The sequence below is a fragment of the Sphingomonas sp. Leaf231 genome, assembly GCF_001421995.1.
GTDB lineage: Bacteria > Pseudomonadota > Alphaproteobacteria > Sphingomonadales > Sphingomonadaceae > Sphingomonas.
Window position 1 is genome coordinate 673,190 of the sequence record NZ_LMLS01000001.1, and the last position, 57,671, is coordinate 730,860.

A 57,671-nucleotide genomic window follows, 5' to 3' on the forward strand; every position below is an offset into this window, starting at 1 on the left:
GGCCCGGACTTGGCGCAGATCGTGGTGCCCTCCAGCGGATCGAGCGCGATGTCGATCGCCGGACCGTTGCCGGTGCCGACCTTCTCGCCGATGAACAGCATCGGTGCCTCGTCGCGCTCGCCCTCGCCGATCACGACGGTGCCGTCCATGTCGAGTTCGTTCAGCGCGGCGCGCATCGCCTCCACCGCGGCGGCATCGGCCGCCTTCTCGTCGCCGCGCCCGGTCAGCGTCGAGGCGGCGATCGCCGCCGCTTCGGTGACGCGCACCATTTCCAGTACGAGGACGCGGTCGAGAACCTTGCTGGCGGTCGGCATATGGCAATCCTCATCTCGGCTATGTCACGGGCACGGATAGGCCCGTGACATGACCGTGTCGAGGCCATTTGTTTTACGTGTTATACACGACGTCAATCGCGCAGCAGATCGTTGATGCTGGTTTTGCTGCGGGTCTGCGCATCGACACGCTTGACGATCACCGCGCAATATAGCGCCGGCTTGCCCTCCCCGCCGCCGGTCGAGCCGGGCACGACGACCGCATAGGGTGGCACGTGGCCGCGGAACGTCTCGCCGGTTTCGCGATCGATGATCTTGGTGGAAGCGCCGAGATAGACGCCCATCGACAATACCGCGCCCTCACCGACGCGGACGCCCTCCGCCACTTCGGCCCGCGCGCCGATGAATGCGCCGTCGCCGATGATGACCGGATCGGCCTGCAGCGGCTCCAGCACGCCGCCGATCCCCGCCCCGCCCGAAAGGTGGACGTTCTTGCCGATCTGCGCACAGCTGCCCACGGTCGCCCAGGTGTCGACCATCGTGCCTTCGCCGACATAAGCGCCGATGTTGACGAAGCTGGGCATCAGGATCGCGCCCTTGCCGACGAACGCGCCGCGCCGCACCACGCTGCCCGGCACCGCACGGAAGCCGGCCGCGCGGAACTCCGCCTCGCTCCAGCCGGAGAACTTGCTCGGCACCTTGTCGAACCAGTGTCCCGCACCCGGACCGTTGTCGATCAGCACATTGTCGTTCAGGCGGAAGCTGAGCAGCACCGCTTTCTTCAGCCACTGGTTGACCCGCCAGCCGCCCGCGCCGTCCGGTTCCGCGACGCGCGCCTCGCCCGCATCCAGCAGCGCCAGCGCACGATCCACCGCGACGCGCACCGCGCGCCCAGTGGTCAGGCCCAGTTCGGCGCGGTTTTCCCAAGCGGCATCGATCGTGGCGGAAAGCTCGGCGGTCATTGGTCCTCCAACAGTGACTGGACCCACGCGGTGACGTCCGTCACGCGGTGGTCGACATAGGATCGGTCGGCGTCGTGATCCTGCTCGGACCCGTTGTCCACCCACACGGTGGTCATCCCGATCGCCTTGGCCGGCTTCAGGTTCCGCGCCATATCCTCGACGAACAACGCGCGGGTCGGATCGATCGCGAACGCGGCGCACAGCCCGGCATAGGCGGCGACGGCGGGTTTTGGCACCAGATCCATCGCGACGATATCGTGTACCGCCTCGAAACTCTGCCCCAGCCCCAGCCGCTCCAGCACCTTGAGCGCATAGGGCCGGTCACCGTTGGTGAAGACCAGCTTGCGGCCCGGCAATTGCGCCAACGCGGCGGCGAGCGGCGCATTCTCCTCCAGCGCGTCCATCTCGATATCGTGGACATAGGCGAGGAAAGCCTGCGGATCGACGTCGTGATCGGCCATCAAGCCGGCAAGTGTCGTGCCGTGGCCGAGGAAATACTCCTTCTGGATACGCCGCGCCTCGACCGCGTCGACGCGCAGGAAATCGGCGATGAACGCGGTCATGCGCCGGTCGATGTGCGCGAACAGGTCGGCACGCGCCGGGTACAGCGTGTTGTCGAGGTCGAAGATCCACGTGTCGACGTGCGCGAAGGCGGGGTGCATGGGCGCGGTTCCTAGAGGCTTCGGCGGAAGGGGGAAAGGTGGTGTGCGCGCCAATGCCGCAATGCGGGGCGATGCGCGCCCGTCCGCCCCATCGCGGCCAATCCTCTCGCGAACCGAAAGTCGCGCTTTCCCGTGCGATAGCGACGCTGACGTGGCGATCCGGCCGCGTCATCCCCATCTTCCGTCCATGACCCGATACGCCCTCCTCGATCTCGTCCCCGTCACCGAAGGCGGCTCCGTCGCGCAATCGCTGGCCAACGCCGCCGATCTTGCCGCCCATGCCGAGGCGCTCGGATTCCACCGTTACTGGGTGGCGGAGCATCACGGCATGACCGGCATCGCCTCGGCCGCCACCGCGGTGGTGATTGCCCACGTCGGCCACGCCACGAAGAACATCCGCGTCGGCGCGGGCGGGATCATGTTGCCCAATGCGGCGCCACTCCAGATCGCCGAGCAATTCGGCACGCTTGATGCGCTGTTCCCCGGCCGCATCGACCTGGGCCTCGGTCGCGCGCCGGGCTCGGACCAGCGGGTCGCGCATGCGCTGCGTCGCAACCTGTCGAGCGACGCCAACGACTTCCCGCGCGATGTCGTGGAATTGCAGAGCTATTTCGCGGACGACGGCCGCACCGGCATCACCGCCACGCCCGGCGCGGGGGCAAAGCCGGATATGTGGATCCTCGGCTCCAGCCTGTTCGGGGCGCAACTCGCCGCGATGCTCGGCCTGCCCTATGCCTTCGCCTCGCATTTCGCGCCCGACCTGCTCGATCAGGCGCTGGCGACCTATCGCCGCGACTTCCGGCCCTCGCCCACGCTCGCGCGGCCGTATGCGATGGCCGGGTTCAACGTCTTCGCCGCCGACACGCGCGAGGAGGCGGAATTGCTCGCCAGTTCGCAGCAGCAGCAGTTCGTCGGGCTGCGCACCGGCAATCCCGGTCGCATGAAGCCGCCAGTTTCCGGTTACCGCGCGTCGCTTCCGCCGCAGCATGCCGCAATTCTCGACCATGCGCTGTCCGCCAGCGCGGTCGGCACCCGCGACGATGTGGCGCGGGGTATCGCCGCCTTCGTCGCGCGAACGCAGGTGGACGAGGTGATGCTGACCAGCGCAGTGTACGATCATCAGGCGCGTCGCCACTCGATCGCGCTCGCCGCCGAGGCGATGCAGGGGATGAAGCTGGCGGCATAAGGTCGCCACGCCACCGGAGTCATGACCTTTCTGGCGAGGTGCTGCGACTCGCATATTGCCCTCCCCGTTCCGCCCCGCTAACCGCACGCGATGGCGGACATCGGCATCATCATGGGCTCCACTTCCGATTGGGAAACGATGCGGCACGCGAGCGAGACGCTCGACGCGCTGGGCGTTGCTTACGAGACGAAGGTGGTGTCCGCGCACCGCACCCCGCAACGCCTGTACGATTACGCCACGAGCGCGGCCGAACGCGGGCTGAAAGTCGTGATCGCAGGGGCGGGCGGTGCGGCGCATTTGCCCGGCATGGCGGCGTCGATGACGCATTTGCCGGTATTGGGCGTGCCGGTGGAATCCAAGGCGTTGAAGGGCATGGATAGCCTGTTGTCGATCGTGCAGATGCCCGGCGGGGTGCCGGTGGGCACGCTGGCGATCGGCAAGGCGGGTGCGATCAATGCCGCCCTGCTCGCGACCTCGATCCTGGCGCTGTCGGACGCTGCGCTGTCGCAACGCCTGCAGGCATGGCGCGCCGGGCAAACCGACGCCGTGGCGATCGACCCGGCATGAGCGAGATCGTCCCGCCCGGCAGCACGATCGGCATCCTCGGCGGGGGGCAGCTCGGCCGGATGATCGCCAGCGCCGCCGCCGACCTCGGTTATCGCACCCACGTTCTCGCCCCCGACCGCGAAAGCGTCGCCGCGCAGACCGCTTCCTCGCTGACGCGCGCCGATTACCACAACAAGGTCGTGCTGGCCGATTTCGCCGCGCAGTGCGACGTCGTGACTTACGAATTCGAGAATATCGCCGCCGGCCCCGTGAAGTGGCTGGCGGAGCGCGTGTCCGTCCACCCCTCCCCCCTCAGTCTGGAGGTCGCGCAGGACCGCGTTCGCGAGAAGACGTTCGTGGAGGAGGTCGGCGGCCGCCCCGCGCGCTGGCAGGCGGTGAACACCCGTGAGGAACTGGACGACGCGATCGCGGCGATCGGTTGTCCCGCGGTGCTGAAGACGACCCGCTTCGGCTATGACGGCAAGGGGCAGATGCGCCTTGCCTCGCCCACCGATGCAGACACCGCCTGGGAGGCGATCGGCGGCCCTGCGATCCTGGAGGCGTTCGTCACCTTCTCGCACGAATTCTCGATCCTGCTGGTGCGCGGGCGCGATGGCACGATCACCAGCTACCCGCCGCCGTGGAACGAGCATCGCGACGCGATCCTCCACCGCTCGACGCTGCCCGCCCCTGCCCCGATCGCCGCGCAATGGACCGAGGCGGCGGCGCTGACCGGCCGGATCGCCGATGCGCTGGGCCATGTCGGGGTGCTGACCTGCGAGTTCTTCGCGGGCGCCGACGGCCCGGTCTTCAACGAAATGGCCCCGCGCGTCCACAATTCCGGGCATTGGACGATCGAGGGCGCGTCAACCTCGCAGTTCGCCAACCATGTCCGCGCGATTTGCGGCCTGCCGCTCGGCGATACCGCGCTGACCGCGCGCGGCGTGGAGATGGAGAATCTAATCGGCAGCGATTGGGAACGTTGGCCCGATTACGTCGCCGCCGCGGACACCTACCTCCACCTCTACGGCAAGCGCGAGACGCGCCCGGGCCGCAAGATGGGGCACGTCACCCGGCTGGCGCGCTAGCGGGATCGGCATCCAGCGCCTCACCGGTGCCGGACTGCCCCCCCCAATGACGATGATCAATCCGTGCGGGCGAACCGCGCTCCCACGATCATGAAGACTTGCTCGCGCCACCCGTCATTGCGCGCGTACCGGTGCACTCCGGCGTTCCGCACGACACCCTGGGTTGCGTCGCCAAGCTCGCAACGTCGGCCCTTGCAGGGAAACCGGCTAAACGTCGCCCGGCCGTAGAAGGGGAAGCGTCAACGCAGTCCGCTATTGCGAACATCAGAGCGCCGGGACGCGGCCCCGGCGGACTTCGCCCTTTGGCCTCCGACGCTGCGTCATGGCGCGATCGCGTACCGGACGAACACCTGCGCACGCGTTTCGATTGGCCGCGGCTTGGCATCGAGCTCGATCGGTGGTGGCGGTGGCGGAGGGGGTGGTGGCGGCGGAGCCTCGCCGAATTGCACCCGCTGGCCCCCGCCAAAGCCGGGCTGGTCGCGTACTTCCATCAGCGGCCCGAGTTGCACGCCGGCGTTGCGCGCCAGCATCGTCGCGCGCTGGCGCGCATCCTCCATCGCGGAAAGGCCGGCGCGCGCCTGCGCTGCCTCGGGGCTCGACAGGACGAATCCTTCGAGCCGTGCGTCGCTGGCCCCCAGTCGCGCGGCCAGGCCGATCGCGGTCGCGGCCTTGCCCACGTTGCGCGTCCGCACGTTGGTCTGCATCGTCGCGATATAGCCGACGATCGTACAATCGCCGGTGCTGACCCGCGGCTGGCTGTTGTAGCCCTGCCCGTCGGCGCACGTGCCGCTCCGCGCTCCGACGACGGTGACGTTGCCGGTCGTCAGCTCGCTTTCGCGTCCCAGCAGCCCGGCGAGCCCGCCGGCCACCGCCTTCTGCCGCGCAGCCAGCTGGCGCGTCGCCGCGTCCGGATCGGCACCTTCGCCGCGCAGGTAGACGACCATCATGGCAACGTCCGGCGGCGTCTGCACCACGCCGCTTCCGGTCACCTGAATGGTTCGCCCTGCGGGCTCTTGCGCCAGCGCCGGGATGGCTGCCAGCAGCGCCGCCGTCGCGATGAATCCGCGCATGTCATTCCCCCACTCGTCACTATCGCTACCCTGGCGGAGGTCGATGACGCGATCGTGTCACGCTGGGCTGCCGCTCACACCCGCAACGTGTCGTACACCACCACCTTGCGCCACAACTTTTCGCATTCGGCGACGAACGCCTTGTGGATGGGGTGATCCTGGTACGCCTTCTGGTCGGCCACCGTGTCGAAGAACATCAGCTCGGACACCTGATAGCTACCGTCGACCACGTCGCGCGCCTCCGTATCGGCGGGCACGCCGATGTGCAGCGCGCGGACCGCCGGAATTGCCGCCAGCGTGCGCAACCCCGCGATCAGCCGCTCGCGGTCGGATGTCGAGCCCGCTTCGTTCAGCCAGAAGAACACATGGTGCAGCACCTTGGCGGGAACGACCGTCGCCGCCTGCGCCTCGCCTGGCAGCACTGCCGCCGCCATCCCGGCACCGCCCGCTGCCATCATCGCCATCATCTCCCTGCGTCCCGCGTCCATGCCTTCGCTCTCCCTGACCGGCGGCGTTCGCCGGTGCCCTCAGGGATTAACCTTGTCCGGCCGTAACTTGCCAGCGCCAAATACACGGACGGCGCGGGAGGATCGCTCCCCCCGCGCCGCCCGCCACATCCCGCGTACCCCGATCAGGCGGTGCGCGTACCGGTCAACGGGAAGCTGCCGAACGCGCCCGCGCCGACGTTGCCGTTCACCGTGTCGCCATCGACGGTGGCGGTGATGTCCAGCGTCATCGGCATCGGCACCGTCATCTGCTGCTTCCACGCCAGCGTGTTGCCATCGACCGTACCGTTCACGTCCGATGCGCCCATCGCGCCCGATGCCTGCCCGGTGAAGGTGTCACCGGACTGCGTGACCGTCAGCGTCAGCTTCTGGTCGCCCAGCGGCGACTTCACCGTGCAATCGTAGGTGCCATCCACTCCGGCCATTGTTTTCGCTCCTTATTTCACGACAGTTGCCGGAGGCGTTCCGGCCACCGCGGCAGCGGGCATGACCTCGACCGGCAGCCCCAGCGTGTCAAGCTGCGGCTTCACCTTCGCAGCCTCGCCTACCACCACCCAGACGAAGCGCGCCGGATCGATCGCCGCCTTCGTTGCCGCGGTCACCTGCGGCAGCGTCAGTGCGCGGTACTTTTGCGTGATCGTCGCATAATAATCGTCCGGCCGTGCGAACAGGTCGTTCGTCTGCATCGCCGCCAGCACATTGTCCGACGTTTCGAAGTCGCCCGACAGCGACCGCGTGCCGGAGTTGATCGCCCTTGCGAACTCGTCCTGCGTCATCGGCTTCGCCGCCAGATATTGCGAGATGTCGCTGCGCAGCGCCGCCAGCGCGGGGCCGGTCTGGTCGGCCTGCACCGGCGCGGACAGCACGTACGGCGCGCCCATCGCCTTGCGGCTGAAATTGCCGCTGACGCCGTAGGACCAGTGCTTGTCCTCGCGAAGGTCCATGTTCAGCCGCCCCAGGAAGCTGCCGCCCAGCGCGTCGTTGCCGACCTCGACCGGCAGCAGGTCGTCCGTGCCCTTCAAGCCGGTCTGCACGCCCGCGGCGATGATCGACTGCGGGCTGTTGGGGCGATCGATCAACACGATCCGCGGCGTCACCGACGCGGTCGCGGCCGGGAACGCCTTGGTGCCGGCCGCACCGGTCGGCTTCCAGTCGCCGAACCGCGCTTCCATGACCTGACGGATTTCGGCCAGCGGACGATCCGACACGACGAAGATCTTCGCCTTGTCCGGCCGCAGCCACGCTTGCTGGAACGCGATCAGATCGGCGCGGGTCAGCGACGCGACCGCCGCCGCGTCACCCGAACCCTGCGCCTTGGCATAAGGCGAGCCGGGCGACACCAGCCGTGGCAGCACGCGCTGCACCAGCCCCTGCGGGCTGGTCAGTTCCTGCGCGATGCCGGTCAGCTGCTGCGTCTTGACGCGGCCCAGCTCGCTTTCGGGGAAGGACGGTGCGCGTGCGATGTCCGCCCACAGGTCGGCGCCCGCCGCGAGATTGGCACTCGGCACGCGTAACGACAGCGTGGTGCGGTCCGCGCTGCTGCCGCTGCCGATCGACGCGCCCAGCCGCTCGCGCGCCTCGGCGATGCGGATCGAATCCAGCTTGGCCGTGCCCTCGTCCATCATGCTGAGCGTCAGCTGCTGCGTGCCGAGCTTGTCGGCAACGTCCGCCGCCACGCCCGCATCGAAGCTGAGCACCGCCTGCGTAATGGGCACGACGGCGCGCTGGGCGTAGATCAGTTCGATGCCGTTCGACAGCCGCGACCGCTCCACCTTCGGGAACGACAGGCCGGCCACCTCGCCGACCGCGGGGATCGCGCCGCGCGTTCCCTTGGCGGGTGGCTCGGGTGCCTCGACGACCTTGGCCGGCGGCACCGCCTTGGATTCGGCATAAGCGTCGCGGTCGCCGTTGACGATCTGGATCTGGTACGACGGCCGGGTCAGCCATGTGCCGACCGCCGCCTTCACCGTCGCGGGGGTCTGCGCGGCCAGCGCCGCCAGCTGCTTTTTATAGAAGCCGGGATCGTTGGAATAGAGCGCGCCCTCCGCCAATGCGGTCGCCTTGCCGCCGAAACCGCCGACCGCTTCCAGCCCGCCGATCCGGTTGGCCACCGTGCTGGTGACGTAGCGGTTGACCTCGTCCGCAGTCGGGCCGTTCTTCAGGAACTCGGCGACCAGCTGGTCGATCCGCGTCGACACCGCCGCGGGATCGACGCCGGGGCGAACGATCGCGGTGATCTGGAACGTGCCGACCTGCGCGAACGATTCATAATCCGCCGACGCCTGCACCGCCAGCTTCTCACCCTTCACCAGCACGTTGTCGAAGCGCGAGCTGGCGAGGCCACCCAGCGCGCCGGCAGCGACCTGAAGCGCGGCCGCATCCTTGTCGTTCAGCCCCGGAACCGCCCATTCCTTCATGATGAGCGTCGCGGCGACGCGGTCCTTCATCACCTCGCTGGCGCGACCAGGCAGCGACGAGGGCACCGGCGCGGGCGGCGCGACGCTCTTCGGCCCCGCCGCGATCGCGCCGAAATGCTTCTCCACGAGCGGCCGGGCGCTGGCGACGTCGACGTCCCCGGCCAGCACCAGCACCGCATTGTTCGGGCCGTAATGGCTCTTGAACCAGTTCTTGACGTCAGCCACGCTGGCGGCGTCCAGATCGGCCATCGATCCGATCGTGGAATGGCCATAAGGATGGCCGGCGGGGAACAGTCCTTCGATCGCCTTGTACTGAAGCAGGCCATAAGGCTGATTGTCGCCCTGCCGCTTCTCGTTCTGTACCACGCCGCGCTGCTCATCCAGCACCGCCTGCGTGATCGCGCCGGTCAGATACCCCATCCGATCCGATTCGAGAAACAGCGCGCGGTCCAGCGCTGCGGTCGGCACCGTCTCGAAATAGTTGGTGCGGTCGAAATAGGTCGTGCCGTTGAAATCGGTCGCGCCGACCTGTTGCAGCGGCTCGAAGAAGTCGCCGGGCGCGTTTTCGCTGCCGTTGAACATCAGATGCTCGAACAGGTGCGCGAAGCCGGTCTTGCCCTTCGGCTCATGCTTGGAACCGACGTCGTACCACACGCTTACGGCGACGATCGGTGCCTTGCGATCGGTGTGAACGATGACGCGCAGACCGTTCTTCAACGTGAATTGCTCGTACGGAATGTCGACCGCCTTCACGAGGGCGGACACCGGCGCGGGCGCGGGCGCGCCTTGCGCGAGGACCGGGGAGGAGAGAACCGCCAGCGCCGTGCCGGCTGCCAGAAACGCGCGATAGGCCAAAAGTGAAGCTCCCCACGACAAAGTGTCTGGCGAAACCATAGCGCGCCTGTGCGGGGCCGCAAGCGGCGCGCGACAAGCCATCGGCAACGTTGGGAAACAAAGCTATTGACTGCCCCGGCAACCGTTGCCATGGCAACCGAATGAGCTTCTACCATCGCGATACCTACACGCCGGACCGATCGGTCGGTTACCTCGTGAAGGTATGCAACCAGCTGGGCGTGACGGTGCTCGACCGCGCCTTTGCGGCGGAGGGGCTGAACACCTCGCAATGGTCGGCGCTGATGTCGATCCACCACGGGACGGAGCCGACCTGCGCCTCGCTGGCGCGCGACATGGCGCACGACAAGGGCGCGATGACGCGGATGATGGACACGCTGGAGGCCAAGGGCTGGGTCGAGCGGACGCGCAGCGCCGACGACCGCCGCGTCGTGCACCTGTCGCTCACCGACGAAGGTCGTGCGGTGACGGCGCGATGCCGCGATCTGGTCATCGATTACTGGAACCGCTGCCTTGCCGACTGGCCGGCTGCCGAGGTGAAGCAGTTCGTGGCGCAATTGCAGAAGCTGCGCCGCACGCTGGAGGAGATCGCGACATGCGCGTGAGTACGCCCCCGCCTCCCGGCGCGACCTCGCCGGCCATCCCGGCACCGCGATGCGGGCTGGCGCGCTGCCGCGCCGGGCTGGCGACGGCGGTGGCGCTGCTGTTCGCCGGCTGCGCGGTGCCGGACGCCCGTCCGGCGATCACGGCGGCGACGCCGGAGCGGCTGGCGCTTGCTGGTCCCTCGGTGCGACTGGCGCCCGACTGGTGGCGCGCGATCGGCGATCCGCAACTCGACCGGCTGGTCGCCGACGCGCTGGCGGGCAATCCGTCGCTCGACATCGCCGCCGCACGGGTTCGCCAGGCGCAGGCGGTGCTGGAGCGGCAGGATGCCGACCGCCGGCCCAACGTCGACGTCGATGCGCAGGTGCAGGGATCGCGGCTGTCGGGCAATTACACGATCCCGCCGCCCTATGCCGGCACCGTGCGCGCGCTGGGCACGGCGCAGGCCGGACTGTCGTGGAACCTCGACCTGTTCGGACGACAGAAAGCCGCGATCGAGGCGGCGGCAGCGCAGGCGCGTGCCGCCGGCTATGACGTTGCCGCGGCGCGGCTGATGCTCGCCGGGTCGGTCGTGCAAAGCTATGTGGAGGTCGCGCGGGCCGAACGCCGCGCCGCGATCGCCGCGCGCACCATCGCGGCGCGCGAAGGCTCGCTGTCGCTGGTGCAGACGCGGGAGCGCAATCGCCTCGCCAGCCGGATCGACACCAGCGCCGCCACGACGTTGCTGGCGCAGGCGCGACTGGCGCTGGTTCAAGCGCAGGCGGCGCGCGTACTCGCCACCAACGCGCTGGCGGCGCTCGCCGGGCGCGGCAGCGATTATGCCGCGGCGATCGGCCCTGCCCACCTTGCGCCGGACGCCGCTTTGCCGGTGCCGACGGCGCTGCCCGCCGACCTGCTCGCGCGCCGTGCCGATATCGCCGCCGCACAGGCGCGCGTGGTCGCGGCCGGTGCGGAGCGGCAAGTGGCGCGCCGTGCCTTCTACCCCAACGTCAACCTGTCGGCGCTGGTCGGCATGCAGGCGATCGGCTTCGGCAATTTCGTCGACCTCGACTCGGGCACCGCCGGCGGCGGAGCCGCCATCCACCTTCCGCTGTTCGACAGCGGGCGACGACGCGCCGATCTGGCGGGCGCTACCGCCGCGCTGGACGTCGCCACCGCGCAATATAACGACGCGGTCGTCACCGCCGCACGGCAGGCCGCCGACGCGATCGCGCAGGTTCGTGCGGCCGACGCGACCCAGGCGCGCCAGCGTGAGGTGACCGCCGGGTTCGCCGAGACCAACCGCCTGAACGCGATCCGGGTGCAGAGCGGTCTGAACAGTCGGCTCGACCTGGTCGACAACGACGTGCGGCTGCTCGACGCGGAGCTTGCCGACGCCAATCTCTCGATCGACGCGCTCGTGGCGCGCGCGCAACTCGCCACCGCGCTGGGTGGCGGCTTCGATCCCGTTCAGGACGCCCCCCGATGACCGACAATCCTGCCAGCACCCCGGCACCCGCGCCCACCGGAAAGCCGGTCGCGCGACGCCGCGCGTTCACGATCCTCGGCATCGTCGTGCTGATCGCGGCGATCGTCTGGGGCGTGTTCCATTTCCTGCTCAGCCCGCCGGAACAGGAAACCGACGACGCCTATGTCGCGGGTGACGTGGTGGCGATCACCGCCCGCGATCCCGGCACGGTCACTGCGCTGCACGCCGACAACACACAGGGCGTCACCGCCGGACAGCCGTTGATCGACCTCGACCCGACCACCGCCGACGTCAACGTCGCCGCGGCGGGAGCGGAGCTGGCGCGCGCGGTCCGCTCCACCCGCGCCGACTTCACCCGTGTCGGCCAGTCCGATGCCGGGATCGTGCAGGCGCAGGCCGAATTGTCGCGCGCGCAGGCCGATTATGCGCGCCGCCGCAGCGCCGCCGCGCAGGGCGCGGTGTCCGGCGAGGAACTCGACCACGCCGCCGATGCGGTAAAGGTCGCCAGCGCCACCCTGCGCCTCGCACGTGAACAGCGACGGCAGGCGCAGGCGACCGTGCAGGGCACCGACGTCGATACCAATCCGGCAGTGCTCGCCGCGATTGCCGCCTATCGCCGCGCCGCGATCACCCGCTCGCACATGCACGTTCGCGCGCCGATCGCGGGTGTGGTCGCACAACGCACGGTGCAGGTCGGGCAACAGGTGAACGCCGGCACGCCGTTGATGGCGATCGTCCCGCTCGACCGGCTGTGGGTCGACGCCAACTTCCGCGAAACGCAGCTGAAGGACGTGCGGATCGGCCAGCGCGTGACCCTGACCTCCGACATGTACGGCGGCGACGTGACCTATCACGGCCGCGTCGTCGGCCTGTCGGCGGGCAGCGGCAACGCCTTCGCGCTGCTTCCGCCGCAGAACGCCAGCGGCAACTGGATCAAGATCGTCCAGCGCGTGCCGGTGCGCATCGCGCTCGACCCGCGCGAGCTGCGCGCCAACCCGTTGCGCGTCGGCCTGTCGGTGCAGGCGACGATCGACACCGCCGACACGCGCGGGCCGCGGCTGGCGCAGGCCGCCGCCTCGCCCTACCGCGGCGGCACCATCACCGGCCGAGATCCGCAGGTGGAGGCCGCGATCCGTCGCATCGTGGCGGCCAACCGTTGAGCGCTCCGGCATGACCGTCACCCCTGTGGACGTCACCCGCATGACTATCCGCGGCATGACGGGCGGACGCCCGCATCATGGCTGACGCCCCGCCCGCCGGCCCCGCCCCGCTGACCGGCGCGCGGCTGGGCATCACCGCTTTCGCGCTGGCGCTGGGCACGTTCATGATGGTGCTCGACAGCACAATCGCCAACGTCTCGCTGCCGACGATCGCCGGCAATCTCGGCGTCTCCAGCGACAATTCGACCTGGGTGGTCACCGCCTTCGCCGTCGCCAACGGCGTCGCGGTGCCGTTGACCGGATGGCTGATGCGGCGCTTCGGCGTGGTGCGGGTGTTCTGCGTGTCGGTGATGCTGTTCACGCTTGCCTCGTTCCTGTGCGGCATCGCGTGGGATCTGCCCTCGCTCATCATCTTCCGCGTGATGCAGGGGGCGGTATCCGGCCCGATGATGCCGGGCAGCCAGGCGCTGCTGATCTCGATCTTCCCGGCGCACAAACGTTCCACCGCGCTGGGCATCTGGTCGATGACCACGCTGGTCGCGCCGATCATGGGGCCGATCCTGGGCGGCTACATCTCCGACAATTACCATTGGTCGTGGATCTTCCTCATCAACGTGCCCTTCGGCGTGCTGACCGCGTTCGTGTGCTGGACGCGGCTGCGCGACCGCGAAACGCCCACCGCACGGCTGCCGATCGATACCGTCGGGCTGGGGTTGCTGGTGCTGTGGGTAGGATCGCTGCAGGTCATGCTCGACCTCGGCAAGAACGCGGACTGGTTCAACGATCCGCTGATCGTCGCATTGACGGTGACCGCGATCGTCGGCTTCGTCGCCTGGGTGATCTGGGAGCTGACCGACGCCAATCCCACCGTCGATCTCACCTTGTTCGCGCGCCGCAACTTCTGGATCGGAAATCTCGCCTTTTCTTTGGGCTATGCGGTGTTCTTCGCCAACATCCTGATCCTGCCGCTGTGGTTGCAGACGCAGATGGGCTATACCGCTACTTGGGCCGGGCTGGTCGCCGCGCCCAGCGGGGTGGTGGCCGTGATCCTGACGCCGTTCGTCGCCCGTCTGTCCGGCAAGGTCGATGCGCGCATCCTCGCGACCGTCGCCTTCGCCGGCTTCGCGGTCAGTTACTGGATGCGGTCGGGCTTTACGACGCAGGCCAGCTTCACCGACCTGATGCTGCCGCTGCTGGTGCAGGGCGTGTCGATGGGCACGTTCTTCCTGGCGATGCTGACGATCTCGCTCGACGGCATCCCGCCGGAGCGGCTGCCGTCGGCCACCGGCATCTCGAACTTCGGTCGCATCGTGGCGGGCGGGTTCGCAGCATCGCTGATATCGACCGGCTGGGACCGGCGCGAGGCGCTGCACCAGTCGCGGCTTGCCGAGGCGATCGGCAGCGGGATGCCGTGGCAGATGGCGGCGGAGCAGATGGCGAATCTGGGCATGACGACGCAGCAGGCTGCGGCCGCCGTGACCCGCCAGATGGTCGGCCAGGCCTATCTGCTCGCATCGACCGACCTGTTCCGGTTGTCCGCATGGCTGGCGGCGGTGCTGATCGTGCCGATCTGGCTGTGCCGCCGCCCACGGCCGCAACAGGGGATGGTGGCGGCGGACTGAGGCCCTCTTTCGTCTCATCCGAAACGGGCGTAGTCCGTCGCCCATGACCGATTTTGCCGCCACCCGCGCCCTGTTCCACCTCCCGGAAGGCGTACTTTACCTCGATGGCAATTCGTTAGGGCCGCTGCCGCTCGCCGCCGAGGCGCGAGCGGCACGGGTGTTGCGGGCGGAATGGGGCGACCGGTTGATCCGCGCGTGGAACGATGCGCACTGGACGACGCTGCCGGCGCGCGTCGGCGACCGGATCGCGCGGCTGATCGGTGCGCCGCCGGGCACGGTCACCACCGGCGACACCCTGTCGATCAAGGTTTTTCAGGCACTCGCCGCCGCGCTCGCGCTGCGCCCCGATCGCCGGGTCGTCCTGTCCGACAGCGGCAATTTCCCGACCGATCTCTACATCGCCGACGCGCTGGTGCAGGCATTGGGCCGCGGGCTGGAGGTGAAGGTCGTCGCGCCGGAAGAAGTCGCCGCCGCGATCGACGACAGCGTCGCGGTCGTCATGCTGACGCAGGTCGATTACCGCACCGGGCGGCTGCACGACATGGCCGCGCTGACCGCGCGTGCGCATGCGAGCGGCGCGCTGGCGGTCTGGGATCTCGCGCATTCCGCGGGCGCGCTGCCGATCGACGTCACCGCCGCGCAGGCCGATTTCGCGATCGGCTGCACCTACAAATATCTGAACGGCGGTCCCGGCGCACCGGCCTTCATCCACGTCGCGCCTGCGCATGCCGACGTCGCGCAACCGATCCTTGCCGGCTGGTTCGGCCACGACGCGCCGTTCGCGTTCGAGCGCGACTATCGCCCGGCACCGGGGGTGGAGCGGATGCGCGTCGGCACCCCGCCGATCGTCGCATTGTCGATCCTCGACGCGGCGCTCGACGCTTGGGAGGAGGTGGACATGGCGGACCTGCGCGCCGCGTCGATCCGGCTGTCGGAACGCTTCATTCACGAGGTGGAGGCACGCTGCCCGCAGGTCACGCTCGCCTCGCCGCGCGATCCGCAGGCGCGTGGCAGTCAGGTCAGCTTCACCCACCCGCACGCCTATGCGGTGATGCAGGCGTTGATCGCGCGCGGCGTGATCGGCGATGTGCGTGCGCCCGACGTGCTGCGGTTCGGCTTTACGCCGCTATACCTGTCGGAGGATGAGGTGGTGCGCGCCGCGACGATCCTCGCCGAGATCCTCGATACCGGCGCATGGGACCGCGCCGATTACCACGCCCGCGCAAAGGTGACGTGATGGAACACCATGATGCCGAGCTGAACTTTGCCAAGCGCATGGGGTATGGCGATTACCTTGCGCTCGACCGCGTGCTGGATGCGCAGCACCCGCTGAGCGATGCGCATGACGAACTGCTGTTCATCATCCAGCACCAGACCAGCGAATTGTGGATGAAGCTGGCGGTGCACGAGCTGGAAAGCGCGCGTGACGCGGTCCTGTCCGGCGCATTGCCGCAGGCGTTCAAGCTGCTGGCGCGGGTGTCGCGCATTCTGGAGCAGCTGAACGGAGCATGGGACGTGCTGCGCACCATGACGCCCAGCGACTATACCACGTTTCGCGACGCACTGGGCAAGTCGTCCGGTTTCCAGTCATGGCAATATCGCGCGATCGAATATCTGTGCGGCAATCGCACCGCCGCGACGCTGGGGCCGCATCGCCATCGCCCGGCGACGCTCGCGCGGCTGGAAGCGATCCTTGCTGCGCCCAGCATCTACGATGCGGCGCTGATCCACCTGCACGCCGCCGGGTTGCTTGCCGATCCGGTGCGCGACTGGCGCACACCGCACGTGCAGGACGATGCGGTCACCGCCGCGTGGGCGACGATCTACCGCGATCCGGCGGCACATTGGCCGCTCTACGAACTCGCCGAGAAACTGGTCGACCTGGAGGATTATTTCCGCCGGTGGCGCTTCAACCACGTCACGACGGTCGAGCGCGTGATCGGGCTGAAACGCGGCACCGGCGGCACGGCCGGCGTCTCCTATCTGCGCCGGATGCTGGAGGTGGAGCTGTTCCCCGAATTGTGGGCGGTCCGCACGCAATTGTAGCGTCCGGCCGCTACCGCCCGATCGTCACAGCTGATACGGTCGCCCCCGAAAAGGGGACCGATCCGATGAAGACCTTGCTGCTCGCCTCGACGGCGTTGCTGTTCGCTGTGCCGGCCATGGCGCAGGCATCCGCCGCCATGACGACTTCCACCGCCCCGGCATCCGCCTCGTCATCGGCGGTTCCGCTCGGCCGGCTTTCCGATGCGGCGCGTCCGACCGGCTATCGGATCGATCTCACCGTCGATCCGGCGCAGCCGCGCTTCAGGGGCCATGCCGAAATCGATACACGGGTGGCGCGCGCCACGCGCTCGCTGTTCCTCCACGGCAACGACCTGACCGTCGCCCGCGTCGCCGCGCGGGTCGGCGCGCGCACGATCGCCGCACGTTATACGCAGGTCGATCCGTCGGGCGTCGTGCGCCTCGACTTCGACGGAGAGCTGCCCGCGGGTACCGTCACCCTCACCTTCGATTACGACGCGCCGTTCATGACCGGCGGCGAGGGGCTGTACCGCGTGAAGGTGGGCGAGGAATGGTACGCCTGGACGCAGTTCGAGCCGATCGATGCGCGCCGCATGTTCCCGTCGTTCGACGAACCCGGCTTCAAGACGCCGTTCACGCTGTCGATCACCGCGCCGAACGGACAGCGCGTGTTCGCCAACACGCCCGAGACCGGGCAGACGGCGGCGGGTAAGGGCATGACGTCCCACAAGTTCGCGCCGTCCAAGCCGCTGCCGACGTATCTGGTCGCCATCGCGGTCGGCGCGTTCGACGTCATGCCCGGTGACGCTCCGGCCAACGCCGTGCGCAAGGAAGCGCTGCCCTACCGCGTCATCGCCACCAAGGGGCAGGTCGCTCGCCTGAAGCTTGCGGCGAGCGAGGGGCCGAAGATCCTGGCGCTGCACGAGGATTATTTCGGCACGCGTTACCCGTACGAGAAGCTCGATCAGATCGCGTCGCCGGTCATGGGCGGCGCGATGGAGAATGCCGGGCTGGTTACCTATAACGACACGCTGCTGCTGCTGTCGCCGGACGCCCCCGCCTCGCAACGGCGCTCCTTCGGGATGGTCGTAGCGCACGAACTGGCGCACCAATGGTTCGGTGATCTGGTGACCCCGACGTGGTGGACCGACATCTGGCTGAACGAAAGCTTCGCCGAATGGGCCGGCAACCGCGTCGGCGAATTGTGGCAGCCCGGTCTGGGTACCGAGGTGGCGCAATTGGCCGAGGCGTTGTCGGCGATGGACACCGACAGCCAGTCGGTCGGTCGTCCGATCCGGCAGGAGATCACGCGCAACGACCAGATCGCCAGCGCCTTCGACTCGATCACCTATCAGAAGGGCGGTCAGATGCTGACGATGGTCGAGCGGTATCTCGGCCCCGATCGCTTCCGCGCCGGGGTACGTTACCACCTCGATCGCTTCCGCTATGGCAATGCCAATGCCGACGATTTCTTCGCCTCCATGGCCAAGGGGTCGGGTGATTCCGGCGTCGTGCCGATCTTCCGCAGCTTCGTCGAACAGACCGGCGTGCCGGTCATCTCGATCCGGGAGGACGGTGCCGGCTGGCGGATCGCGCAGCGTCGCTATCGCCCGATCGGCGTCGCCGCGGTCGCGCCGCAGACGTGGAACGTGCCGGTCTGCGCGCGGCAGGGCGAGGTGCGCAGCTGCACGCTGCTGACGGCAACGCAGGGCACGCTGGCACTGAAGGGTGCCGGCGCGGCGATCCCCAACGCCGACGGCGCGGGATACTGGCGCTACAGTCTGGACGATGCCGGCTGGCAGACGTTGATGGCGGGTGCGGCCGCGCTGCCCGCGCGTGAGGCGATGGCCGCCGCCGACAGCCTGTGGGCCGACTTCGCCGCCGGCGGCGCGGGCTTCGCGCGCGTCGTCGCGGGCGCGCGTTTCCTGGCGCAGCATCGCGAACGTTCGGCGACGCTGTTGCTGCCGTCCGCGATCGGCGGGGTGGAACGTCTCGGGCTGTCGTCGGCGGGGAACGCCGGACTGCGCAGGCTGGCGGCCGAATTGTCGTTGCCGCGGCTGACCGCACTGGGGGCGCTGACGCTAAGGTCTGGTGCCTATGCCACCGAAGAGAGCGGGCAGAGCCAGTTGCGCCAGTCGCTGGTTTCCTACGCCGCGTTCGTCGCGAAGGATGCGGCGATCCGTCGTCAGCTGGCCGATGCGGCGCAGGCGGCGATCGACGGCGACACGCGCGCGCTGGACACCGGCTATCGCACGATGGCGATGATCGTCGCGGTGCAGGATCACGGGGTGGCGTTCATGGATGCGCTGCGCACCGCGCTGATCGCCAGCAGCGATCCGCTGTTCCGCCAACAGGCGGTCTACGCATTGGGCAGCGCCGATGCCACGGCCACCGTGGCGCGCGCGCTGGTGCTGCGTGAAGACGCCGCATTGCAGTCGAGCGAGCGCAACTCGATCATGCGTGTGCTGACGGAATCGCCCGCCGGTCGCGACGCAGTGTTCGCACTGATGAGCCGCGATTTCGATCGGGTCGCGAACACGGTGCCGTCCTTCGGCCGTGCGCGCCTGCCGCTGCTGTTCGCCGGCTATTGCACCGCCGACAAGGCGGCGGCGGTGGACGCGCTGTTCCGGCCGAAGCTGGCGGTGCTGGGCGGCGGCGAGCTGGAGCTTGGCCAGACGCTCGACGGTATCCGCCAATGCGTGGCGCTGAAGGCGGCCAAGGGCGCGGAAATCGAAGCAGTGCTGGCCAAGTAACCGCACACGAAAACGGAGCCTGCCGCACGCCGCGACAGGCTCCGTCCATCGGCGGCGGGCACCGTGCCCGCCGCTCTTCGTCATCAGCCCTGCATGTCTTCCAGTTCGCGCCCTCGCGTCTCGTGCACCATCTTGCGCACGAAGAAGAACGAGATCGCCGCGAACACCGCATAGCCGGTGTAGGTCACCGCCAGCCCTGGCGAAACCGCCAGCGCCGGGAAGGTGACCGAGATCGCGGCATTGGCGATCCATTGCGCGAACCCCGCGACCGCCAGGCCCGAACCGCGGATCTGGTTCGGGAACATCTCGCCCAGCATCACCCACATCACCGGGCCCCAGCTGGCGTTGAAGAAGATCACGTACAGATTGGCCGCGACCAGCGCGACGATGCCGTTGTTGCCCGGCAGGCTGACCGCGCCGCCCGCGTCGGTCACCGCGGTCGAGAACGCCCAGGCGACCGTCGCCAGCGTCACCGCCATGCCCGCCGACCCGACCAGCAGCAGCGGCTTGCGCCCGATCCGGTCGACCGTGAAGATCGTGAACAGGCACGCGCCGATCGACAATGCGCCGGACAGGATGTTGGTCTGCAACGCCTGATCCTCGGTGAAGCCGACGGCCTCCCACAAGGTGGCACCATAATAGAAGACGACGTTGATGCCGACCAGCTGCTGGAACACCGCCAGCCCGATGCCCGCCCATACGATCGGGCGGATCTTGCCGCTGGTGCGGTCCTTCAGGTCGGACAGCTTCGGGCGATGCTGATCGCTGGCGAGGCTGCCGCGGATCTCGACCACCTTGCGATCCGCCTCCGCGCGGCCGAACAGGCGCGTCAACACCTGATGCGCATCCGCCTCGCGACCGCGCGCCACGAGGTAGCGCGGACTTTCGGGGATAACGGTCAGCGCGATCAGATAGATGGCTGCCGGCACCGCCTGCAACCAGAACATCCAGCGCCACGCGGTAAAGCCCATCCAGAAGTCCGCCGTCGATCCGCCGGCATAGCGCGCCAGTGCGAAGTTCGCGACGAACGCGCCGGTCAGGCCGCTGATGATCATCACCTGTTGCACGCTGGACAACCGGCCGCGGATCGCCGCCGGGGTCACTTCGGAAATGTAGACCGGCGAGATGACGCTGGCCGCGCCGACGCCCAGTCCGCCGATGATCCGCGCGATGATGAAGATCGCCGACGATCCCGCCGCACCGGCCAGCAACGCGCTGACCAGGAACAGCACCGCCGACGCCATCATCACGCCGCGCCGCCCGATGCGATCGGCCAGCCGCCCCGCGCCGAATGCGCCGATCGACGACCCGATCAGGATCGCCCCGACGTTGACGCCGATCCCCAGCTTGCCGAGGTCGAACGCCGCTTCCAGCCCCTTCTGGGTGCCGTTGATGACTCCCGAATCATAGCCGAACATGAAGCCGCCGATCGTCGCCACCGCGACGATGGCGGCGATGAAGCCCATGTTCACGCGGCCCGCCGCGCCCGGATCGCCCGGTTCAACCGATATGCTTGCCATTCCTGCCCGCTCCCGTGTTTTTCGTTGTCTTTCCGCCTGATAACAGGCGCCCGTCACTTGTCCTCAGCGCCAGCCGGCGTCGACGAAATATTCGTGCCCGGTGCACATCCGCGCGTCGTCGGACGCCAGGAACAGCGCCAGCGCGGCGACGTCGGCCGGCTGGATCCGCGCATCCAGGCATTGCGCCGCCACGATCTCGGCCTCGCCCTCCGGTGTGTACCATTTCTCCTGTCGGGGGGTCTGCACGTTGCCGGGCACGATCGTGGTGACGCGGATGTTGTCGCGCCCCAGATCGCGCGCCATGCTGCGCGTCATGCCCTCGATCGCGGCTTTCGCGGTCTGGTACAGCACCAGATCGGGCAGCCCGAGATGCCAGCTGATCGAACCGAAATTGACGATCGCACCGCCACCGGCCTGCTTCAGATGCGGCACCGCCGCCTGTGCGGCGAAGAACAGATGGCGCAGGTTCACGGCCATCCGCTGGTCCCAATAGTCCGGCGTCACCTCGGCGATCGTATGGCGATCGTCGTTGGCGGCATTGTTGATGAGCACGTCCAGCCCGCCCATCGCGCCTGCCAGCGCATCGATCGTGCCCGGCACGCCAGCGATGTCGGTCAGGTCGCACCGGCGGAAGATCACGCGCTCGCCCAGCGTAGCGGCAAGAGCGTGCCCGGCCTCCTCGGCGACGTCGACGAACGCGACATGCGCGCCCTGGCGCGCGAACGCCTCGACCAGCCCGGCACCGATCCCGGTCGCCCCGCCGGTCACCAGCACGCGCTTGTTCTGCAGTGACGGATAGGTCGCGGCTGCGCTCACTTGGTCGTCTCCAGCAGGCCGCGCTGCGCCAGATTGCGGAACAGGGCACCGATCCCGTCCGTCCACGGCGCGGCATCCCTCGACGTCACGACGCGATTGACCAGCCGGCCGAGCCGCGCGCTTTCGATCGTCACCCGATCGCCGATCTTGTGGGTGAAACCGCGACCGGGATCGTCGCGGTCCTGCACCGGCGCGAACAACGTGCCCAGGAACAGCACGAAGCCGTCGGGATATTGATGCTCCGAGAGCGTCTGGCGCACGAGGTCGAGCGGGTCGCGACTGATTTCGCCCATGTTGCTGACACCGTCGAGGACGTAGCCGTCCTCGCCCAGAATGCTCAACCGCACCTCGGCGGTGCGCACGTCGTCGATCGTGAACGTCTCGTCGAACAGCCGCACCAGCGGCCCCAGCGAGCAGGATGCGTTATTGTCCTTGGCCTTGCCGAGCAGCAGCGCCGAGCGTCCTTCGAAATCGCGCAGGTTGACGTCGTTGCCCAACGTCGCGCCGATCGTCTCACCGCGGCTGGTCACGAGCAGCGCGACCTCCGGCTCGGGATTGTTCCACGTCGAATCGGAACGGATGCCGATCTCCGCATCGGGACCGACCGTCGCCAGCACCGGTGCCTTGGTGAACACCTCCGCGTCCGGGCCGATCGCGACCTCTAGATATTGCGACCAGAGCTCGTCCTCGATCAGCGCGCGCTTCAGCTCCGCGGCCTCGGGCGTGCCCGGCACCACCGACCGGATCGATCCGCCGACCCGGGCCTCCAGACGCTCGCGGATCGCCGCCGCAGCAGACCAGTCGCCCCGCGCACGTTCCTCGATGACGCGCTCGATCGCCGACACCGCGAAGGTGACGCCGCACGCCTTGACGCATTGCAGGTCGACCGGGCTCAGCAACTCCAGACCGGCGGCATCCAGCGCGCCCAGCGAACGCCCGCCCGTGCCGGACAGGTCGCCCGCCTCGACCAGCATCGACACAGTCGGCGCCACCGCCGACATGTCGAACGCCTCGCCCGCGATCACCAGCAACGGGATCGCGCCCGCCGGCGTCGCTGCCCGTCCGATGAAACGCCCCGACCGCCAGTCCTGCGGCAGGCCCGACGCCGTTGCGCCGACTTCCTGTGCCATCACCCTCTCCCCTTCACACATTACTTGATAGCGCTACCAACACCGCGCTTGCGCGACTGTCAAGCCGATGGTCGATTAGCGCGCCGGACCGCACCGCGCCAGCCGCGGACGCATCATCGGGGTGCTGGTCGTACAAACGACGATCTGCCGCCGCGATGAAGGCGGACGCCGCTATGTCCGCCTGTCCTGGTCCTGCCGTTTGTGTGCAAGTATCAATCGTCGCTGGCGTTTTTTCGACTTTGCTGCGCGGGCGCACTTCGTCGTGCCCCATCGCCGAGGGGGCGGCGCGACGGTCGCTTATCGTCGACGGCCCTTTGGGTTCGGCACGACGATGATCGGAACGAACCGGCCTAGATCGGCAGGCAACGCGATCGATTACAGCTGAGCGACCCGCTTCGCCGATACTGGCTGCGCCGGTCGCGCGGCGAAGGTGTCTGCACAATGGATCGCCTGCCGGTTCGGGCGGCCGATCAGGAAGCCCTGTACCTGCGGGATGCCCCAATCGCACAGCAACGCCAGCTGCGCCGGAGTTTCCACGCCCTCTGCGACGATGGGGATATCGAGGCTCGCACCCAATGCGGCGATGCTCCGCACGATCGACGCCGATGGCGTATGGTGGAGCATGGTCGCCACGAAGCTGCGATCGACCTTCAGCTTGTCGAAGCGGAAATCGCGCAGGTTGCCGAGCGAGGAATAGCCGGTGCCGAAATCGTCCATCACGATCCGCGCGCCCTGATTCTGCAACGTCCGCAGCACGGTCATCACCGGTTGCCGGCGATTGTCGAGCAGCGTGGCGCTTTCCGTCACCTCGAACTCCAGTCGCGTGGGCGTGATGCGGTGGTGCCGCGCGAGTGCCAGCAGTTCGTGGGCGAGCGCGGGTTGGCGGAACTGGATCGGTGACAGGTTCAGCGCCAGCGTCATATCGTCCGGCCAGCGGCTCGCCGCCGCCATCGCCTGATCGGCGACCCATAGCCCGATCACGTCGATCCGCCCGCTCGCCTCCGCAAGCGGGATGAAACGGTCGGGCGGGATATCCCCGAGTTCGGGATGCGCCCAGCGCAGCAGCGCCTCGTGGCCCACCACCTCCAGCGTTTCGGCATGGGCGATCGGTTGATAGACCAGATACAGTTCGCCGCGTTCCGCCGCCCCTTCGAGATCACGGGACAGCCGCCAGCGCAGCCGCACTTCCTCCTTGAACTGGTCGTCGAAGAAACGCGCGGTGTGCCGTCCCTCCGCCTTCGCGCGGTACATCGCCATGTCGGCCAGGTTGTACAATTCCTCGCCGGCCTGCTCGACGCCGGAAAGGGCCACGCCGATGCTCATCTGGACCGGCACCGTATCGCTCGACGTCGCTTCGCACGCGGCCATGATGCGCTGGACCAGGGCCTCCGCCGCTGCGGGCTGTTCGCCGCCGACCTGGATGATGGCGAATTCGTCGCCGCCCAATCGCGCCACCATGTCGCTCGCGCGTGCGCAGCCGCTCAACAATTGCGCCGCCGCGCGCAGCGCCTCGTCGCCACCGGCGTGGCCGAACCGGTCGTTGATCGACTTGAACTCGTCCAGGTCGATCGCGAACACCGCCACGCGCTCGGTGGTGCGGCGTGAACGCACCAGTTCATGCGCCAGCCGTTCCTCGAACAACAGGCGGTTCGGCAGGCCGGTCAGCACATCGTGGTGCGCCAGGAATTCGATACGCCGCTCGGCAAGCCGCCGCTGTTCCACCGCGGTGCGGTAATCGCCGATGCCACGCGCCAGATCGCCCAGTTCGTCGCGACGCGCCGCGCCCGGCACCAGCCCCCAGGCATCCTCGCCCCGGCTTAGCTGACGCACGCGTTCGGCCAGTGCGACGATCGGGGCGATCAACCGCCGCCGTAGCCACACCACGCACGCCAGCAACACCGCCAGCACCGTCACCGCACCCAGAAGAACGCGGCTCAATCCCTTCGAAAGATCCCGAAAGTTCTGTTTGAGCGTCGCGTCGATCCGGGCGATCAACGTACGCCGCAGGTCGGAGCGCGAAGATTCCAGATCACGCAGCGCCGCCAGGAACGCCGGCATCTTGGCACCGATCGCGGCGGGGGCATGTCGCGCATCGTAGAGCAACTGGACGCTCAGCAGCGCGAAGCGCGCCTCGGCCTCGCGACGAACCGCACCAAGCGCCTCGATATCCGCCGGTATCTCGGCTGCCGGAGCGACATGGGCGTTGCCCCGGTGGAAGCCGATGATCGCGACTGCGACGTTGCGCCACTGCGCGTCCGACACCGGCCGCCCCTGTTCGGCCAGCCGCGTCACCTCGCCCACGCCCAGTCGCAAGCGACGCTGGAGCTGATCCTGACGATCCTCCATCTGCAACAGCGTGGTCAGCCGTCCGACTGCTTCGTTGTGCGAATAGATGGCCTGCCCCATCATCACGCCGCCGACAAGCAGCATCAGCCCGAGCGCAAGGACGGCGCCAAAGGCAGCAGCGACTCGGGTAGAAATGGATGTCGGCAGCACACAACCTCCGCGGGCCATCCGCCTTACAAGCCAAAGCCTTACTGGTTTATGATCGAGGAGGTACTTTCGTCGGCGCGTGCGATCGCACACAATGGCCAATGCCTTGCGATATGTTGCTGTACGGCCGATTAACGACTTTCTACCGGCTGACGCGCTTGACTCCATGAACCCGCCGCCCAAAAGGTCGGGTAAACAAGGGACTTACGTTCGATGTTCATGCCGGATCCGATGATGGTCGCCGACGAGCCAGCACGGCAGGATGCGGTGGATCGTCTCGATTTTCGGTCGAAGCGGTGGAATGATCGGCTCCAGGGCGTCGTCGAACGCGCGGCAGAGCTCGCACGGACGCCGATCGGCGCCATCTCGATCATCGACCGCGCCCGACAATGGATGATCGCCAAATGCGGCGACGTGGACGGTGACGTGCCGCGCGCGCTGTCATTCTGTGCGTTGGCTATCCACCGTCCCGGCGAAGCGCTGGTCGTGCCCGACGCGCTGCGCGACCCGCGTTTCGCGAACAATCCGCTGGTGGCGAAAACACCGCCGATCCGCTTCTACGTCGGTATTCCGCTGGTCGATCGCGGCGGTTACCCGCTCGGCGCACTGTGCGTGATTGACCATGAGGCACGGGATAGCTTGCCGGACCTGTACGACCTGGCCGCGCTGGCGCGGGAAGCGGAACGGATTTTCGTCCAACCGAACTGATTCACGTTACGAGAGATCTGCGTCCGGGGTGCAAGTTTCCGGCTTGCGGGTCGCGTCGTCGACGGGCAGGCACGCCCGCAGCGACGGGAGGACGGGTGGCGCATCGAAAATGCATTCTGCTGGTGGAGGACACCGCCAGCCATCGAAAGCTCTACGCATCGTGGTTGAAGATCGGCGGTTACGAGGCCCATGTGCTGGCCGACGAACGCAACGCCCAGCGTGTCGCGGAGGAACTGAGTCCCGCGGCGATCATCGTCGATATCCGTCTGCCCAACATCAGCGGGCTGGACGTGATCGAAGGGTTGAAAAGGACGGAATTGACGCGGTCGATCCCGGTCATGGCGCTGACCGTGCTCGACAGTCTCGCCGATCAGGAAGCCTGTTTCGCCGCGGGTGCCGACGTCTTCGTGACCAAGCCGGATCGTATCGCGACCTTCCTGGACCGGATCGCCGCACTGCTACACTGACGGCCCGCGCCCTTGTCAGCGGCGCGGGCGGCGCAGGCGTGGCTCGCTGAACCCCAGTTCCATCAGATTGGCGACCAGCAGGTCGCGCTCCGCGCCCGATGGTGCCCCCATCACCACGACGATCACCCGCCGCGCCCCGCGCCGCGCCGATGCCGCCAGATTGAACCCGGCCTCGACGGTATAGCCGGTCTTCAACCCGTCCATCCCCTCGACCTTGCCCAGCAACTTGTTGTGGTTCTCGCGACGTCGCCCTTCCCACGTGATCGCACGCGTGCCGAACAGCCGGTAATGTTTCGCCTCGGCGCGGATCAGATGGCGGGCCAGCACGGCCATGTCGCGCGCGGTGGTGCGCCCGGCGCTCGGCGACAGTCCCGTGGCGTTGCCGAAGCGGGTCGCGGTCATGCCGATCGCCCGCGCACGCGCGTTCATCCGGGTCACGAAGGCCCGCTCGCTGCCGGCCAGATGATCGCCCAGCGCGACCGCGACATCGTTGGCGGAGATGACCGCCACCGCGCGCAGCGCCGCGTCGAGCCTGATCGAGCGTCCACGACGCAGTCCCAGCCGCGACGGTTGCTGCCGCTCCCCGGCCGCGGTCATGCGGATCATCGTCCGCGGCGTCAGCGTGCCGGCGTCCAGCGCCTCGAACGCCAGCAGCAGCGTCATCAGCTTCGCCAGCGAGGCCGGCGCGCGCGCGCGATCGGCATTGTCCTCGTCCAGCACCTGCCCGGTCGCGGCATCCAGAACGACCGCCGACACCGGGCCGCGCGGCGCGGCGGTGGCAGGGAAAGCGGCGGCAATGGCGGCAAGCAACAGCAGCCACATCGTGGCGATACGCGACACATTCGACATGACCGTACGACTAACCCGTCCCCCGTCCCGCGACAACGCCGGTGACCGCGTCGATCCTGCGCGGTTCACACCGCTGCGGCGCGTTGCCATATCAACGGGATGGACCGTTCCTTCTTCGCCCGAGACGTGGTCACGGTGGCACGCGCGCTGCTGGGTGCGAAATTGCTGGTCGACGGGATCGGCGGCACGATCGTCGAGACCGAGGCCTATGACGCCAGCGATCCCGCCTCGCACAGCTTCAAGGGTCCGGGCGTGCGCAATGCCGCGATGTTCGGCCCGGCGGGCGCGGCGTACGTCTACCGCATCTATGGCCTGCATCATTGCCTGAACCTGACGTGCGGCGCGGGCGCGGCGGTGCTGATCCGCGCGCTGGCCCCCACTGACGGGCTGGAGCGGATGCGGGCCAGACGCGCGACGACGCAGGCGGACGCGCTGCTGTGCGCCGGTCCGGGCCGGCTATGCCGGGCGCTGGATATCGATCTGGCGCTGGACGGCGCGGCGCTGGACCGGCCGCCGTTCGTGCTGACCGGGCGAACCGAAGAACCCGCGATCCTGGCCACGCCGCGTATCGGGATCACCCGCGCGGCCGACGTGCCGTGGCGCTTCGTATTGGCCGGATCACCGTCGTTGAGCCGCGCGGTCCGCGGCTGACGCCCCGACACGCGGGGGTGGGGCGAGCGCATTGCCCCACCCGCCCCCGGCCGCATCAGTCCTTCAGGTCGCGGATCCAGATGTTGCGGAAGCTGATCGGCGCGCTGGGATCGCCATGGTCCTGCAACTTGATCGGTGCCCGGCCGTGCGCGGTGTAGCGCGGCTGTCCGATATACGTCGTGCCGCCCTTCACCTGCGTGTGGTTCTGCACCAGCACACCGTTGACGTGCGCGGTGACGAACGCCGGCCGCGTCACTGCGCCGTCAGCGCCGAATTGCGGCGCGGTCCACAGGACGTCGACGGTCTGCCACTCGCCCGGCTTGCGCGCCGGATTGGCGAGCGGCGGTGTCTGCTTGTACACCGCACCCAGCTGCCCGTTGACGTAGGTGGGGTTGTTGTAGCTGTCCATGATCTGCAGCTCATACCCGTCGTCGCCGGGACCGGTGGATGCCAGGAACAGCCCGCTGTTGCCGCGCGCCTGCCCCTCGCCGGTGATCGCGGCGGGGATGCGGTATTCGAGATGCAACTGATAATTTCCGAACGACTGCTTCGTCTGGATATTACCGGTGCCCTTCTTCACCGTCACCGTACCGTCGGCCACCGTCCAGCCCGCCGCACCGCCGGTCTTGACCGCCGACCATTTGTCCAGCCCCTTGCCGTCGAACAGCACGATCGCGTCGGCGGGTGCCGGCCAGCCGACGAACGCCCCCGGCGTCACCACCGGCACTGCGGGCGACCATTGCTCGGTCGCCTTCGGATCACCCTGCGGCGCCTGCGCGGCCCCGGCCGTCGACGCCAGCAACAGCCCGGCGCCCAGCACGATACCCTTCATAGCTCCCATCCCTTTCGATACTCCCGATCCAGATAGCGGTTCGCATCCGCGACGTTGGTAATCCGTCCGGCCGCTCCGTCATAGTCGATCGCGCGCCCGGCGCGCAGCGCGACGACGCCCAGCAGCATCGTCTCGGTCAGCGGCACGGCGGTGGCGAACGGGCTGGAGATCGCCTCCTCGCCGCGAATCGCGCGGATCCAGTTCATCTCGTGGCCGCCCATCCCGCCCTGAATGCGCGGCAGCGATGTCGGGATCGCCGCAGCGCGTTCCTCGACGCCGTCGCCGATCAGCACCGGATTTTCGCCGTAGGTCTCGTGCATCAACATGCCGCGGTCGCCGATGTAGAGCACGCCGCCACCCGGATCCATCTTCGCGCCGGCCGGCATCCCCGGCGGGGTCGGGGGCATCAATCCGCCATCGTACCACGTCATGCGGATCGGCCCCCCTTTCGCATTGCCGAAGTCGAAATAGCTGACCGTCGCCAGCGGATAGCTGCCGTCGGCCGGGTTCTTCGGATCGCCCCACACGCTGTGCCGCGTCTCGACGCGCGTCGGCAGCCCCGGCTCCAGCGCCCAAACCGGAAAGTCGACCAGATGCGCCCCCATGTCGCCCAGCGCGCCGGTTCCGAACGGCGCCCAGCCGCGCCAGTTGAAGTGCGCGTACATCGGGTTGTAGCCCCAATCGACCGCCGCCGGCCCGCGCCACGCATCCCAGTCGAGCGAGGCGGGCATCGCCACCGCTTCCGGACGCGCCACACCCTGCGGCCAGATCGGACGATTGGTCCACACCTGCACCTCCCGCACGCGCCCGATCGCGCCGCCGCGCACGATCTCCACCGCGCGCCGCCCGTCGTCGCCGGAATGCCCCTGGTTGCCCATCTGCGTGACCAGCTTCGGATTGGCGCGCGCCAGTTCGGCCAGCACGCGCCCCTCGCGCACGGTGTAGGTCAGCGGTTTCTGGACATAGACGTGCAGCCCGCGCTCGATCGCCATCTTTGCCGCCACCGCATGATGGTGGTCGGGCGCGGCGATGACCACCGCATCCAGATCCTTCCGGGCGTCGAACATGCGACGGTAATCGGCGTATTTCGCGGCCTTGTCATACGCGGCCTTCAGTGCGGCACGTTTCGGATCGCCGACCGACCTGGCGACGTGCGCCATGTCGACGTCGGTCATCGCGACGATGTTCTGCGACGTGAGCTTGTCCATGTTCGACGCGCCCATCCCGCCCGCGCCGATCACCGCCACGTTGACGCGGTCGCTGGCGGCACGGCGGCGCTGCCGCTGCGCGGTGGCGGCGGGGGCGCCCCCCATTCCGACCGCCAGCGCCGCGGCGCCGCCCATCCAGCTGCGACGGTCGATCCTCATACCTGCCTCTCCCGGTCATCGTTATGGCGGCAGGATGGTCGGATCGGCCAGCAAACTCAAGCAATTAGAAAAACGATTTGAACGATTTGCGCCGGGATCACGGCAACGGATACGGCCCCTTGCCCTTGTCGGCGATAAAGCGGTCGGTGCGCTGGTCGATCATCGGCAACGGCACGGATCCCAGGCTGAGCATCGCATCGTGGAAGGCGCGGATGTCGAACTTGTCGCCCAGCGCCTTCTGCGCCTTGGCCTTGGCGTCCAGGAACGCCAGCTCGCCCATGTAATAGCTCAGCGCCTGCCCCGGCCACGCGATGTAGCGGTCGACCTCGGTGGTGATCTCGTGCGTCGACAATGCGGTATTGTCGCGCAGGAAGGCCTGCGCCTCCTCGCGAGTCCAACCCTTGGCATGGACGCCGGTATCGACCACCAGCCGCGCGGCGCGCCACATCTGATACGACAGCATGCCGAACGTCTCATAGGGTGTCTCGTACATCCCCATGTCCTCGCCCAGCGCCTCGCAATACAGCGCCCATCCCTCGCCGAACGCGGAGATATATTCGTCGCGGCGATATTCGGGCAGGTCGGTCAGCTCCATCGCGAACGGCATCTGGAACGCGTGCCCCGGTGCGCTTTCGTGCAGCGTCAGCGCCGGTAGCGAATAGAGGCCACGCGACGGCAGGTCGTAGGTGTTGACCAGATAGATCCCCGGACCGCCGCGCCCGCTGGTGTAGAACGGCGCGATATCCGGCGCGACCGGCTTGATCGCGAAGCGCATCCGCGGCAGGCGCCCGAAATAGGTCGCCGCCTTTCCGTCGAAGGTCTTGGCGATCCACGCCGCGCGGTTCAGCAATTCCTGTGGTGTCTTCGCGTAGAATTGCGGATCGGTGCGCAGGAAGTTCAGGAACGCCGGCAGGTCGCGCTGCCACTTCACCTGCTTCATGACAATCTGCATCCTCGCGCGGATCTTGGCGACCTCGCGGACGCCGATGTCGTGGATCTGCTCGGGCGTCAGGTCGCGGGTGACGAACTCGCGAACCTTCGACCGATAATATGCATGCCCGTCGGGCAGGTCGTAGGCGGCGAGTGCGGTCCGCGATCCCGGAAAATATTCGTCGCGCAGGAACGCCTGCAACGTCCGGTGCGCGGGCACCACCGCGCCGGCGATCACGCGCCTGGCCTCCGCGCGCAATGCCGCCTGCCTCGCCGCTGGGATCGTCGCGGGCAACGTCTTGAACGGTGCGTAGAAAGGCGATCCCTCCCCTGCCCCGGCCTGCACGATCTCGGCCACGCCGGCATCGCGGCCCTGCAACGTCACCTTCGGCGGGGTGAAACCGCGTTTCAGCCCGGCGCGCATATTGGCGATCTGCTGATCGTAATAACGTGGCAGGCTCGACAATTGCGACAGGTAGCGCCGCAGCGCCGCCTCGTCCCGGTAATCGTCGCGCGCCATGCCGCCGACGTTCATCCAGAAACTGGTGTCGGCGTTCAGCGGCTTCTCATATTCGCGAAACCTTTGCTCGGCGAGCAACGCGTCGATCTGCCCGCGATAGACGACATAATCGTCGCGCGCGCCGGCCGACAGCTTCGCCGGATCGATCCGGTCGAGCGCGGCCATCGTCTCGGTCCAGCGCTTCAGCATCGCCGCCTGCGCCGCTGGCCCGACATCGGGCAGCGTCGCGCGTTGGCTGGCGGGCGCATCCTCATCCGGCCCGTTCAGCGTCTTGCGCCACGCATATTCGCTTTCGGACAGGCGACGGAACGCCACATCGCTCGCCGGAGCCGGCACGGGGGTGGCGGCCGCAGCGGGCGCGGCCAGCAACAACGTCAGTGCGAGCGCGATCGTCATGGCTTCTCCTTCGTCACATCGTCAATATCGCGGAGCAGCGCGCGCGACACCAGCACGCCCTCCCGCTCGCTGATCGGGCGTTGCGCGTGACGGCGCGAACCCGGCACCCGCGCGCCCTGTCCTTCGATCGCGGCGAACACGCGTTCGGCGCGCGCCAGATGCTCCGCCGCCGCCGGCCCCAGAAACCCGGTGGGATCGAGCGCCAGGATCAACTCGCCACCGAGCGGCGATCCCTTGCGCCCCGCATCCCACGCGATCGATTCCGCGCTGGTCAGGTCGCCGATCAGCGGCCCGGCGAGCAGTTCGACCATCAGCGCCAGCGCCGATCCCTTGTGCCCGCCGAACGTGCGCATGGCGCCTGCCAGCACCTGCGCCGCATCGGTCGTCTCGCCGCCACCGGGCGCATGGCCCCAGTCGGCGGGCACCGGCGTGCCCGCGCGGCGATGCAGCTCGATCTCGCCCCGTGCCACCGCGCTGGTCGCGAAGTCGAACACGAACGGCGCGGCACCGGCGCGTGGCCAGCCGAACGCGATCGGGTTGGTCCCGAACACCGGCCGGGTGCCCCCGGCCGGCGCGACCCAGGCGTGGTTGGGCGTGACGGCCAGCGCGACCAGTCCGCGCTCGACCAGCGCCTCCACCTCGGGCCACAGCGCCGCGAAATGCACGACGTCGTTCAATGCCAGGGCCGCGATGCCGTTGGTGCGCGCCGCCGCGACCAGTGCGTCGCGCCCGGTGGCGAACGACAGCTGCGCGAACCCGCCCTTGCCATCGACGCGCATCACCCCCGCCGCGCGCCGCTCCAGCACCGGCACCGCATCCGGTACGACCACGCCTGTCGCCACCGAATGCGCGGCCACCAGCAACCGGTACAGCCCGTGCGCGCCGCATCCGTCGCGCTCACCCGCGACGATCGTCTCCGCCACCGCCTCGACATGCGCTGGCGCCAGTCCGACCCGCGCCAGCGTCGCGCACGCATAGTCGCGCACCTCCGCCAGCGTCATGCGAACCTGGGCATCGCTCACGTCATCGTCGCGGGCTTGGCGGTGAACAGCCGCACGCCGAACACCGGCCCGGCGCTGTTCCGGTCATGCGGTACGAAGCGCACCTTCACGCGTGTCTTGCCCTTCGTCAACGCGAGGGGCAGCGGATAATCCACGTCGAAGAACGCGCCCGGCTTGTCCGCGTCGAGCGTCTGGGTCGCCACACGTTGATTGTCGACCAGAATGTCGAAACTGCGCTGCCGCTCGTCACCCCAATAGGTCGCTTGCAGGATCAACGGCCCCGGCTTCACCGCCATCGTGAACTCGAAGAACCCGCCGGTGCGCGCGTCGCGCCCATTCCGCCCGCGATACACCAGCGGATAGGAAATCTCCGACGTCAGCCCGTGATCGCGCTCGGGCTGCATCTCGCCCAGGTGCATCACGTCGACGGAGCGTGCGGCCAGATCCTTTTGCCGGGCCTGTTCGGCCAGGAACGCGGTCTCCTCCACCTTCCACTGCGCATCGGTGAAGCGCTTGAAATACACCGCACTGCGTCGGTCGTACTGGCGATAGAACGGCACGAACGCCAGGTCGGCGGGACGCATCAGCCCCTTGGTGGCATATTGCGCTTCTTCGGCGGAAACCGTCGCGAATGCGGCAAGCAGGTCGTCGCCGACCATCGCCGGATCGGCCTTGTCCCATTCGCCATCCGCGCGGCCGAGATCGGCGGCGAGCACCAGCGGCCCGCGCAGCACCGCGATCGTCTGCGCATCGCCGGGCGTCGCCTCGATCCTGAGGTCCAGCGGAAGGCGGATCGTCACCGCGTCCCCCGCCTTCCACCGCCGCGTGACGATCGCATAACCGCCGGCCTGCGTCGTGTCCGCTGGCTTGCCGTTGACGAACACCTCATGGGCCTTCGCCCAGCCGGGTACGCGCAATGCGACCGGGAACGTGCCCGATTTGCCCAGCGTCGCGAAGGTCAGCGTCGCCTCACCCGCGAACGGATAGGCCGTCTCCAGCCCCAGTGTCGCGCCGCGTTCCTTCCACGTCGCGTCGGCGGGGATGTAGAGGTTGACGATCAGCGCGTCGTCGCCGGTCCAGAAGATGCTTTCGCCGTGTTTGGCATGGCTCTCCATGCCGGTGCCGACGCAGCACCAGAATTCCTCGCCGTCACGCGCCGAATAGTCGCGCTTCGTGCCGGTCATCAACGGCGTCATATAGGTAAAGCCGCCGTTCACCGGCTCCTGCTGCGCCATCACATGGTTCAGGTGCGCGCGTTCGTAATAATCGAACAATGCGCCGTCCGGTTGCCAGCCGTACAGCTGTCGCGTCAGCTTCAGCATGTTGTAGGTGTTGCAATGCTCGCACGTCTGTTCGGTGATGTGCTGCGCGATCGTGTCGGGTTCGCTGAAATATTCGCGGTCGGCATTGCCGCCGATCACATAGCTATGGTGACGCGTCACCTGCTCGAAGAAGAAGCGCGCCGCGGTCGCCTGCTCGGGCTTGCCGGTGATCTCGTGCAACCGCGCCAGCCCGATCAGCTTGGGCACCTGTGTATTGGCATGGAAATTCGCCAGCTGGTCGCGCTTTTGCGTCAGCGGGTCGAGATTGCGCTTGTCGTAGATCCGCTCCGCCAGCCGCAGCCAGCGCGCGTCGCCGGTGCGCGCATGCAGTTCGGCGAAACTCTCGTTCAGCCCGCCGTATTCGCACGCCAGCATCACCTGCACCTGCTCGTCGGTGAGCGCGGCGAACACCTTGTCGATATAGCCGCCCAGCCCGGTCGCGATCGCCATCGCCTGATCGTTTGACCCGATATGGTCGATGACGTCGAACAGCCCGGTGTAGAGCTTGTGCCAGTTATAATAGGGCACCCAGCAGCCGTTCAGGTCGAAACCGGCGGACCGGATGTCGCCGCGCATGATCTCCGGAAAGATCTCCTTGCCGTCCACGACGGTGCCGTCCTTGCGCTTGCGCGTGAAGCCAGCGACGTATCCGTCGCCGTTCGCCGCCTGACACTTCGCCAGTTCGGCGACGATATAGCCCGCGCGCGTCTTGCACTCCGCGCACCCGGTCTGCGCATGGGTCAGCGCCAGCGCCGACAGGTAATGGCCCAGCGTGTGGCCCGCGATCGTATCGCTTTCCCATCCGCCATATACCGCCGCCCTGGGCGTCATCCCGGCGAACTTGTGGAAATTGTGCAGCAGCCGGTCGGGCGACAGCCGCAACAGGTAAGCACGATTGACTTCCACCGCACGCGCGAAGTCGGAAGGGCGCAACCGCACGGCCGATAATGGCAGCGGGCGCGCCTTGGTCGGAAGCCCCGATCCGGGCTGTGCCGCCGCCGGAAGGGCGAGCATCGGCACCGTCGCAGACGACATCAGGAACGTACGACGACCGAGCAGCATTTCTTTCTCCCAGGAATATTGTATACGATAGCTTCGTGCGGATCGGAGTCAACCGATCTACAAACGGTAAAAGGGTGGGGCGATGCGCAGGGCGAATTTGTATCTTGCTGGAATAGCAATGAGTACCGGTGCGTTGCTTCATGCCGCGACTCCGGCGCCGGGTCGCCACGTCGTCGGCGCGCTGGCACTCACGCTCGATTCGGCGAGCCAGACGCTGCTCCACCTTTCGCCCGTCGGCGAACCCGATTTCGACTTCGCGCCGGGCGATCGCGCCACCGAACGTGCCGGCGACGGCTATGCGCAGGTCGGCGACCTGCACCTGCGGCTGCGCGCGCCCGGCGCTGCGTGGCGCGACTTCGCCTCGTCCGGTCATCGTGTGCCCGTCCGCGCGCTCTCGACCAGTGGCGACGTGCTGGCGAACGCCGACATGACCGCGACGATGGGCAGCGGGTTCCCGCTGACGGTCGAGCGTGCGTGGTTGCGTGAGCGCGGGGCGCCGGTGCTGCGCTTTACGCTCGTCAATCGCGGTACTACGCCGGTCGAGATCGGCGCGCTGGGGATGCCGATGGTGTTCGACAACATCATCACCGATCGCACGCTCGAACAGGCGCATGCCAAGGGCAGCTTCGTCGACCCCTATATCGGCAACGACGCCGGCTATCTTCAGGTCACGCGCCTCAACGGCAAGGGGCCGGCCTTGCTGGTGCTTCCCGACGGGCGGACCCCGCTGGAGCAATATCGCATCCTCCACGAGGCCGGGAAGGCACCCGCCGGCGACATCTTCACCGACCGCACGAAACGCCAGCAGACCTTCGAGGGCTTCTACGACTGGATGGTCGCCAGCGCGGCCATGAAGGACGCCGGACAGCAGTGGAACCCCGGCACCGGCTTCACGCTCGCCCCCGGTGAGCGACGCAGCATCGGCGTGCGGCTGGTCGCGGCACCCTCGATCCGCGGCATCGAGCAGACGTTGCAGGCGGAGCGCCGCCCGGTGGCGATCGGCCTGCCTGGTTATGTGGTGCCCACCGACAGCCCCGGCGACCTGTTCGTCCAGTCACCACAGGCAGTCCGGGACGTCACCGTCACGCCCGCGAACGCCCTGACGTTGACTCCGGCGGCAGGGCCAAAGGGCTGGAACCGCTGGCGCGTCACGGGCACCGGCTGGGGCCGTGCGCGAGTGGCGATCACCTATGCCGACGGCAGCGTGCAGAGCGTCCACTATTTCGTCACGAAACCACTGGCGCAGGTATCCGCCGACCTCGGCCGTTTCGCCACGACACGGCAATGGTTCGACGACAAGGGCGATCCATTCCACCGTGGACCTTCGATCCTCAGCTACGATCGCGATGCCGACCGGATCGTCACGCAGGATCAGCGCGTATGGATCGCGGGCCTCAGCGACGAGGGCGGCGCCGGGGCCTGGGTTGCAGCCGCGATGAAGCAACTCGATCACCCGGTCCCGGCCGAAGTCGCCAAGCTGGAGCGGATGGTGGACGAAACCGTGCTCGGCAAATTGCAGGTCGAGGCAGGCGGGGTGAAGAAAAGCCTGTTCTACTACGATCCCAAGACGTTCCGCGGTCATTACGACAAGAGCATCGACTGGTCGTCATGGGCATCATGGGACCGCAAGCAGGCCGACGACCTTGGCCGTTCCTACAATTACCCGCACGTCGCGGTCGGGCATTGGGTGCTCTACCGGCTGGCGCGCTATCATACCGGCCTCGTCACCCGCCACGATGCCCGCTTCTACCTCGACCGCGCCTATCGGACGACGGTCGCGATGGTCCGCGACGCGCCCCATTACGCGCAGTTCGGGCAGATGGAGGGTGAGGTCTTCCTGGAGGTTCTCGCCGACCTGAAGCGCGAGGGGATGACCGCGCAAGCCGCAGAGGTCGAACGGCTCATGAAGGTGCGCGCCGACCATTGGCGCACGCTTGCCTATCCGTTCGGCAGCGAGATGGCGTGGGATTCGACCGGCCAGCCCGAAGTTTATGCGTGGATGCAGCATTTCGGGCACCCGCGTGAGGCGGAGGTCACGCGGGAGGTGATCCTCGGCTACGATCCTACCGTGCCGCACTGGGGCTTCAACGGCAACGCGCGCCGCTATTGGGACTTCCTCTACGGCGGCAAGGTGCAACGGATCGAGCGTCAGATCCACCATTATGGCTCGGCGCTCAACGCGGTGCCGCTGTTCGATGCCTTTCGTCGCAATCCCGCCGACCTCCACCTGCTGCGCGTCGCCTATGGCGGTTTCATGGGTGGCATCACCAACGTCGACCGCGACGGCTTCGCCTCGGCCGCCTTCCACTCCGAACCCGACATGATGCGCTGGGATGCGTACAGCGGCGACTATGGCATGGGCTATTTCGGTCACGCCTACGCCGCCGCGACGTATCTTGTGCGCGACGCCACCTTCGGCTGGCTTGGTTTCGGCGGCACCGTCAGGGAGGAGGGCGAAACGGTTGCGGTCGTTCCGCACGACGGCGCACGCACCCGGTTGTTCGTCGCCCCGGCCGGGCAGTGGATCACGCTCGCCGCGGGCACGATCGCCAGCGCACGCTGGGTGCCGTCGACGCGGCGCATCGAACTGACGCTGGATGCGGCAACCGCGACGACGCCGACCGCCCATCTGTCGGTCGAGGCACCAGCGGGCGGGGCGGCCTATGTCGTCGACCATGGCAGGACGGAGCGCGGCTTCACGACGCTTCCGCTAGCCGCAACGCCGACGGTGGTGACGCTCACTCCACGCTGACCGCCGCATCTGCGAGCGTGGCGCGGTAATCCGGGACGGGGCAACCTGACCCGGATCGCCGCGCCATGCTCGCGACGACGGTACTGGAGCGCTTTCCGACCAGGTTGGATCATCGGCACGGCGGCGATTTCGGGCTGGGGCGAGGCGCGAGGAGGGAGCGATACCGCAGCATCGTGACCGACAAGCAACGCTGCCCCGGATCGAAAGCGCCCCGCCGCGCATGCGGTCGCCCGCAGAGCGATGACGGTGGTTCAACCTGGTCGGAAGACGCTCTAGCGTGGCCCGCCGAGCGTCCGCAGGAAGAAATCGTATTCGCGGCGCTGCCCGTAAGCGACCGGCTCGCTTGAGCGACCTGCCGAATGCTCGCCGTTCGGCACCACCAGCAGTTCGAAATCCTTGTCGGCGCGGACCAGCGCATCGACGACCTGCATCGTCGAGGCCGGGTCGACGTTCGAATCCTGTTCGCCGACGACCAGCAACAGCTTGCCCTGCAACTTGTCCGCATGGATCACGCCCGATGCGGCAAGGTAGCTCGCATCGACCGGCCAGCCGAGCCATTGTTCGTTCCAGTCGATCTTGTCCATGCGGTTATCGAAACACCCCGCGAACGCCACCCCGGCCTTGTAGAACTCCGGGTGGAACAACAACGCGTTCAGCGTGCTTTGCCCGCCCGCCGACCCGCCATAGATACCGACCCGCGACAGATCGACCGCGGCATCCTTCGCCGCCAGCGCGCGCAGCCACGCGATGCGATCGGGAAAGCCGCTGTCGGCCAGGTTCTTCCACGCGACGTCATGAAATGCCTTGGATCGGTTCGCCGTGCCCATTCCGTCGATCATCACGACGATGAAACCCAGATCGGCGATCTGCTGCATCCCCATCGCCTTGTCGCCACCCGAAAAGCCGCCGAACGGCCAATATCCCTTGGGTACGAAGCTGTCGTGCGGGCCGGCGTAGATGTTCTCGATCACCGCATAGCGCTTCGCCGGGTCATAGTCGCGCGGGCGCACCACCAGCCCGTAGATGTCGGTCGCGCCGTCGCGGCCTTTGGCGACGAACGGCGCGGGCGGGCGATAACCGGCGGCAGTCAGCGCGCGCACGTCGCCACGCTCCAGCGTGTCGATCACCGCGCCGGTGATCGCATCGCGCAATTCCGCCACCTCGGGTACGTCGGTGCGCGAATGCACGTCGACGAACAATGTGCCGTCGGGCGAGAAGCGCGCCTCGTGCGTTTCGTCGCCGCGGGTCAACCGGGTAAGATTGCGGCCGTCGAAGTCCACCCGGAACCAGTGTTTGTGGTACGGGTCCTCGCCCGCCGTCATGCCGCTGGCAGAGAACCAGATGCGCCGCTTATCGTCGTCGACGCGTGCGATATCGCGCACCACCCACTTGCCGCGCGTAATCTGCCGCTTCACCCGCCCGGACGCGGCGTCGACCAGATACAGGTGCCGCCACCCGTCGCGCTCCGACGCCCAGATCAGTTCGCGTCCCGCGCCGCCGACATCGTGCGCGAAGCGGCGATCGCCGTACACGAACGTTCCCGTCTGCTCGGCTACCGCAGCATGCGCCGCGCCGGTCGCGGCATCCACCGCCACCACCTTCGTCTGCTGGAACCCGCGTCGCATGTAATCGAACGCGAAGCTGCGCCCGTCCTTGCGCCACGTGATCTCGCCGAGCTGCCACGGGTTCGGGAACAAGGCGTCGTCCACCTCCGTCCGCCGCCCGTTCGCCGCCTCGAACAGCACCGGTCGCTCCTGGTCGATCGCGTCGCCGGGCTTGGGATAGAGTTGCTCGGCCAGCACCGGCTGCACCTGCCCCGGCGGTGACGACACCACGCGCGTCACGATGCGGCGATAGCCCGGCCGGACCCGATACAGCGCGACATGCCTGCCATCGGGCGACCAGGCGATCGTCTCCGGATCGTAGAAGTCGCCGGGGCTGCCGTCCTGGCTGCGCCACGCCTCCGCGCCGCCATCGGCACGCCGCACGACGAGATTGTCGTCGATCACCAACGCCTCCCATGCCCCGTCCGGGGAACGATGCGGCGTGTTGAGCGCCGGCACCTTCAGGTCGCGCACCACCCCGAACCCGCGCGGGCGCCTGTGCGGTTCGTCGGCCCTGACGCAGGCATAGTCGGTCAGCGTACAGCGCCACGCCTGATACTCGATCGCGAAGCCGATCGCGCGGCGTCCGTCCTCGAACGCGAACTCCTCGAACGGCAACCGCAAGGCATCGACCGGCTTGGCCAGCGCCGCCCCCAGCCCGCGTGCCAGCGCCGCGGCGTCGAACGCCGCCGCCTTCGCGCGCGTCGCGACATCCACGTCGACGAAAGCGAAACCACCCGCCACGGTCTTGCGATAATGGACATGCCGGCCGTCCGCATCCCATGTCGCGGGAAAGGCGATGTCGCGCGTCAACCACTGCCACTCCTCGCGCAACGCGATCGAGCGGGCCACGCGCGGGTCGGTCTCCGCCAGCGCCGGTGCGGCGAGCAGCGCGAGCGCCAGCAACGCCCGCCTCATCGCGCCGCATCCAGCGTGAAGGTCCAGTCGAGCGGGGCCAGCGGCACGCGATATTTCATATGCGGTCGTCCATCCGTGCTCCACCCCGTATCCCCGCCAACCCCGCTTTGCGCGGCATCGATCAGCAACGTTCCCGCACCATGCGCGCGGATATCGCTGCTGCGCGCACGCGGCTTCTCCATCAGATCGGCATAAGCGAATGGCAGCGCGTTGACCGCCAGCGGCCGGTCTCCGGCGACGCGCACCCCGGCCCCGTCACCGCGCGTCACGTCGATCCAGCGGACATCCTGCTTGCTCCCCGATTCCTGCGGGCGCGCATAGCCGTGATATTGATCCGCCAGCTTGCCCTGCCATTCGCCGATCAGCGCCGCGGTCTTGCGATCGGCGTAATTCTCCCACGGCCCGCGCCCATACCAGCGGATGCGGTCAAGCGTAGCGGGCATCCGGAACTGCACGCCGATCCGCGGCGGATCGGGCAGGTCGTCGCGGATCGGCTGAAAGTGCACCGCCGCCCGCGCTCTTCCGCTGGCGTCCATCGTCCAGCGCGTCACCACCTTCACCGATCCCACGCCCATGTCATGGCGGACGACGATCGCGTTACCCTCCACCGCCAGCGCGTCGAGCCGCCGGCTGTTGCTGAACTGCTCCCACATCCGGTGGGTCTTGGTCACGCCGGTGCCGACATCGTTATCGGTCGGCGCGCGCCAGAAATCGGGCGCGCCACCAGTCAGCAAGGTCGCGCCGCCACGTGCATAGCGACGCACCAGCCCGCTCGCCTTGTCGATCTCCAGCACCGCATCGCGCGCGGTCAGCCGCCACGCGTCGCCGCTATCGACCGGCGCGACGCCGCCTGTCGCGTCGGCCAGCGCGCGCGGTGGCGACAGGGCGAATTGCTCCCATGCGACGACATGCCCCGCCGCGACCAGCGGGATCGCACCTTTCGTCGCATGCGCGCGCAGCACCAGCATCCGCTCCGCCGCCGCATCACGCGCCACCGGCACTGCGAAGGACAACGGCGCGCGCGCACCGGGCGCGACCTGCGGCACCGTGACCGCGCCGTGCGCCACCTCTCGCCCGTCTTCCATCACCGCATAATCCAGCGTGAAGCGCGACAAATCGATATGGTCGTGGCGGTTCAGCACCGCATAGCCGTTGCCGTCGCGCACGAATGCGATCGGCGCATACACCTTGGCCAGCTCGTAATACTCCGGATCGGGCGTCCGGTCGGACCGGATCACCCCGTCGCCGACCGGGCCGTCGTCGCCGTCCGGCACGAAATCGCGCCCTTGTGCCCAATATTCACGGCCTTGTTCATCCTTGCGGATCACCGTCTGGTCCACCCAGTCCCAGACGAACCCGCCCTGCAATTTGGGGTGCGCGTGGATGACGTCCCAATAATCCTGGAAGTTGCCGAGGCTGTTGCCCATCGCATGCGCATATTCGCACAGGATCAACGGCTGGGTGAATTCGGGCCGCACCGCATAATCGACCATCTTTTCCACGTCGTCATACATCGGCGCGAAGATATCGACATAGGCATTGGTGGGGTGCCGCCACCCGCTCATGCTATGCCCCAGAAAACTCACCAGTCGCGTATTGTCGCGCGCCTTCACCCACTTCGCCGCCGCTTCGAAGCTGCTGCCGATGCCGGTTTCGTTGCCCAGCGACCAGAAGATGATCGACGGATGGTTCTTGTCGCGCTCCACCATCCGCTCCACCCGGTCGAGATGCGCGGCCTTCCACGCCGGCTTGTAACCGAGCAACGTGCCCTGCGGATCGCCGTTCTGCTGCGCGTCGCTAAGATAGCCGTGGCTCTCGATATTGGCCTCGTCCATGACGTACAGGCCGACTTGATCGGCAAGGTCGTACAGCCGCGGATCGTTGGGATAATGCGAGGCGCGCACCGCATTGACGTTGGCCGCCTTCATCAACTCCAGGTCGCGGCGCAGCGTTGCTTCGGAGACGATGCGGAACGTGCGCGGATCGTGTTCGTGACGGTTGACGCCGCGGATCATGATGCGGCGGCCATTGACCCGCACCTCCCCGCCGTCGATCGCGACGGTGCGGAAGCCGATCCGCCGCGCGGTCGCCTCCACCACGCGGCCCCTGGCGTCGAGCAATTCGACCAGCAACGTATAGAGTTCGGGCGTCTCCGCGCTCCACGCCCGCACCACAGGGATCGTCCCGGTCAGCCGCGCGGTGCGACCCGCGTCCGGCACGCCGTCCCGCTCCAGCAGCGTACGCTTACCATCCATCACACGCGCCCGCACCCGCACGCCTGCGTCCCCGCCGGCCACCGCGACATTCAGGGCCAGCGTGCCGTCGCGATATTCGTTCGCCAGCCCGGCGCGCACATCCACGTCGCGCAGGTGCGTGGCTGGTGCGGCATAGAGCGTGACGCTGCGCTCGATCCCGTTGACACGCCAGAAATCCTGATCTTCCAGATAGCTGCCGTCGGCATAACGATATAGCTCGATCGCCACGATGTTGCGTCCCGGACGCATCGCCGCCGTGACGTCGAACTCGGCGGGCAGCTTGCTGTCCTCGGAATAGCCGATCCGCTGCCCGTTGACCCACAGGTAATAAGCCGCGCCCGCCGCGCCGACCGTCAGCAACAGGCGACGTCCGGTGAAATGCGCCGGCACCAGCACCTCGCGCCGGTACGATCCCACTTCGTTCAGCTTGTGATCGATCCATGGCTGGTTTTTCGGAAACGGATAACCGCTGCCGACGAACACCGGCGTGCCCTGCCCCTCCGCCTGAAGAATGCCGGGCACCGCCATCGTGCTCCAGCCGCTCACGTCGAAGTCAGGCTTTTCGAACCCGATGGGGCGCGTTTCGGGCGTCGGCGACCGCCGGAATTGCCATCGGCCGTCCAGCGACAGGTGATAACGCGAACGCCGCGGCTCGGCGCGCAACGCAGCGGCGGCGGTCTCGAAACCGTCGAACGTCGCATGCATCGGCTCGGCACCGATGCGGATCACCTCGGGGCGCTCCCATTCCGACGGCGTGGTGGCGACGGCGGGCGTTAGCGCCTGCGCAGTCGCGCTCGCCATGGCAAGGGTGGACACCAGCATGGCGAACGCGGTGCGACGTGACATTCTCTTCTCCCCCGGTCGGCGGCCGACGCTGACGCCGGCCGCCCAGTCGCGAACCCTGCTCAGAATTCGGCGGAGAGGCCGACGAAGAAGGTTCGGCCCGCGACATCGTACACGCCGGGATAGGTATTGCCATTGCCGAACGACGACAGCACGCCTTGTGCGAGTGCGGGCGGATCGCGGTCGAGCAGGTTGTTGACGCCGACGCGCAGCGTCAATTCCTTCATCACCGTGGCGCTGGCCGCCAGATCGAAGTAATTCGCCGCCGGCAGGCGTGAATTGACGGCATACGGTGTATCCTTGAGCGACGCGTTGCTCGTGTTGAACGACAGCGCGGTCGGGCCGATGTAGCGCCAGTTGAGCGAGATCGACCCCTTGTCATCCGGGGAGCTCCAGGTGAAGCGCGCCTGATGTCGCCACTCGGGGCTCGGCTGGCCGCACGTGCCGCCGAACAGGCCCTTGCAATCGTACGATCCGAGGCCCGGCAGCGGCTCGGTGGTCAGATCGTTCAGCCACGTGCCCTGCATGTTGACGTCGAAGCCGCCGATCGCGGTGTTCATCGCATAAGCGAAGCCGATGTCGATACCGCTGGTCGCCAGCGATCCGGTGTTCTGCGTGGTCGAGGTGACGTAGCCGGCGGTATTGTTATCGCCGCCGAACAATACGCCGTTGCGCGGATTGCGGTTGAACAATGCGCAGAAGAACGGATCACCGGTCGCGATGCACTGACTGATCGTCAGCGGCACGGCGATAACGCCGATATAGTTCTTCACCTTGATGTTGAAGTAATCGACCGACAATGTCAGCCCCTTTACGAATGTCGGGGTCAGCACCATGCCGGCGGTATAGGTATCCGCCTCTTCCGGTCGCAGTGCCTGATTGCCGCCGAAGAAGCCGCTGCATACTTCGCTCGGGCATTCGATGATGTTGCCATATTGCGCTGCAGTTACGCCGGTCAGCTGGCATTGCGTCAGGCTCGCCTTCGGCGCCTTTCCGGAACACGGATCCTGCGAGGCCACGTTGCCGACGAATTGCGGCTGGAACAATTCGGAGATGTTGGGCGCGCGGATCGCGCGATTGTATCCGCCGCGCAACCGCAGATCGCGCGACGGTGCCCAGGCGACTTCACCCTTGTAGGTGGAGATGCCCTTGCCGCTGATGCTGTACTTGGAGAAACGGTAACCGCCAGTCAGCGACAGTTCCTCGAAGAACGGACGGTTCTCCACGATCGGCACGCGGATCTCGGTGAAGCCTTCGGTCACGTTGAACGCGCCGGAGCTTTCCTTCGTGCCCTTCGCCTGCGCCAGCGCGTCGGCACGGAACTCCAGGCTTTCGCGGCGATGTTCGATGCCGACCACCGCCGCGATCCCGGTGTCCGCCCACGGCAGCTTCACGCCGTATTCGCCACCGTCGAAGTTGATCGTGCCCGAAAGCACCGTCTCCTTGTCCAGTCCCTCGGTGCTGGTCGGCGCATAGACGTAGTTCAGCGCCGCCGCGCTGGGTCCGCCGAACTGGAAGACGTTGAGCGGAATGCAGTTCGGATCGGAGCCGTCGATGACCGAACGGCATGTCGGCACGCCGCCGACCAGATCGACCTTTAGCGCACGGTTGGCGCGCGCGGGATCGATGTCGTTCTGATATGTTTCGTTGAAGATCACGGTCGAGAACAATGCGTTGACATCGTAGCGGATACCCTTGGCGATCTCGCCGCGAAGGCCGCCGGTGACGCGATAGTCGGTGTGACGCAGGTCGTCGCGGCGCGGCCGCGCCGGCGCGGCGACGGGCCGGTAACCGATATAGACGTCCTGCGTCGCGCTGGTCCCGGCGGCATCCGCACCGCACAGCAACGCCGCCTGCTGCGCGCTCATCAACGGGTTGTTGCAGTTGATGCCGTAATTATACCCCTGGAACAACGCCGATGGTGCGACCTGCGAATTGGTGCGGTCATCCATGAACATGAAACTGCCGTAAATCTCGACGGCGGGCGTCACCTCGTACTTCGCGAACGCACCCGCTGTATAACGCGTATCGTTCCGTTGGAAGTAACTAAGCGGCGCATAATTATACCGGAAACTGTTGTCGTACTGCACCCACGTCTTGTTGCCATCGATGGTGTTGTTGTAGCCATCAGCTGCAATACCGGGGCGCAGCGGCACGAAGCGTCCGTATTGATTGTTCGATGAACCGCCGCACGTCAGCGACGTCGCCACCGGCGGCGTTCCGGTGAACACCGGATCGAGCGCGCAGGCCGAGACGTCGCGATTGTATTGCAGGATCGGCTTGACGTCGCGATAGCCGAAATAGGCGGTCACGTTGCCGCGATCCTCGGCGAAGTTCGCGCCCAGCGCGATGTTGGCATCGAAACGCTGCCCGTCGACCGGTGAGCGCGGCGCATTGTCGAAGTTCGCCGCGCCGATCCGCCCGCGATACCCCGCATTGTCGTTGTGATGCGCGGAAAATCCGTATTGCACGTCGGCCTTCACACCGTTCAGATTGTCGCGCAGCACGAAATTGATGACGCCCGACACGGCGTCCGATCCATACACCGCAGAGGCACCGCCAGTGACCACGTCGACCCGCTGGATCATGAACGACGGGATGAAGTTCAGGTCGGTCGCCTGAATCGGCAGCAGCCGCTGGCCGTTGACCAGCACGAGGTTGCGGTTGTTGCCAAGGTTGCGCAAGTTGACCTTCGCGGTGCCATCGGACCCGTTCGAGACGTTCTCGTTGGAGTCCGGCGTGATCTGCGGCAGCCGGTTGAGCACGCTCTCGATGTTGGTCGCGCCCTGCAGGCGGATCTCGCCGGCGTCGACGGTGGTGATCGGGCTGTTGCTCATGACGCCGGGCTGCGCCAGCCGCGTGCCAGTGACGGTGATCGCCTCGCCCTCTCCGTCGGCGGTCGCTGGGGCGGCCTGAGTATCGGGCGTAACCTGTGCCGCAGCAGGGAGCGCAATGCCGATCACCACCGCCGCCATCGCTACCGACGTCAGCAAAATACTCGTGCGTGCCATGTCTTCCCCCTTGGAATCGTTAAGAGAAGATTACACACATCGATCTGTACATCAAATATATTATACGATACTTTTGCATTTTTGTTGTTGCGGGATCAGGCGGTGTGATCGATCGCGACATCGAGCTGCCGACCGGATGCATGTCACACCACCGTCCGTGCGGAGACGCAGCGGCGGTTCGATCACAATGCGAAGTGCTCCCCTGCCTGCTCCAGCGTCTCGAACTCACGCCGCAGGTCGAGCACGGTCTGCTCGATATGCGCATGCATGCGCTCGGCCACGGCGACCAGATCCTTGGCGAGCCACCGATCGAGCAATTGCGCATGCTCATCGTTGGCCCGCTGGTCGCGGCCCAGCGGCTCCAAATGCTTGCGCACATATCGCTCACCCAGCACGTGCAGGCGTTCCAGCATCGTCGTGGTGATCGGCTGGCGTGACGGGCGCAGCAGCGCAAGGTGGAAGGCACGGTTGAACGCACCGACCCCGTCGCCATGCGCGTGCGTCACTTCGTCGAGCTGCTCCAGCGTCCGCCGCGCCAGCACGCGTTCCTCGTCGGTCGCGCGCTCCGCTGCCAATGCGGCGACCTGCGGCTCCAGTTTCAGCCGCAAGGCGTAGACCTCCTCGGCCTCGGCGATCGTCAGTTCGCGCACGAAATAGCCGCGGTTCGCGCGTGAGCGGACCAGCCCTTCCTGCTCCAGCCGGGTCAGCGCTTCGCGTAACGGGATCTTGCTGACCCCCAGTTCGGCGGCCAGCGCGTCCTGGCGGATCGCGCGGTCCGGCTCGACCTGTCCGGCGAGAATACGGTCGCGAACCAGGTCGACGAGTTGTTCGGAAAGATTGCGGACGATGATGCCGGTCATGAAGATGCGCCTCGCCGGCCGTGACATACCGGAAACATGGACTTAGCGCGCATGCTGCGGCGCACGCAACTGCCGCTCAGTCGAAGCGGGTCAGGTCGAACGGTGCCAGGTCGAACGCGGGTGTCTCCCCGTGCAACATCGCCGCCAGCGCCTCCCCGCTGGTCGCCGACAGCGTGAGGCCAAGGTGCTGGTGCCCGAAGGCATAGGCCAGCGCACCGCGTCGCCCGATCGCGGGCAGATAATCGGGCAACGTAGGCCGCGCGCCCATCCATGTCGCCAGCGGTTCGCGCAGGTCCAGCCCCAACGCCGTGACGTGCGCGCGCAATCGCGTCCATTTGCGCGGGTCGGGTGGCGTGTCCACCGCCGCGAACTCGACGATGCTGGCGGCGCGCAGTCGCCCGGCGAAGCGCGTGACGATCATCGAACGGTCCTCGAACACCACCGGCGGCATGTCCGCCGGCCATGCCCCCGGCGCGCCCTCGACATGATAGCCGCGTTCCGCGATCAACGGCGCGCGCAATCCCGCACCCGCGACCAGCGCGGCGGACGCCGCCCCGGCCGCCACCACGGCGACCCCGGCGGTCAGCACCGTGCCGTCGTCCAGCGTCACGCGCGCGTCGCCATCGTCCGCGATCGCGCGCACCCGGCCATGCACCGTCACCCCGCCCATGGCGACGAACCGCCGCACCAGCGCCTCGCCCAGCGCACCGGTATCGACGATCTGCCCGCTTCCCTCGAAGCGCACCGCCCCGGCGATCGGCGCCCTGGTCAGCGTCGCCAATCGCGCCGTTTCCGCGTCGGTCGCCACGCGCACCGTCGCGGTTCCCGTATCCGCCGCCAGCCACGCCGCCTGCCCGCGCGCCGCACTGCCAGGCGTCTCCCACACCACATAATGCCCGTCGACCCGCAACAGCTCGGCGACGGCCGCTTCGTCCAGCACACGACGCCACGCCGGGATCGCGGTGGCCAGCGCCGCACGCAGCGCCGCCTTGCCGCGCCGGAACCGCGCGGGCGTGCTGGCGCGCACCATCCGCAGCACGAACGGCAACCATGTCGCGATCGCGCGCGGCGGCAACGCCAGCGCACCGCCGCGCCAGAACAGTCGCGCCGGCACGCTGCGCATCGTCGCCAGCGAGGCGAGCGGCTCGACCTGCTCCACGGCGATATGCCCCGCATTGCCCCACGACGCGCCGCGCCACGGGGCGTCGGGTGCGACGATCGTCACCTGCGTGCCGCGCCGCTGCAATGCGATCGCGACGTTCAGTCCGACCACCCCGTTGCCGACGACGATCGCCGTCGCGGTCATGCCGCCGCGCGCACCAGGCTGCGCGCGCGCCCGTAAGCAAGGTAGAAGACGATGCCGAGCACGTTCCACAGCCCGAACCGCACCAGCGTATGTGTGGGCAGGCTGACCAGCAGATAGACGCAGCCGAGGATCGCCAGCGTGCCGACGAGGAACGGCGCGGGACAACGGAACACGCGCTTCAGCTCCGGCGCGCGGCGGCGCAGCACCATCATGCACGCCGCCACCGCGATGAACGCCAGCAACGTCCCCGCATTGGCCAGCTCGGCGATCTCGTCCAGCCGGAAGAACCCGGCCACCGCCGCCACGAACACGCCGGTCACCATCGTCACCAGCGCGGGCGACCCGGTCCGCGCCGACACCCGGCTCAAGGCACGCGGCAACAGCCCGTCACGCGACATCACGAAGAAGATGCGGCTTTGCCCGTACATCATCACCAGGATCACCGAAGGCAGCGCCACCAGCGCCGCCAGCCCGATCGCCCACGCCGCGGATGGGTGCTGCAACGTTCGCAACACATAGGCCAACGGTTCCGCCGAGCGTCCCAGCTCGACATAGCTGACCGCCCCGATCGCCGCCACCGCCACGCCCATGTAGATCAGCGTGCACGCCGCCATCGATCCGATGATCCCAATCGTCAGATCGCGGCCCGGATTGCGCGCCTCCTCCGCCGACGTCGCCACTGCATCGAAGCCATAGAAGGCGAAGAACACGATCGCCGCCGCAGCCATCACCCCGCGCGTCGCGCCGCCCTGCACCTGACTGCCGAAGCCATAGGGCATGAACGGCTCGAAATTGCCGCCCGAGAACGCCGGCAGCGCGAAGGCGACGAACACCGCCAGCGCGACCATCTTGATCGCGACCAGCGCGATGTTGAACGTCGCGCTTTCCTTCGTGCCCGCGACCAGCATCCCCGCGATCCCCAGCGCGACCAGCACCGCGGGCAGGTTGACGATCCCGCCGCCGTGTGGCCCCGACAGCAACAGCGGAGGCAGGTGCACGCCCACGCTTTCCAGCCACCCGACCAGATATGCGGACCAGCCGACCGCCACCGTCGAACATGCCAGCGAATATTCGAGGATCAGGCTCCAGCCGACGATCCAGGCGACGCTCTCGCCGATCACCGAATAGGTATAGGTATAGGCGCTGCCTGCCGTGGGGATCAGCGTCGCCATCTCGGCATAGGCGAGCGCGGCGCACGCACAGACGGCACCGGCGATCGCGAACGACAGGATCACCGCCGGTCCGGCGCGATCCGCACCGACGCCGGTCAGCGTGTAGATCCCGGTCCCGACGATCGCGCCGATCCCCAAGGCGATCAGGTGCGGCCAGCTAAGCGTCTTGCGCAGCTTGCGATCGGGATCGCCCGCCCCCGCGTCGAGGGGCTTCAGCGGCCCCAGTAATCCTCGTGCCAACAGCCCCTCCCTTGTTTTCAAACCTTCGTCGTCGCAGCCGGGGCGGCGACGGCGCCTCACACCACCGTGAACCCGCCCCAGAACGGGTCCGCGCGATCGATCCAGATCGTGTTGAACCCGGTCGCCACCGCCGATCCCTCGATCGACGGCACGATCGCCGGCTGCTCGCCGATCGTCGTCTCCGCCTCGACCCGGCCGATGAAGCGACTGCCGATATAGCTTTCGTGGACGAAGCGGTCGCCAACGCCCAGCCGACCAGTCGCGTGCAGATGCGCCAGCCGCGCCGACGTCCCCGTTCCGCACGGGCTGCGGTCGATCGCGCGCTCGCCATAGAATACCGCGTTGCGCCCGTCCGCGCCCTCGCCCTTCGGTGCGTCGGCCCACAACACATGGCTGACCCCGCGGATCGTCGGCTCCAGCGGGTGCACCGGTTCGTAGATGTCGCGCACCATCGCGCGGATCGTACGGCTCAGCTCGACGATCCGCGCCGCGCCCAGATCGTCCAGCCCGGTGTACGCGCCCTGTGGCTCGACGATCGCGTAATAATTGCCGCCGTAAGCGACGTCGATCGACAATGGGCCGAGACCCGGCACCTCGATCCGCAATCCGCGCGTCGCCAGATAGGCGGGCACGTTGCGGATCTTCACCGACCGCACGCGATCGCCTTCGGTGACGTAATCGATCTCGATCACGCCCGCCGGCACTTCGACGCGCAGGCGACCCGGCTCGCGCGGGGTGATGAGGCCATTTTCCAGGCCGAAGGTGATCATCCCGATCGTGCCATGCCCGCACATCGGCAGGCAACCCGACGTCTCGATGAACAGGATCGCCGCATCCGCATCGCCGCATGGCGGGTACAGGAACCCGCCGGACATCATGTCGTGCCCGCGCGGCTCGAAACACAATCCGGTGCGGATCCAGTCGAACCGCGCCAGAAAGTCCTGCCGCCGCTCCGCCATGCTCGCGCCGCGTAGCAACGGCGCCCCGCCGGCCACCAGACGGACCGGATTGCCCGCCGTATGGCCATCGATGCAGAAGAACGTGTGGCGCATCAGGCTGCGACAGCCGCCTTCAGCGTCGGACGGGTCGCGGCGCATTTCTCGACCATCGCGATCACCTCGGCACGGCGTGCACCCTCCAGGGGAAGACGCGGCAGGCGCACGCGCTCCGATCCGCGCCCCATGATCTCCTCCGCCAGCTTGATCGACTGCACCAGGTCATGTTCGGCATCGAGATGCAGCAGCGGCATGAACCAGCGATAGATGCGCCGCGCTTCTTCCCAGTCGCCACGGTCGACCGCCGCGATCAGCGCCACCGATTCCTGCGGAAACGCGCTGGTCAGGCCGGATACCCAGCCCGTCGCGCCCAGCATCATGCCCTCCAGCGCGATGTCGTCCAGCCCGGCCATCACGATGTACCGATCGCCAAAGCGGTTGATGACGTCGGTGAAGCGGCGCGGATCGGGCGCGCTTTCCTTCACCGCGACGATGTTGCTGACCGGCTCCAGCAACTCCAGCGTCGCGAAATCCACCGAGACACGGTACGCCGGCGGATTGTTGTACAGCATGATCGGCAGCCCGGTCGCCTCGGCGACGGTGCGAAAGTGCGTTGCCAGTTCGTTCGGGGTCGGCACATAGACCATCGCGGGCAACAGCATCAGCGCATCGACGCCGATCGCCTCGACCTCGCTTGCGAACGCCGCTGCACGCCGGGTCGTAAATTCGGAGACGCCGACGACCAGCGGCACGCGCCCGCCCACCGCCTCGACCCCCGCGCGCAGCACCGCGTGCTTCTCCTCGACGTCCAGCGAGTTGTTCTCGCCGCACGTGCCGAGCAGGATCAGCCCGTCCACGCCGTCCTCGACCAATGCGACCAAACCGCGCTGCGTCGCATCGATATCGACCGAACCGTCCGTCGCGAACTGCGTCGTTGCCGCAGGGTAGACGCCCGTCCACATGCTCGAACCAGAAACCACATCATCCTCCATGATCATGGGCATCGTATACGATATAAAATACGGAACACAAGGTGTTTTAGAGGCCGCGGCGAGCCGCATGGTCCGCCTCGTTCATGATGCGATTACGCGAAAGGACCCGCGATGGGAGACCGTTCGGTCCTGCGCCGTCGGAACGCGTCCCGCCTGAATTCCGTCATTACCCGTGCGGGCATCGAACGTCCGCCGACAACCGCCGAACGTCCGCGCCCCCAACTACATCTCGCCGCGCGCGCGGCGGATGGCGTACCATTTCTTCACATTGGCGTTATGTTCGGCGAGCGTCGCGGCGAAGACGTGCCCGCCGGTGCCGTCTGCAACGAAGTAAAGCGCCTTCGACGCCGCCGGATCAAGCACCGCGTCGATCGACAGCTTGCCCGGATTGGCGATCGGCCCGACCGGCAAGCCCGCCGAGGCATAGGTATTGTACCCGTTCTTCGCGCGCAGCTCCGACTGGCGAATCCGCCGCCCCAACGGACGCCCCTTGGTCAGCGGATAGATGACAGTCGGATCGGCCTGCAGCGGCATGCCCAGCCGCAGCCGGTTGCCATAAACCGCCGCCACCGTGCGCCGCTCGGCCGGCTTGCCGGTTTCCTTCTCCACGATCGACGCCAGGATGATCGCCTGCGCGGGCGTCTTCACCACCGCGCCGGGCTTGCGCGACTTCCATGCGGTGGCGAGATAATCCTTCATCGCCGCTTGCATCCGCGCCAGCACCGCGGCGCGCGTTTCGCCGCGCTCGAACGCGTAACCACCCGGCAGCACCGATCCTTCCGCAGGCACCTTGACCTCGCCGGTCAGCGTCTCCGCCTTGCGCAGCACGTCACGCACCATCACCGACGGCAGCCCTTCGGGCACGACCACCAGCCGCTGCACCGCCTTGCCGCCCTGCAGGATATCGAGCACCTGCGACGCGCTCGCGTGCCCGGGGAAGGCATATTCGCCGGCCTTGATCGGCGCGCCGGACCCGAACACGCGCGCCTGCAACCGGAAACGGTCCGCCGAGGCGATTACACCCGCTTTTTCCAGGGTCCGAGCCGCCGCGGCGAGACTCGAACCTTCGGCGATTCCCACGTTGGCGGCGCGCGGCAACGGCCCCGCGCCCTTCCAGCCGTAGCCCAGCCAGAATCCGGCCGCGAGCAGGAGCAGGCCGGCAACGATCACGAAACAGCCGAGCCTGCGCATCGGGATGACCTAGACCGCCTTCATCACCAGCGAGGCATTGGTCCCGCCGAAGCCGAAGCTGTTGTTCAGCACCGCACGCACCTGACGCTTCCGCGCGACATGCGGCACCAGGTCGACGCCTTCGGCACCCTCGGACGGATTGTCGAGGTTGAGAGTCGGCGGCACGATCTGGTCGCGCATTGCCAGGATGCAGAAGATGCTCTCCACCGCACCGGCCCCGCCGAGCAGATGGCCGATCGCCGACTTGGTCGAGCTCATCGACAGTCCGCCGATCGCGTCGCCGAACAGCCGCTTTACCGCGCCAAGCTCGATCATGTCCGCCATCGTGGAGGTGCCATGCGCGTTGATATAGTCGATGTCCGACAGCGCGAGACCCGACTTGCGCAGCGCCATCTCCATCGAACGATACGCCCCCGATCCCTCCGGCTCGGGCGCGGTCACATGGAAGGCATCGCCGGACAGGCCGTATCCCACGACCTCGCAATAGATCTTCGCGCCGCGCGCCTTGGCCCGCTCGTATTCCTCCAGCACGACGACGCCCGCGCCCTCGCCCATCACGAAGCCGTCGCGGTCACGATCATAGGGGCGGCTGGCCTGCTCCGGCCGGTCGTTGAAGCTGGTGTTCAGCGCGCGCGCCGCGGCGAAGCCGGCGATGCCGATCGGGCAGATCGTGCTTTCCGATCCGCCGGCCAGCATCACGTCGGCATCGTCCAACGCGATCATCCGCGCCGCGTCGCCGATCGAATGCGCGCCGGTCGAACACGCGGTGACCACCGCATGGTTCGGCCCCATCAGCCCGTATTTGATCGAGACCTGACCCGAAATCAGGTTGATGAGCCGCCCGTGGACGAAGTGCGGGCTGACCCGCTTCGGCCCCTTTTCCGCGAGAACGAGCGATTCGCTCTCTATCCCTGGCAGCCCGCCGATGCCCGACCCGATCGAACAACCCGCACGGAAACGCTCCGCCTCGCTCATCTCGGTCAGGCCGGCATCTTCCAGCGCCTGACCGGCGGCGTCGATGCCGTAGACGATGAACGGATCGACCTGCCGCTGGATCTTGTGGTCGACGCGCTTGTCGGGATCGAAGCCATACGGATGATCCGCAGGCTTTACCTCGCACGCGATCAGGCATTTCTGATCCGACGCATCGAAACGCGTGATCGGGCCGGCGCCCGATTTCCCGGCGATCAGGTTCGCCCAGGCGGTTTCCACTTCCGCACCCAACGGGGTGACCAGGCCAAGTCCGGTGACGACGACGCGACGCATAGGCTTTCCTTCTTCACCGGACCCGCGCCTCTCCCTCGCGCGGACGGTCGTCAAAACGAAACGGCTCCCCACCCTTTGGCAAGGACGGGGAGCCGTTCGGATCGGCTCGTGAGGAGCGCGGGGCGCGAACGCCCCGGCCTCATCAGCCCTTGTGTTCGTCGATGTAGGTGATCGCGTCCTTCACGGTCGAGATCTTCTCGGCCGCGTCGTCAGGGATCTCGACGCCGAATTCTTCCTCGAAGGCCATCACCAGCTCAACGATGTCGAGGCTGTCCGCACCCAGATCGTCGATGAAGCTGGCGTCCTCGGTCACCTTGTCGGCTTCGACGCCGAGATGCTCGACGACGATCTTCTTCACGCGGTCGGCGGTCTCGCTCATAACTTTCCCTCTTTCGATTTGGGGGTAGATTTAAGAATTGCTGAACGCAGGTAGAACGGGGTTGGCTGCCTGACAAGGGCAAGCGTGCGCCGGAACGCCCGATGGCCGCGCCGACAATGCGATGACCGCGCCCTATACGCGTCACCGCGATACGGCAAAACCCCGCACCGGGCGCACTCGTGGCAAGAGCAGCGCCACCACCGCCACAAGCGGCAGAGCGAGCACGAGTGCCACCGCATCGACCGCACCGACGTAGCAGAACCACGCCGCCACGGGCGTCAGGATGACGTTGGCGACGACCGGCCGTGCACCGCCCGGCGCAGCGGGCGGTGCCAGCGCGGCGTTCAGGACCAGCAGCGCCGCGCACGCGACGCCGCTCGACGCCAAATCCGGCCACCAACCCACCGCCGTGAAGTCCGATAGCCGCATCAGAAACTCCCGCAGGGTCATGACGAAGGCCGGTATCGCGAACAGCGGCCCCGCTCCCGTTATGGCGATCATCAGTCGCGACATCGAACCCTCCTGCCACACGATCCCGAGGTCGTGGCACGATCGCGCGGCCAACCAAGCGGCGGTTCACCGGGATCGCCGATCGGGGTCACACCATCGCCATGCCGCCGTTGACGTGGATCGTCTGCCCCGTGACGTAGCCGGCCTCCCGCGAGGCCAGATAGACGACGGCCGCGGCGATATCCTCACCCGTGCCCAGATCGCCCGCCGGGATGCGCGCCGTCAGCTGCGTCTTCTGCGCCTCGGGCAGCACGTCGGTCATCGCCGAGCGGATGAAGCCGGGCGCGACGCAGTTGACGGTGATGTTGCGGCTGGCCAGTTCCTGCGCCAGCGCCTTGGACATGCCGACCAGCCCGGCCTTGGACGCGGCATAATTGGCCTGCCCCGGATTGCCGGTCTGCCCGACGACCGAGGTGATCGAGATCACGCGGCCGAACCGTTGCTTCATCATCGGCTTGGCGGCGGCGCGAATCAGCCGGAATGCCGCCTCGAGGTTGACGCGGATCACCTGATCCCATTCGTCGTCCTTCATGCGCATGGCCAGATTGTCGCGCGTCACACCGGCATTGTTGACCAGCACGTCGATCCGCCCGCCCAGCGCCGCCACCGCCTGCGGCACCAGCGCGTCGACCGCCGCCGCATCCGACAGGTCGCACGGCACCGCGACATGCCCCTCGCCACCCAACTCGGACAGGAACGCTTCCAGTTTGCCGACATTCGAGCCCGAAACCGCCAGCCGCGCGCCCTGCGCCGCCAGCCCCCGCGCGATCGCCGAACCGATCCCCCCGGAGGCGCCGGTGACCAGCGCGGTCATCCCTGAAAGGTCGAACATCTTCCATCCTTCGCTATGAAGCGCCGCTTTATCGCCTCGCCGCCGCTCGGCAAGTCCTCAACCGACGCGCCCGGCCCGCCCGACCCGCACGACCCGCTGGAACATGCCGCATGCAGCCGCTACTGCCATGGGGTCGTCCGGGGGGACGTGGCGAACGACGCGAGCCTTTGCGCGGCGACGACGAAACAGGACGATGGTGTGACAGGAACCCAGGGCTGGCGATCCCGCGTCGCGGTGGCGAACGGCCCGGAACAGGCGCGCGACGCGAACGAGATCCCGCATGCGGATGGCGGGCCGCATCGCCGCCATCGCGGCATCGACGGCTGGCGCGCGGTCGCCGCCGGTTTCGTCGTCGTCGCGCACGCCGTCAACTTCCGCTTTCCGTCGGTGCCCGGCGTGCCGTTCCACCTGCTCCAGCGGGTGTCGGGGCCGCTCGCGCAGATCGGCGTGCAATTGTTCTTCGTCATCAGCGGGTTCATCATCACCTCGCTGATGCTGCGCGAACAGGGCGCGCGCGGCCACGTCAGCATCGCGGCGTTCTACGCACGGCGTCTGTGCCGCATCCTGCCGCCGCTGCTCCTTTATTATGCGGTGATCGTCGCGCTGGCCGTGCAGGGTGCGATCGAATTGCCCGGCAGCAGCCTCGCCTCTTCCGCCACCTTCACCTGCAACCTCGGCTTCCTCGATTGCGACTGGTGGGTGGCGCACACCTGGTCGCTGGCGGTCGAGGAGCAATTCTATCTCGGCTGGCCGCTGCTGTTCGGCGTATTGCCTGCCAACCGCCGGCGATGGCTGCTGATCGGCACGCTGGTCCTCTGCACCGTGGGCATCGCGTGGCGACCGCACGTATTCCACAGCAACTTCACGTCGTTCGGCTGCATCGCCGCCGGCGCGCTTTACGCGATCAGCCCCGGGCTGCGACAGGCGTGCCTGCGCGCCGCATCCACCCCGGCATGGCTGGCGGCGGTAGCGATGCTCGTGCTGACGCCACTGACGCGGTTCGACGGTCTTGCGGTGATCGCGTTGCCGTTCCTGATCACCTACATCATCTTCGCCGGCAACGCGCTCGGCTGGGTGCGCACCATCCTAGAAACACGCCCCTTCCAGATCGTCGGCGCCGCCTCGTACAGCCTGTACCTGTGGCAGCAATTGTTCCTGGCCGCGCCGGCGCGCTATGTCGGCACGCCGCTCCCGCTATTGCTGCTGCCGGTCGCCGTCTGTCTGTCCGTGTTTCTGGTGGAGCGGCCGTTCATCCGGCTCGGCCGGCACCTGTCGCGCCGGTTCGAAAC

At 67.7% G+C, this 57,671-nt stretch carries 45 protein-coding genes (2 of these 45 running past the window's edge); 15 read left to right on the top strand and 30 right to left on the bottom strand.

Translation table 11 applies throughout. The annotated features are described in order from the left end of the window. The 3 genes from glpX to ASE95_RS03340 form a co-directional block, all read right to left on the bottom strand. Positions 1 to 314: the 5' portion of a class II fructose-bisphosphatase gene (gene glpX / locus ASE95_RS03330; protein ID WP_056631395.1), read on the bottom strand. Its footprint begins 652 nt before the window's first position; the window shows 314 of its 966 coding nt (coding positions 1-314); its start codon is at positions 312 to 314; its stop codon lies off the left edge, out of view. 92 nt (positions 315 to 406) lie between these two features. Then, positions 407 to 1,234 carry a 2,3,4,5-tetrahydropyridine-2,6-dicarboxylate N-succinyltransferase gene (dapD, locus tag ASE95_RS03335; RefSeq protein ID WP_056631398.1) on the bottom strand — a complete coding sequence of 276 codons (828 nt, stop codon included), beginning with the start codon at positions 1,232 to 1,234 and terminating at the stop codon, positions 407 to 409. Then, positions 1,231 to 1,896 (bottom strand): pyrimidine 5'-nucleotidase, encoded by a 666-nt coding sequence (locus ASE95_RS03340; protein WP_056631401.1) that lies wholly within the window; start codon positions 1,894 to 1,896, stop codon positions 1,231 to 1,233. The genes dapD and ASE95_RS03340 overlap by 4 nt, the downstream gene beginning before the upstream one ends. A gap of 187 nt (positions 1,897 to 2,083) precedes the next feature. Between ASE95_RS03340 and ASE95_RS03345 the strand changes: the two genes are divergently transcribed. The 3 genes from ASE95_RS03345 (at position 2,084) to ASE95_RS03355 (ending at position 4,716) form a co-directional block, all read left to right on the top strand. Beyond that, positions 2,084 to 3,082: an LLM class flavin-dependent oxidoreductase gene (locus ASE95_RS03345; protein ID WP_056631403.1), complete on the top strand. Its 999-nt coding sequence runs from the start codon at positions 2,084 to 2,086 to the stop codon at positions 3,080 to 3,082. Positions 3,083 to 3,172: 90 nt separating this feature from the next. Continuing rightward, positions 3,173 to 3,649 (top strand): 5-(carboxyamino)imidazole ribonucleotide mutase, encoded by a 477-nt coding sequence (purE, locus tag ASE95_RS03350; RefSeq protein ID WP_056631407.1) that lies wholly within the window; start codon positions 3,173 to 3,175, stop codon positions 3,647 to 3,649. After that, complete coding sequence (locus tag ASE95_RS03355; protein WP_056631410.1) at positions 3,646 to 4,716, top strand: 5-(carboxyamino)imidazole ribonucleotide synthase; 1,071 nt, start codon at positions 3,646 to 3,648, stop codon at positions 4,714 to 4,716. Before purE ends, ASE95_RS03355 begins: the two co-directional genes overlap by 4 nt. A 320-nt stretch (positions 4,717 to 5,036) precedes the next feature. Here the strand turns inward: ASE95_RS03355 and ASE95_RS03360 are convergent, their stop codons facing one another. From ASE95_RS03360 to ASE95_RS03375, 4 genes are all read right to left on the bottom strand, one after another. Next, positions 5,037 to 5,786: an SIMPL domain-containing protein gene (locus ASE95_RS03360; RefSeq protein ID WP_056631412.1), complete on the bottom strand. Its 750-nt coding sequence runs from the start codon at positions 5,784 to 5,786 to the stop codon at positions 5,037 to 5,039. 74 nt (positions 5,787 to 5,860) lie between these two features. Continuing rightward, positions 5,861 to 6,274, bottom strand: a complete 414-nt coding sequence (locus ASE95_RS03365; RefSeq protein ID WP_235528163.1) for a Dabb family protein — start codon at positions 6,272 to 6,274, stop codon at positions 5,861 to 5,863. Between the two features lie 143 nt (positions 6,275 to 6,417). Then, the gene (locus tag ASE95_RS03370) at positions 6,418 to 6,717 is read right to left on the bottom strand and encodes a hypothetical protein (protein ID WP_056631416.1); all 300 of its coding nucleotides are present in this window, start codon (positions 6,715 to 6,717) and stop codon (positions 6,418 to 6,420) included. Between the two features lie 12 nt (positions 6,718 to 6,729). Further along, on the bottom strand, positions 6,730 to 9,603 hold the full coding sequence (locus tag ASE95_RS03375; RefSeq protein ID WP_082449486.1) for a M16 family metallopeptidase: 2,874 nt from the start codon (positions 9,601 to 9,603) through the stop codon (positions 6,730 to 6,732). 101 nt (positions 9,604 to 9,704) lie between these two features. Here ASE95_RS03375 and ASE95_RS03380 point away from each other — a divergent pair, with 101 nt between their 5' ends. The 7 genes from ASE95_RS03380 (at position 9,705) to ASE95_RS03410 (ending at position 19,192) form a co-directional block, all read left to right on the top strand. Further along, a complete protein-coding gene (locus ASE95_RS03380; protein WP_056631422.1) occupies positions 9,705 to 10,166 on the top strand; it encodes a MarR family winged helix-turn-helix transcriptional regulator in 462 nt (153 codons plus the stop codon). Continuing rightward, positions 10,157 to 11,632, top strand: a complete 1,476-nt coding sequence (locus tag ASE95_RS03385; protein WP_082449488.1) for an efflux transporter outer membrane subunit — start codon at positions 10,157 to 10,159, stop codon at positions 11,630 to 11,632. Before ASE95_RS03380 ends, ASE95_RS03385 begins: the two co-directional genes overlap by 10 nt. Next, positions 11,629 to 12,792 carry an efflux RND transporter periplasmic adaptor subunit gene (locus ASE95_RS03390; protein ID WP_056631425.1) on the top strand — a complete coding sequence of 388 codons (1,164 nt, stop codon included), beginning with the start codon at positions 11,629 to 11,631 and terminating at the stop codon, positions 12,790 to 12,792. The genes ASE95_RS03385 and ASE95_RS03390 overlap by 4 nt, the downstream gene beginning before the upstream one ends. 77 nt (positions 12,793 to 12,869) lie before the next feature. After that, positions 12,870 to 14,414: a DHA2 family efflux MFS transporter permease subunit gene (locus ASE95_RS03395; RefSeq protein ID WP_056631428.1), complete on the top strand. Its 1,545-nt coding sequence runs from the start codon at positions 12,870 to 12,872 to the stop codon at positions 14,412 to 14,414. Between the two features lie 43 nt (positions 14,415 to 14,457). Then, entirely contained in the window at positions 14,458 to 15,651 is a 1,194-nt protein-coding gene (gene kynU / locus ASE95_RS03400; RefSeq protein WP_056631432.1) for a kynureninase, read from the top strand. Further along, complete coding sequence (kynA, locus tag ASE95_RS03405) at positions 15,651 to 16,460, top strand: tryptophan 2,3-dioxygenase (RefSeq protein WP_056631435.1); 810 nt, start codon at positions 15,651 to 15,653, stop codon at positions 16,458 to 16,460. The genes kynU and kynA overlap by 1 nt, the downstream gene beginning before the upstream one ends. 65 nt (positions 16,461 to 16,525) lie before the next feature. After that, positions 16,526 to 19,192 carry a M1 family metallopeptidase gene (locus ASE95_RS03410; protein ID WP_056631438.1) on the top strand — a complete coding sequence of 889 codons (2,667 nt, stop codon included), beginning with the start codon at positions 16,526 to 16,528 and terminating at the stop codon, positions 19,190 to 19,192. Positions 19,193 to 19,275: 83 nt separating this feature from the next. Here the strand turns inward: ASE95_RS03410 and ASE95_RS03415 are convergent, their stop codons facing one another. The 4 genes from ASE95_RS03415 to ASE95_RS03430 form a co-directional block, all read right to left on the bottom strand. Continuing rightward, a complete protein-coding gene (locus ASE95_RS03415) occupies positions 19,276 to 20,712 on the bottom strand; it encodes a sugar porter family MFS transporter (protein ID WP_056631441.1) in 1,437 nt (478 codons plus the stop codon). Positions 20,713 to 20,775: 63 nt separating this feature from the next. Continuing rightward, a complete protein-coding gene (locus ASE95_RS03420; RefSeq protein ID WP_056631444.1) occupies positions 20,776 to 21,528 on the bottom strand; it encodes an SDR family NAD(P)-dependent oxidoreductase in 753 nt (250 codons plus the stop codon). Beyond that, complete coding sequence (locus ASE95_RS03425) at positions 21,525 to 22,658, bottom strand: fumarylacetoacetate hydrolase family protein (protein ID WP_056631447.1); 1,134 nt, start codon at positions 22,656 to 22,658, stop codon at positions 21,525 to 21,527. Before ASE95_RS03425 ends, ASE95_RS03420 begins: the two co-directional genes overlap by 4 nt. 375 nt (positions 22,659 to 23,033) lie before the next feature. Continuing rightward, positions 23,034 to 25,088, bottom strand: coding sequence for a putative bifunctional diguanylate cyclase/phosphodiesterase (locus tag ASE95_RS03430; protein ID WP_056631450.1), 2,055 nt, complete (start codon positions 25,086 to 25,088; stop codon positions 23,034 to 23,036). 276 nt (positions 25,089 to 25,364) lie between these two features. On the opposite strand from ASE95_RS03430, the gene ASE95_RS03435 reads away from it, so the two are divergent. Continuing rightward, on the top strand, positions 25,365 to 25,859 hold the full coding sequence (locus ASE95_RS03435) for a GAF domain-containing protein (RefSeq protein WP_156347864.1): 495 nt from the start codon (positions 25,365 to 25,367) through the stop codon (positions 25,857 to 25,859). 95 nt (positions 25,860 to 25,954) lie between these two features. Continuing rightward, positions 25,955 to 26,326: a response regulator transcription factor gene (locus tag ASE95_RS03440; RefSeq protein WP_056631455.1), complete on the top strand. Its 372-nt coding sequence runs from the start codon at positions 25,955 to 25,957 to the stop codon at positions 26,324 to 26,326. Between the two features lie 15 nt (positions 26,327 to 26,341). On the opposite strand, the gene ASE95_RS03445 is transcribed toward ASE95_RS03440, so the two are convergent. Further along, the gene (locus tag ASE95_RS03445) at positions 26,342 to 27,175 is read right to left on the bottom strand and encodes a D-alanyl-D-alanine carboxypeptidase family protein (protein WP_056631457.1); all 834 of its coding nucleotides are present in this window, start codon (positions 27,173 to 27,175) and stop codon (positions 26,342 to 26,344) included. A gap of 99 nt (positions 27,176 to 27,274) precedes the next feature. Between ASE95_RS03445 and ASE95_RS03450 the strand changes: the two genes are divergently transcribed. Beyond that, positions 27,275 to 27,826 (top strand): DNA-3-methyladenine glycosylase, encoded by a 552-nt coding sequence (locus ASE95_RS03450; RefSeq protein ID WP_056631460.1) that lies wholly within the window; start codon positions 27,275 to 27,277, stop codon positions 27,824 to 27,826. 55 nt (positions 27,827 to 27,881) lie between these two features. Here the strand turns inward: ASE95_RS03450 and ASE95_RS03455 are convergent, their stop codons facing one another. The 5 genes from ASE95_RS03455 to ASE95_RS03475 all read right to left on the bottom strand — a co-directional run bounded on the left by ASE95_RS03455 (position 27,882) and on the right by ASE95_RS03475 (position 35,256). Next, complete coding sequence (locus ASE95_RS03455; RefSeq protein WP_056631463.1) at positions 27,882 to 28,658, bottom strand: 3-keto-disaccharide hydrolase; 777 nt, start codon at positions 28,656 to 28,658, stop codon at positions 27,882 to 27,884. Then, a complete protein-coding gene (locus tag ASE95_RS03460; RefSeq protein ID WP_082449496.1) occupies positions 28,655 to 30,025 on the bottom strand; it encodes a Gfo/Idh/MocA family protein in 1,371 nt (456 codons plus the stop codon). Before ASE95_RS03460 ends, ASE95_RS03455 begins: the two co-directional genes overlap by 4 nt. A gap of 97 nt (positions 30,026 to 30,122) precedes the next feature. Continuing rightward, complete coding sequence (locus ASE95_RS03465; RefSeq protein ID WP_056631468.1) at positions 30,123 to 31,871, bottom strand: DUF885 domain-containing protein; 1,749 nt, start codon at positions 31,869 to 31,871, stop codon at positions 30,123 to 30,125. Further along, a complete protein-coding gene (locus tag ASE95_RS03470) occupies positions 31,868 to 32,872 on the bottom strand; it encodes an Ldh family oxidoreductase (RefSeq protein WP_082449962.1) in 1,005 nt (334 codons plus the stop codon). The genes ASE95_RS03465 and ASE95_RS03470 overlap by 4 nt, the downstream gene beginning before the upstream one ends. Before the next feature lie 17 nt (positions 32,873 to 32,889). Continuing rightward, complete coding sequence (locus ASE95_RS03475; RefSeq protein WP_056631474.1) at positions 32,890 to 35,256, bottom strand: glycoside hydrolase family 127 protein; 2,367 nt, start codon at positions 35,254 to 35,256, stop codon at positions 32,890 to 32,892. A gap of 118 nt (positions 35,257 to 35,374) precedes the next feature. Between ASE95_RS03475 and ASE95_RS03480 the strand changes: the two genes are divergently transcribed. Then, positions 35,375 to 38,008 carry a DUF5695 domain-containing protein gene (locus ASE95_RS03480; RefSeq protein WP_200918729.1) on the top strand — a complete coding sequence of 878 codons (2,634 nt, stop codon included), beginning with the start codon at positions 35,375 to 35,377 and terminating at the stop codon, positions 38,006 to 38,008. A 272-nt stretch (positions 38,009 to 38,280) separates the two neighbouring features. Here ASE95_RS03480 and ASE95_RS03485 read toward each other — a convergent pair whose 3' ends face one another. From ASE95_RS03485 to fabG, 13 genes are all read right to left on the bottom strand, one after another. After that, entirely contained in the window at positions 38,281 to 40,530 is a 2,250-nt protein-coding gene (locus ASE95_RS03485) for a S9 family peptidase (RefSeq protein WP_056631480.1), read from the bottom strand. Then, the gene (locus ASE95_RS03490; RefSeq protein ID WP_056631483.1) at positions 40,527 to 43,631 is read right to left on the bottom strand and encodes a glycoside hydrolase family 2 TIM barrel-domain containing protein; all 3,105 of its coding nucleotides are present in this window, start codon (positions 43,629 to 43,631) and stop codon (positions 40,527 to 40,529) included. Before ASE95_RS03490 ends, ASE95_RS03485 begins: the two co-directional genes overlap by 4 nt. 59 nt (positions 43,632 to 43,690) lie before the next feature. Then, complete coding sequence (locus tag ASE95_RS03495; RefSeq protein WP_056631486.1) at positions 43,691 to 46,639, bottom strand: TonB-dependent receptor domain-containing protein; 2,949 nt, start codon at positions 46,637 to 46,639, stop codon at positions 43,691 to 43,693. Between the two features lie 182 nt (positions 46,640 to 46,821). Continuing rightward, a complete protein-coding gene (locus ASE95_RS03500; RefSeq protein ID WP_056631490.1) occupies positions 46,822 to 47,499 on the bottom strand; it encodes a GntR family transcriptional regulator in 678 nt (225 codons plus the stop codon). A gap of 76 nt (positions 47,500 to 47,575) precedes the next feature. Then, the gene (locus ASE95_RS03505) at positions 47,576 to 48,805 is read right to left on the bottom strand and encodes an NAD(P)/FAD-dependent oxidoreductase (protein ID WP_056631493.1); all 1,230 of its coding nucleotides are present in this window, start codon (positions 48,803 to 48,805) and stop codon (positions 47,576 to 47,578) included. Further along, complete coding sequence (locus tag ASE95_RS03510) at positions 48,802 to 50,217, bottom strand: amino acid permease (RefSeq protein ID WP_056631498.1); 1,416 nt, start codon at positions 50,215 to 50,217, stop codon at positions 48,802 to 48,804. The genes ASE95_RS03505 and ASE95_RS03510 overlap by 4 nt, the downstream gene beginning before the upstream one ends. 56 nt (positions 50,218 to 50,273) lie before the next feature. Further along, positions 50,274 to 51,269 (bottom strand): 4-hydroxyproline epimerase, encoded by a 996-nt coding sequence (locus ASE95_RS03515; RefSeq protein ID WP_056633108.1) that lies wholly within the window; start codon positions 51,267 to 51,269, stop codon positions 50,274 to 50,276. Beyond that, complete coding sequence (locus ASE95_RS03520) at positions 51,269 to 52,204, bottom strand: dihydrodipicolinate synthase family protein (protein WP_056633111.1); 936 nt, start codon at positions 52,202 to 52,204, stop codon at positions 51,269 to 51,271. The genes ASE95_RS03515 and ASE95_RS03520 overlap by 1 nt, the downstream gene beginning before the upstream one ends. Positions 52,205 to 52,426: 222 nt before the next feature. After that, entirely contained in the window at positions 52,427 to 53,395 is a 969-nt protein-coding gene (gene mltG, locus ASE95_RS03525) for an endolytic transglycosylase MltG (RefSeq protein ID WP_056631502.1), read from the bottom strand. Between the two features lie 9 nt (positions 53,396 to 53,404). After that, complete coding sequence (gene fabF, locus ASE95_RS03530) at positions 53,405 to 54,661, bottom strand: beta-ketoacyl-ACP synthase II (RefSeq protein WP_056631507.1); 1,257 nt, start codon at positions 54,659 to 54,661, stop codon at positions 53,405 to 53,407. Positions 54,662 to 54,803: 142 nt separating this feature from the next. Then, a complete protein-coding gene (locus tag ASE95_RS03535) occupies positions 54,804 to 55,040 on the bottom strand; it encodes an acyl carrier protein (protein WP_028056834.1) in 237 nt (78 codons plus the stop codon). Positions 55,041 to 55,181: 141 nt separating this feature from the next. Beyond that, entirely contained in the window at positions 55,182 to 55,553 is a 372-nt protein-coding gene (locus tag ASE95_RS03540; RefSeq protein ID WP_156347865.1) for a hypothetical protein, read from the bottom strand. Between the two features lie 85 nt (positions 55,554 to 55,638). Next, the gene (gene fabG / locus ASE95_RS03545; protein WP_056631516.1) at positions 55,639 to 56,382 is read right to left on the bottom strand and encodes a 3-oxoacyl-[acyl-carrier-protein] reductase; all 744 of its coding nucleotides are present in this window, start codon (positions 56,380 to 56,382) and stop codon (positions 55,639 to 55,641) included. A gap of 15 nt (positions 56,383 to 56,397) precedes the next feature. Here fabG and ASE95_RS03550 point away from each other — a divergent pair, with 15 nt between their 5' ends. Beyond that, positions 56,398 to 57,671: the 5' portion of an acyltransferase family protein gene (locus ASE95_RS03550; protein WP_056631519.1), read on the top strand. It continues 13 nt past the right edge of the window; 1,274 of the gene's 1,287 nt are visible here — the first part of the coding sequence; the start codon lies at positions 56,398 to 56,400; its stop codon lies beyond the right edge, outside the window.

Excerpts from the sequence above, each read along its gene's own strand:
- dapD (WP_056631398.1), bottom strand. The coding sequence starts at position 1,234 with ATGACCGCCGAGCTTTCCGCCACGATCGATGCCGCTTGGGAAAACCGC.
- ASE95_RS03340 (WP_056631401.1), bottom strand. The coding sequence starts at position 1,896 with ATGCACCCCGCCTTCGCGCACGTCGACACGTGGATCTTCGACCTCGAC.
- ASE95_RS03345 (WP_056631403.1), top strand. The coding sequence starts at position 2,084 with ATGACCCGATACGCCCTCCTCGATCTCGTCCCCGTCACCGAAGGCGGC.
- purE (WP_056631407.1), top strand. The coding sequence starts at position 3,173 with ATGGCGGACATCGGCATCATCATGGGCTCCACTTCCGATTGGGAAACG.
- ASE95_RS03355 (WP_056631410.1), top strand. The coding sequence starts at position 3,646 with ATGAGCGAGATCGTCCCGCCCGGCAGCACGATCGGCATCCTCGGCGGG.
- ASE95_RS03360 (WP_056631412.1), bottom strand. The coding sequence starts at position 5,786 with ATGCGCGGATTCATCGCGACGGCGGCGCTGCTGGCAGCCATCCCGGCG.
- ASE95_RS03365 (WP_235528163.1), bottom strand. The coding sequence starts at position 6,274 with ATGGACGCGGGACGCAGGGAGATGATGGCGATGATGGCAGCGGGCGGT.
- ASE95_RS03370 (WP_056631416.1), bottom strand. The coding sequence starts at position 6,717 with ATGGCCGGAGTGGATGGCACCTACGATTGCACGGTGAAGTCGCCGCTG.
- ASE95_RS03375 (WP_082449486.1), bottom strand. The coding sequence starts at position 9,603 with ATGGTTTCGCCAGACACTTTGTCGTGGGGAGCTTCACTTTTGGCCTAT.
- ASE95_RS03380 (WP_056631422.1), top strand. The coding sequence starts at position 9,705 with ATGAGCTTCTACCATCGCGATACCTACACGCCGGACCGATCGGTCGGT.
- ASE95_RS03385 (WP_082449488.1), top strand. The coding sequence starts at position 10,157 with ATGCGCGTGAGTACGCCCCCGCCTCCCGGCGCGACCTCGCCGGCCATC.
- ASE95_RS03390 (WP_056631425.1), top strand. The coding sequence starts at position 11,629 with ATGACCGACAATCCTGCCAGCACCCCGGCACCCGCGCCCACCGGAAAG.
- ASE95_RS03395 (WP_056631428.1), top strand. The coding sequence starts at position 12,870 with ATGGCTGACGCCCCGCCCGCCGGCCCCGCCCCGCTGACCGGCGCGCGG.
- kynU (WP_056631432.1), top strand. The coding sequence starts at position 14,458 with ATGACCGATTTTGCCGCCACCCGCGCCCTGTTCCACCTCCCGGAAGGC.
- kynA (WP_056631435.1), top strand. The coding sequence starts at position 15,651 with ATGGAACACCATGATGCCGAGCTGAACTTTGCCAAGCGCATGGGGTAT.
- ASE95_RS03410 (WP_056631438.1), top strand. The coding sequence starts at position 16,526 with ATGAAGACCTTGCTGCTCGCCTCGACGGCGTTGCTGTTCGCTGTGCCG.
- ASE95_RS03415 (WP_056631441.1), bottom strand. The coding sequence starts at position 20,712 with ATGGCAAGCATATCGGTTGAACCGGGCGATCCGGGCGCGGCGGGCCGC.
- ASE95_RS03425 (WP_056631447.1), bottom strand. The coding sequence starts at position 22,658 with ATGGCACAGGAAGTCGGCGCAACGGCGTCGGGCCTGCCGCAGGACTGG.
- ASE95_RS03430 (WP_056631450.1), bottom strand. The coding sequence starts at position 25,088 with ATGCTGCTTGTCGGCGGCGTGATGATGGGGCAGGCCATCTATTCGCAC.
- ASE95_RS03435 (WP_156347864.1), top strand. The coding sequence starts at position 25,365 with ATGTTCATGCCGGATCCGATGATGGTCGCCGACGAGCCAGCACGGCAG.
- ASE95_RS03445 (WP_056631457.1), bottom strand. The coding sequence starts at position 27,175 with ATGTCGAATGTGTCGCGTATCGCCACGATGTGGCTGCTGTTGCTTGCC.
- ASE95_RS03450 (WP_056631460.1), top strand. The coding sequence starts at position 27,275 with ATGGACCGTTCCTTCTTCGCCCGAGACGTGGTCACGGTGGCACGCGCG.
- ASE95_RS03455 (WP_056631463.1), bottom strand. The coding sequence starts at position 28,658 with ATGAAGGGTATCGTGCTGGGCGCCGGGCTGTTGCTGGCGTCGACGGCC.
- ASE95_RS03460 (WP_082449496.1), bottom strand. The coding sequence starts at position 30,025 with ATGAGGATCGACCGTCGCAGCTGGATGGGCGGCGCCGCGGCGCTGGCG.
- ASE95_RS03465 (WP_056631468.1), bottom strand. The coding sequence starts at position 31,871 with ATGACGATCGCGCTCGCACTGACGTTGTTGCTGGCCGCGCCCGCTGCG.
- ASE95_RS03470 (WP_082449962.1), bottom strand. The coding sequence starts at position 32,872 with ATGACGCTGGCGGAGGTGCGCGACTATGCGTGCGCGACGCTGGCGCGG.
- ASE95_RS03475 (WP_056631474.1), bottom strand. The coding sequence starts at position 35,256 with ATGCTGCTCGGTCGTCGTACGTTCCTGATGTCGTCTGCGACGGTGCCG.
- ASE95_RS03480 (WP_200918729.1), top strand. The coding sequence starts at position 35,375 with ATGAGTACCGGTGCGTTGCTTCATGCCGCGACTCCGGCGCCGGGTCGC.
- ASE95_RS03485 (WP_056631480.1), bottom strand. The coding sequence starts at position 40,530 with ATGAGGCGGGCGTTGCTGGCGCTCGCGCTGCTCGCCGCACCGGCGCTG.
- ASE95_RS03490 (WP_056631483.1), bottom strand. The coding sequence starts at position 43,631 with ATGTCACGTCGCACCGCGTTCGCCATGCTGGTGTCCACCCTTGCCATG.
- ASE95_RS03495 (WP_056631486.1), bottom strand. The coding sequence starts at position 46,639 with ATGGCACGCACGAGTATTTTGCTGACGTCGGTAGCGATGGCGGCGGTG.
- ASE95_RS03500 (WP_056631490.1), bottom strand. The coding sequence starts at position 47,499 with ATGACCGGCATCATCGTCCGCAATCTTTCCGAACAACTCGTCGACCTG.
- ASE95_RS03505 (WP_056631493.1), bottom strand. The coding sequence starts at position 48,805 with ATGACCGCGACGGCGATCGTCGTCGGCAACGGGGTGGTCGGACTGAAC.
- ASE95_RS03515 (WP_056633108.1), bottom strand. The coding sequence starts at position 51,269 with ATGCGCCACACGTTCTTCTGCATCGATGGCCATACGGCGGGCAATCCG.
- ASE95_RS03520 (WP_056633111.1), bottom strand. The coding sequence starts at position 52,204 with ATGGAGGATGATGTGGTTTCTGGTTCGAGCATGTGGACGGGCGTCTAC.
- mltG (WP_056631502.1), bottom strand. The coding sequence starts at position 53,395 with ATGCGCAGGCTCGGCTGTTTCGTGATCGTTGCCGGCCTGCTCCTGCTC.
- fabF (WP_056631507.1), bottom strand. The coding sequence starts at position 54,661 with ATGCGTCGCGTCGTCGTCACCGGACTTGGCCTGGTCACCCCGTTGGGT.
- ASE95_RS03535 (WP_028056834.1), bottom strand. The coding sequence starts at position 55,040 with ATGAGCGAGACCGCCGACCGCGTGAAGAAGATCGTCGTCGAGCATCTC.
- ASE95_RS03540 (WP_156347865.1), bottom strand. The coding sequence starts at position 55,553 with ATGTCGCGACTGATGATCGCCATAACGGGAGCGGGGCCGCTGTTCGCG.
- fabG (WP_056631516.1), bottom strand. The coding sequence starts at position 56,382 with ATGTTCGACCTTTCAGGGATGACCGCGCTGGTCACCGGCGCCTCCGGG.